The sequence below is a fragment of the Paraburkholderia sp. WS6 genome, assembly GCF_030464835.1.
GTDB classification, from domain to species: domain Bacteria; phylum Pseudomonadota; class Gammaproteobacteria; order Burkholderiales; family Burkholderiaceae; genus Paraburkholderia; species Paraburkholderia madseniana.
In genome coordinates this window covers 1-56672 of record NZ_JALQCK010000040.1, presented here as the reverse complement: position 1 = coordinate 56672, position 56672 = coordinate 1, and the positions used below count along the sequence as shown (strand labels likewise).

The 56672-nt window shown below is 62.8% G+C and carries 52 protein-coding genes, 1 tRNA gene, 1 pseudogene and 1 riboswitch (1 of these 55 running past the window's edge); of the genes and pseudogenes, 32 read left to right on the top strand and 22 right to left on the bottom strand.

Annotated elements, in window-relative coordinates; all coding sequences use genetic code 11:
- Positions 1-1045, bottom strand: partial view of a homogentisate 1,2-dioxygenase gene (gene hmgA, locus M0D64_RS34560; RefSeq protein ID WP_266261103.1) — the 5' portion only. The gene continues 302 nt to the left of window position 1, outside the view; the window shows 1045 of its 1347 coding nt (coding positions 1-1045); it begins with the start codon at positions 1043-1045; its stop codon lies beyond the left edge, outside the window.
- A 401-nt stretch (positions 1046-1446) separates the two neighbouring features.
- Here hmgA and M0D64_RS34555 point away from each other — a divergent pair, with 401 nt between their 5' ends.
- Positions 1447-2280 (top strand): EAL domain-containing protein, encoded by an 834-nt coding sequence (locus tag M0D64_RS34555; RefSeq protein ID WP_266238617.1) that lies wholly within the window; start codon positions 1447-1449, stop codon positions 2278-2280.
- Between the two features lie 39 nt (positions 2281-2319).
- On the opposite strand, the gene M0D64_RS34550 is transcribed toward M0D64_RS34555, so the two are convergent.
- On the bottom strand, positions 2320-3105 hold the full coding sequence (locus M0D64_RS34550) for an IclR family transcriptional regulator (RefSeq protein ID WP_154566585.1): 786 nt from the start codon (positions 3103-3105) through the stop codon (positions 2320-2322).
- Positions 3106-3209: 104 nt separating this feature from the next.
- Here M0D64_RS34550 and M0D64_RS34545 point away from each other — a divergent pair, with 104 nt between their 5' ends.
- On the top strand, positions 3210-4400 hold the full coding sequence (locus M0D64_RS34545) for an acyl-CoA dehydrogenase (RefSeq protein ID WP_171929050.1): 1191 nt from the start codon (positions 3210-3212) through the stop codon (positions 4398-4400).
- Positions 4401-4553: 153 nt separating this feature from the next.
- On the opposite strand, the gene M0D64_RS34540 is transcribed toward M0D64_RS34545, so the two are convergent.
- Positions 4554-5192, bottom strand: a complete 639-nt coding sequence (locus tag M0D64_RS34540) for a peroxiredoxin (protein WP_266261102.1) — start codon at positions 5190-5192, stop codon at positions 4554-4556.
- 341 nt (positions 5193-5533) lie between these two features.
- Between M0D64_RS34540 and M0D64_RS34535 the strand changes: the two genes are divergently transcribed.
- The 3 genes from M0D64_RS34535 to M0D64_RS34525 all read left to right on the top strand — a co-directional run bounded on the left by M0D64_RS34535 (position 5534) and on the right by M0D64_RS34525 (position 6970).
- On the top strand, positions 5534-5836 hold the full coding sequence (locus tag M0D64_RS34535) for a YqjD family protein (protein WP_094780836.1): 303 nt from the start codon (positions 5534-5536) through the stop codon (positions 5834-5836).
- Positions 5837-5976: 140 nt separating this feature from the next.
- Positions 5977-6363, top strand: coding sequence for a phage holin family protein (locus M0D64_RS34530; RefSeq protein ID WP_154566582.1), 387 nt, complete (start codon positions 5977-5979; stop codon positions 6361-6363).
- 127 nt (positions 6364-6490) lie between these two features.
- On the top strand, positions 6491-6970 hold the full coding sequence (locus M0D64_RS34525; protein ID WP_266238359.1) for a DUF3318 domain-containing protein: 480 nt from the start codon (positions 6491-6493) through the stop codon (positions 6968-6970).
- 114 nt (positions 6971-7084) lie between these two features.
- On the opposite strand, the gene M0D64_RS34520 is transcribed toward M0D64_RS34525, so the two are convergent.
- The 7 genes from M0D64_RS34520 to glyA all read right to left on the bottom strand — a co-directional run bounded on the left by M0D64_RS34520 (position 7085) and on the right by glyA (position 11868).
- Positions 7085-7516, bottom strand: coding sequence for a type IV pilin protein (locus tag M0D64_RS34520; protein WP_171929048.1), 432 nt, complete (start codon positions 7514-7516; stop codon positions 7085-7087).
- A gap of 10 nt (positions 7517-7526) precedes the next feature.
- Positions 7527-7973 carry a hypothetical protein gene (locus M0D64_RS34515; RefSeq protein ID WP_308102533.1) on the bottom strand — a complete coding sequence of 149 codons (447 nt, stop codon included), beginning with the start codon at positions 7971-7973 and terminating at the stop codon, positions 7527-7529.
- Positions 7974-8104: 131 nt separating this feature from the next.
- Complete coding sequence (locus M0D64_RS34510) at positions 8105-8914, bottom strand: PilW family protein (protein ID WP_266261100.1); 810 nt, start codon at positions 8912-8914, stop codon at positions 8105-8107.
- Complete coding sequence (locus tag M0D64_RS34505) at positions 8911-9324, bottom strand: prepilin-type N-terminal cleavage/methylation domain-containing protein (protein WP_154566599.1); 414 nt, start codon at positions 9322-9324, stop codon at positions 8911-8913. Before M0D64_RS34505 ends, M0D64_RS34510 begins: the two co-directional genes overlap by 4 nt.
- 41 nt (positions 9325-9365) lie before the next feature.
- The gene (locus tag M0D64_RS34500) at positions 9366-9932 is read right to left on the bottom strand and encodes a GspH/FimT family pseudopilin (protein WP_266261099.1); all 567 of its coding nucleotides are present in this window, start codon (positions 9930-9932) and stop codon (positions 9366-9368) included.
- Positions 9933-10131: 199 nt separating this feature from the next.
- A complete protein-coding gene (nrdR, locus tag M0D64_RS34495) occupies positions 10132-10614 on the bottom strand; it encodes a transcriptional regulator NrdR (RefSeq protein WP_027799387.1) in 483 nt (160 codons plus the stop codon).
- A 6-nt stretch (positions 10615-10620) separates the two neighbouring features.
- Positions 10621-11868, bottom strand: coding sequence for a serine hydroxymethyltransferase (gene glyA, locus M0D64_RS34490; protein ID WP_154566577.1), 1248 nt, complete (start codon positions 11866-11868; stop codon positions 10621-10623).
- Positions 11869-12034: 166 nt separating this feature from the next.
- Positions 12035-12143, bottom strand: a riboswitch (ZMP/ZTP riboswitch).
- 238 nt (positions 12144-12381) lie between these two features.
- On the opposite strand from glyA, the gene ydfG reads away from it, so the two are divergent.
- From ydfG to M0D64_RS34435, 11 genes are all read left to right on the top strand, one after another.
- Positions 12382-13128, top strand: coding sequence for a bifunctional NADP-dependent 3-hydroxy acid dehydrogenase/3-hydroxypropionate dehydrogenase YdfG (ydfG, locus tag M0D64_RS34485; RefSeq protein ID WP_266261098.1), 747 nt, complete (start codon positions 12382-12384; stop codon positions 13126-13128).
- A 70-nt stretch (positions 13129-13198) separates the two neighbouring features.
- On the top strand, positions 13199-13678 hold the full coding sequence (gene ybgC, locus M0D64_RS34480) for a tol-pal system-associated acyl-CoA thioesterase (protein WP_171929044.1): 480 nt from the start codon (positions 13199-13201) through the stop codon (positions 13676-13678).
- A gap of 155 nt (positions 13679-13833) precedes the next feature.
- Entirely contained in the window at positions 13834-14511 is a 678-nt protein-coding gene (tolQ, locus tag M0D64_RS34475) for a protein TolQ (RefSeq protein ID WP_154566575.1), read from the top strand.
- Between the two features lie 10 nt (positions 14512-14521).
- A complete protein-coding gene (gene tolR / locus M0D64_RS34470; RefSeq protein ID WP_154566574.1) occupies positions 14522-14965 on the top strand; it encodes a protein TolR in 444 nt (147 codons plus the stop codon).
- Entirely contained in the window at positions 14962-15954 is a 993-nt protein-coding gene (gene tolA, locus M0D64_RS34465; RefSeq protein ID WP_266261097.1) for a cell envelope integrity protein TolA, read from the top strand. Before tolR ends, tolA begins: the two co-directional genes overlap by 4 nt.
- A gap of 139 nt (positions 15955-16093) precedes the next feature.
- Positions 16094-17386, top strand: a complete 1293-nt coding sequence (gene tolB, locus M0D64_RS34460; protein ID WP_154565856.1) for a Tol-Pal system beta propeller repeat protein TolB — start codon at positions 16094-16096, stop codon at positions 17384-17386.
- Positions 17387-17418: 32 nt separating this feature from the next.
- Entirely contained in the window at positions 17419-17928 is a 510-nt protein-coding gene (pal, locus tag M0D64_RS34455; RefSeq protein WP_035552920.1) for a peptidoglycan-associated lipoprotein Pal, read from the top strand.
- 19 nt (positions 17929-17947) lie between these two features.
- The gene (gene ybgF / locus M0D64_RS34450; protein ID WP_171926338.1) at positions 17948-18697 is read left to right on the top strand and encodes a tol-pal system protein YbgF; all 750 of its coding nucleotides are present in this window, start codon (positions 17948-17950) and stop codon (positions 18695-18697) included.
- Between the two features lie 195 nt (positions 18698-18892).
- A tRNA-Lys gene (locus M0D64_RS34445) sits at positions 18893-18968 on the top strand.
- A 338-nt stretch (positions 18969-19306) separates the two neighbouring features.
- A complete protein-coding gene (locus tag M0D64_RS34440; RefSeq protein ID WP_308102532.1) occupies positions 19307-19771 on the top strand; it encodes a hypothetical protein in 465 nt (154 codons plus the stop codon).
- Positions 19772-19964: 193 nt separating this feature from the next.
- A complete protein-coding gene (locus tag M0D64_RS34435; RefSeq protein ID WP_266261096.1) occupies positions 19965-20777 on the top strand; it encodes a mechanosensitive ion channel family protein in 813 nt (270 codons plus the stop codon).
- 166 nt (positions 20778-20943) lie between these two features.
- Here the strand turns inward: M0D64_RS34435 and M0D64_RS34430 are convergent, their stop codons facing one another.
- Positions 20944-21621, bottom strand: coding sequence for a DedA family protein (locus M0D64_RS34430; protein ID WP_154565853.1), 678 nt, complete (start codon positions 21619-21621; stop codon positions 20944-20946).
- 273 nt (positions 21622-21894) lie between these two features.
- Here M0D64_RS34430 and mutL point away from each other — a divergent pair, with 273 nt between their 5' ends.
- Both mutL and miaA read left to right on the top strand, forming a co-directional pair.
- Positions 21895-23934 carry a DNA mismatch repair endonuclease MutL gene (mutL, locus tag M0D64_RS34425; protein WP_266261095.1) on the top strand — a complete coding sequence of 680 codons (2040 nt, stop codon included), beginning with the start codon at positions 21895-21897 and terminating at the stop codon, positions 23932-23934.
- Between the two features lie 43 nt (positions 23935-23977).
- Positions 23978-24934 (top strand): tRNA (adenosine(37)-N6)-dimethylallyltransferase MiaA, encoded by a 957-nt coding sequence (gene miaA, locus M0D64_RS34420; protein WP_266261094.1) that lies wholly within the window; start codon positions 23978-23980, stop codon positions 24932-24934.
- Positions 24935-25004: 70 nt separating this feature from the next.
- Here miaA and purM read toward each other — a convergent pair whose 3' ends face one another.
- On the bottom strand, positions 25005-26060 hold the full coding sequence (gene purM / locus M0D64_RS34415) for a phosphoribosylformylglycinamidine cyclo-ligase (RefSeq protein ID WP_266261093.1): 1056 nt from the start codon (positions 26058-26060) through the stop codon (positions 25005-25007).
- A gap of 159 nt (positions 26061-26219) precedes the next feature.
- Between purM and M0D64_RS34410 the strand changes: the two genes are divergently transcribed.
- The 7 genes from M0D64_RS34410 (at position 26220) to panB (ending at position 32541) form a co-directional block, all read left to right on the top strand.
- The gene (locus tag M0D64_RS34410) at positions 26220-27296 is read left to right on the top strand and encodes an AI-2E family transporter (RefSeq protein WP_266261092.1); all 1077 of its coding nucleotides are present in this window, start codon (positions 26220-26222) and stop codon (positions 27294-27296) included.
- Positions 27297-27389: 93 nt separating this feature from the next.
- Complete coding sequence (hda, locus tag M0D64_RS34405) at positions 27390-28163, top strand: DnaA regulatory inactivator Hda (RefSeq protein ID WP_266261091.1); 774 nt, start codon at positions 27390-27392, stop codon at positions 28161-28163.
- Positions 28156-28842, top strand: coding sequence for an HAD family phosphatase (locus M0D64_RS34400; RefSeq protein ID WP_154565848.1), 687 nt, complete (start codon positions 28156-28158; stop codon positions 28840-28842). Before hda ends, M0D64_RS34400 begins: the two co-directional genes overlap by 8 nt.
- Positions 28839-30416: a polynucleotide adenylyltransferase PcnB gene (gene pcnB, locus M0D64_RS34395; RefSeq protein WP_266261090.1), complete on the top strand. Its 1578-nt coding sequence runs from the start codon at positions 28839-28841 to the stop codon at positions 30414-30416. Before M0D64_RS34400 ends, pcnB begins: the two co-directional genes overlap by 4 nt.
- A 48-nt stretch (positions 30417-30464) precedes the next feature.
- Entirely contained in the window at positions 30465-31013 is a 549-nt protein-coding gene (folK, locus tag M0D64_RS34390; RefSeq protein WP_154565846.1) for a 2-amino-4-hydroxy-6-hydroxymethyldihydropteridine diphosphokinase, read from the top strand.
- Positions 31010-31690 carry a deoxynucleoside kinase gene (locus M0D64_RS34385; RefSeq protein ID WP_266261089.1) on the top strand — a complete coding sequence of 227 codons (681 nt, stop codon included), beginning with the start codon at positions 31010-31012 and terminating at the stop codon, positions 31688-31690. The genes folK and M0D64_RS34385 overlap by 4 nt, the downstream gene beginning before the upstream one ends.
- 35 nt (positions 31691-31725) lie before the next feature.
- The gene (gene panB, locus M0D64_RS34380) at positions 31726-32541 is read left to right on the top strand and encodes a 3-methyl-2-oxobutanoate hydroxymethyltransferase (protein ID WP_171926330.1); all 816 of its coding nucleotides are present in this window, start codon (positions 31726-31728) and stop codon (positions 32539-32541) included.
- Positions 32542-32913: 372 nt separating this feature from the next.
- On the opposite strand, the gene pabB is transcribed toward panB, so the two are convergent.
- From pabB to grpE, 5 genes and pseudogenes are all read right to left on the bottom strand, one after another.
- Entirely contained in the window at positions 32914-34794 is a 1881-nt protein-coding gene (gene pabB, locus M0D64_RS34375; RefSeq protein WP_266261088.1) for an aminodeoxychorismate synthase component I, read from the bottom strand.
- 24 nt (positions 34795-34818) lie between these two features.
- Complete coding sequence (gene dnaJ / locus M0D64_RS34370) at positions 34819-35961, bottom strand: molecular chaperone DnaJ (RefSeq protein ID WP_054040973.1); 1143 nt, start codon at positions 35959-35961, stop codon at positions 34819-34821.
- A 268-nt stretch (positions 35962-36229) separates the two neighbouring features.
- A complete protein-coding gene (dnaK, locus tag M0D64_RS34365; protein ID WP_154565841.1) occupies positions 36230-38185 on the bottom strand; it encodes a molecular chaperone DnaK in 1956 nt (651 codons plus the stop codon).
- 153 nt (positions 38186-38338) lie between these two features.
- A pseudogene (locus M0D64_RS34360) lies at positions 38339-38524 on the bottom strand (thioredoxin); the annotation flags it as partial.
- 120 nt (positions 38525-38644) lie between these two features.
- On the bottom strand, positions 38645-39229 hold the full coding sequence (gene grpE / locus M0D64_RS34355) for a nucleotide exchange factor GrpE (RefSeq protein WP_154565840.1): 585 nt from the start codon (positions 39227-39229) through the stop codon (positions 38645-38647).
- A 379-nt stretch (positions 39230-39608) separates the two neighbouring features.
- Between grpE and M0D64_RS34350 the strand changes: the two genes are divergently transcribed.
- Positions 39609-39770, top strand: a complete 162-nt coding sequence (locus M0D64_RS34350) for a hypothetical protein (RefSeq protein ID WP_012431795.1) — start codon at positions 39609-39611, stop codon at positions 39768-39770.
- On the opposite strand, the gene M0D64_RS34345 is transcribed toward M0D64_RS34350, so the two are convergent.
- The 3 genes from M0D64_RS34345 to hrcA all read right to left on the bottom strand — a co-directional run bounded on the left by M0D64_RS34345 (position 39742) and on the right by hrcA (position 42423).
- Positions 39742-40149, bottom strand: a complete 408-nt coding sequence (locus tag M0D64_RS34345; RefSeq protein ID WP_054040979.1) for an RNA-binding S4 domain-containing protein — start codon at positions 40147-40149, stop codon at positions 39742-39744. The two genes, M0D64_RS34350 and M0D64_RS34345, sit on opposite strands and share 29 nt — an antisense overlap.
- Before the next feature lie 8 nt (positions 40150-40157).
- Positions 40158-41228: a ferrochelatase gene (gene hemH, locus M0D64_RS34340; protein ID WP_154565839.1), complete on the bottom strand. Its 1071-nt coding sequence runs from the start codon at positions 41226-41228 to the stop codon at positions 40158-40160.
- 175 nt (positions 41229-41403) lie between these two features.
- Positions 41404-42423 carry a heat-inducible transcriptional repressor HrcA gene (gene hrcA / locus M0D64_RS34335; RefSeq protein WP_154565838.1) on the bottom strand — a complete coding sequence of 340 codons (1020 nt, stop codon included), beginning with the start codon at positions 42421-42423 and terminating at the stop codon, positions 41404-41406.
- 213 nt (positions 42424-42636) lie between these two features.
- Between hrcA and M0D64_RS34330 the strand changes: the two genes are divergently transcribed.
- Together M0D64_RS34330 and recN are read left to right on the top strand one after the other, a co-directional pair.
- Positions 42637-43539 (top strand): NAD kinase, encoded by a 903-nt coding sequence (locus tag M0D64_RS34330; protein WP_154565837.1) that lies wholly within the window; start codon positions 42637-42639, stop codon positions 43537-43539.
- A 96-nt stretch (positions 43540-43635) separates the two neighbouring features.
- A complete protein-coding gene (gene recN / locus M0D64_RS34325) occupies positions 43636-45306 on the top strand; it encodes a DNA repair protein RecN (protein WP_266261087.1) in 1671 nt (556 codons plus the stop codon).
- Positions 45307-45335: 29 nt separating this feature from the next.
- On the opposite strand, the gene glnE is transcribed toward recN, so the two are convergent.
- Positions 45336-48128, bottom strand: a complete 2793-nt coding sequence (gene glnE, locus M0D64_RS34320) for a bifunctional [glutamate--ammonia ligase]-adenylyl-L-tyrosine phosphorylase/[glutamate--ammonia-ligase] adenylyltransferase (protein WP_266261086.1) — start codon at positions 48126-48128, stop codon at positions 45336-45338.
- A gap of 186 nt (positions 48129-48314) precedes the next feature.
- Here glnE and M0D64_RS34315 point away from each other — a divergent pair, with 186 nt between their 5' ends.
- From M0D64_RS34315 to tldD, 3 genes are all read left to right on the top strand, one after another.
- Positions 48315-52496, top strand: a complete 4182-nt coding sequence (locus M0D64_RS34315; protein ID WP_266261085.1) for a YhdP family protein — start codon at positions 48315-48317, stop codon at positions 52494-52496.
- 128 nt (positions 52497-52624) lie between these two features.
- Complete coding sequence (locus M0D64_RS34310) at positions 52625-53515, top strand: carbon-nitrogen hydrolase family protein (protein ID WP_266261084.1); 891 nt, start codon at positions 52625-52627, stop codon at positions 53513-53515.
- A gap of 96 nt (positions 53516-53611) precedes the next feature.
- Positions 53612-55078 (top strand): metalloprotease TldD, encoded by a 1467-nt coding sequence (tldD, locus tag M0D64_RS34305; RefSeq protein WP_266261083.1) that lies wholly within the window; start codon positions 53612-53614, stop codon positions 55076-55078.
- Between the two features lie 206 nt (positions 55079-55284).
- On the opposite strand, the gene M0D64_RS34300 is transcribed toward tldD, so the two are convergent.
- Positions 55285-55440, bottom strand: a complete 156-nt coding sequence (locus M0D64_RS34300) for a hypothetical protein (protein WP_200571431.1) — start codon at positions 55438-55440, stop codon at positions 55285-55287.
- Between the two features lie 41 nt (positions 55441-55481).
- Between M0D64_RS34300 and aroG the strand changes: the two genes are divergently transcribed.
- Positions 55482-56555 carry a 3-deoxy-7-phosphoheptulonate synthase AroG gene (gene aroG / locus M0D64_RS34295; RefSeq protein ID WP_154565831.1) on the top strand — a complete coding sequence of 358 codons (1074 nt, stop codon included), beginning with the start codon at positions 55482-55484 and terminating at the stop codon, positions 56553-56555.
- Positions 56556-56672: the final 117 nt, after the last annotated feature.

Below are 56672 nucleotides of genomic sequence, written 5' to 3'. Positions count from 1 at the left end.
CGACGTTGCGATGGAACCAGGGCGGCCGGAACGTATCTTCGGCCGCGAGCCAGCGCGGCGGGAAGATCACGAAGTCGATCGTGTCGACGCCCGGCGTATCGCTTTGAGATTGCAGCACGAGAAAGATCGACGGGTCCGGATGGTCGAAGCTGATCGAACCGATCGTGTTGAAGCGGCGCAGATCGTATTTGTACGGCGCGTAGTTGCCGTGCCACGCGACCACGTCGAGTGGCGAATGGCCGATGTCCGCGCGCCACAGGTTGCCGTTCATCTTGGCGACGAGTTCGAAGTCGCCCTCGCGGTCTTCGTAAGCAGCATGCGGCGCGAGGAAATCGCGCGGATTAGCGAGGCCGTTCGAGCCGATCGGGCCGAGGTCCGGCAGACGCAGCAGCGCGCCGAAGTTCTCGCAGATATAGCCGCGCGCGGCGCCGTCCGGCAAGCTCACCGCGAAGCGCACGCCGCGCGGGATCACCGCGATTTCGAATGGCTCGAGATCGAGTCGGCCCATTTCGGTGGCGATCTGCAAGCGGCCTTCCTGCGGCACGATCAGCAATTCGCCGTCGGCGTTGTAGAAGAAGCGATCCTTCATCGAGCGGTTCGCCGCGTACAGGTGGATCGCGCAGCCGTTCATCGCTTCGGCTGAGCCGTTGCCCGCCATCGTTATCCAGCCGTCGACGAAATCGGTCGGCTCGGTGGGCATCGGCAACGCATCCCAGCGCAACTGGTTAGGCGGCGTTGGTGGCACCTCGGCGAAGTTGGCGACGAGCCGCTCCGAGGGCAGCAGCGTGAACGGCTTGTGAACGGCCGCCGGACGAATCCGGTACAGCCACGAACGGCGGTTATGGCCACGCGGCGCAGTGAACGCGGTGCCCGACAGTTGCTCGGCGTACAAGCCATAGGCCGCGCGTTGCGGCGAGTTGCGGCCTTCGGGCAGCGCGCCCGGCAAAGCCTCCGTAGCGAATTCGTTCGCGAATCCCGACTGATAGCCCGGCTCGATTTCGAGTCGCGAGCTGGCGGTATTCGGTGTGCGTGTTGGGGTATCCATGCAAGGTTCTCCGTTGATACTTGATCTGTCGGCGTGCGCTGTCTGTCTCAGGCTGTCCGCGGCTCGGATGGGCTGCCGCGTTGCCGCGTGGCAGCGCGTTGACCGCCGACTGTCCGCCGACCACGCAGAAGCCGCCCGCAAAGGAGACACAAACGCGCCCGCCGTCGCAACCGCGCTGCAATTTACGTATAGTAAAACGAATTACGTATAGTGAAATTAACGTATACCCTGGAAACTTGCCGCGAAAGCCGCGGCAGCCTGTACTGACAAGCGTTCGGCCGATAACGTTATGAGCATTTTGTTCAAGTGCGCGCGGCGCGGACTGCTACCATCAATGGATGCGGCAACCGAGTCGCGTTGCCGGGCGCCGAGTGCGCACCTATCGCCATCCATTCGCCTACATGATTCCGCCGACCATCCCCAACCTGATTGCACGCGCCGCCGATCACCCATTTCTCGGCGAACATCTGGCGATGGGAACCGGCGTGCATAGCGACATCGCGCTGGCGCAATTCGGCGGCGTCGAACTCGCCAGTGCCTATGAGCCGATCTTCGATATCAGCGTGCATGCGTTGGCGCAGTCGTTGTCGTCGGGCGCCGAAGGCGTGGATCGTTTCGGCGATGAGCTCGGGTTCCAGGCGGTCACGCAGCGTCTCGACGGCGCGCCCTTCGATGCCTTCGATCCCTTCGACCATATCGCCGACGATCAGGAACTGGTCGCCCTCGACCGCATGTCGCGGGCGCTGCACGCCATCAATTTCTTCGGCGCTCAACGGCACGGGCTGCTCTTTCTGCGCGTGCACGAGCGCCTGCTCAAGAGCGTCAAATACGACCACGGACGGCATTTCTCGAGCGTGCTGCTGTCGTTCGGACTGAACCCGTCGAGGGTGGTGATCGAGTTGCCGGCGGCCGCGGTCGCGCATAAGACGTTCCTCGGCTATCTGACCACGAGCTATCAGCGCTACGGCTTCAAGGTGGCGGGGAATCTCTCGAACGCGGGGCAGATTCTGTCGGTGTCGGAAACGGCTCGGCTCGACTTCATCAAGATGGATGCGGCGGTCGCGTTGCGCGACGCGATGGTGAAGCCGCTAGTCGGCTATGCGAGCCGGCTGCGGGTTCCACTGATCTTCAATCGGGTGATGGATGAGCCGCAGTTCCTCGCGCTGCAGCAGTACGACGTGCGCTTCGTACAAGGGCCGTTATTCACGGCGCATTATCACGATCGGGCGGTGTGAGTGTTCTGCTGACGCCGCGCGGCGGCGCTGGCCGGCACGTCAACCGGTATCGCCCAACCGTCGCGCCAACGCCTTCAGCCGCGGCGCAACGCTTTCCCGGAACACGTCCTCTCCCATCGACGACGCCGGCCCGCTGCAACTGAGCACCAGCCAGCGGCCTTCGCGCGGCTCGCGAAACGGCACCGCGACCGCATTCACGTCGTCATGCCATGCCCGGAACGAGTAGCAGCAGCGTTCCTGGGCGAAGGCTTCGATTTCCTTTTCGGCATCGGCCAGCAACGCAGCGCCCTCTTTGCCCGCTAACTTCTTAAGCTCGACCAGCAAGGCGGCGCGCACATCCAATGGCTGCACCGCCAGATACGCGCGCCCCATCGAACTGGTCAGCATCGACAGTTTCGAGCCCGAGGCGAGTCCGAGCGTCAGCGCCGTTTCACTGCGGATCGTCTCCAGATAAATCATGTCGAGGCCGTCACGGCATCCAAGCGACACCGCCGCGCCCACTTCGCGCGCGAAGGTGCGCATGTGCGGACGCGCGAGTTCGAGCGTGTCGGTGCCCGAGAGCAGCGCGAAACCGAGCGACAGCACGCCGGCGTCCAGCGCATATTTACCTAACGTTTCGTCGAGCCGCAGATAGCCGAGCACGGTCAGCGTGTAGGCCAGACGGTTGACGGTCGCCTTCGGCAAGCCCGTGCGTTCGACGAAATCGCGATTGCCGAGCATCGTTTCGCCCGGCTTGAACGCGCGCAGCAAATCCAGCCCGCGCGCGAGGGCGACGACAAATTTGCGCTCGTCGAGCGGTTCGGAGAGAGTGGATATGGGCGTCATGTGGTGATACACTCGGGCGTGGTTTGCAAAACATTGTTTCGCATAGCGGAACTTAAGTCAAGCTCGAACGCGTTTTAGTCAAGCAGGAAATCAGGAGATACGTCATGGCAGAGGCCGCGCAGTTTCACTGGGAAGACCCGCTGCTGCTGGATCAGCAGCTCACCGAAGACGAACGCATGGTGCGCGACGCCGCCGCCGCGTACTCGCAGGACAAGCTGCAGCCGCGCGTGCTCGAAGCGTTCCGTCACGAGAAGACCGACATCGAGATCTTCCGCGAGATGGGCGAACTCGGCCTGCTCGGCCCGACGATTCCCGAGCAATACGGCGGCCCTGGTCTGAACTACGTGGCGTACGGTCTGATCGCACGTGAAGTGGAGCGCGTCGATTCCGGCTACCGGTCGATGATGTCGGTGCAGTCGTCACTCGTCATGGTCCCGATCTACGAATTCGGCTCGGAAGCGCAAAAGCAGAAGTACCTGCCAAAGCTCGCCACCGGCGAATGGATCGGCTGCTTCGGCCTGACCGAACCGAACCACGGCTCCGATCCGGGCAGCATGATCACGCGGGCGAAGAAGGTGGACGGCGGCTATTTGCTGTCGGGCGCGAAGATGTGGATCACCAATTCGCCGATCGCCGACGTGTTCGTCGTGTGGGCAAAGCTCGAAGAGGACGGCAAGGATTCGATCCGCGGCTTCATTCTCGAGAAGGGGTGGAAGGGGCTGTCCACGCCGACCATCCATAGCAAGGTGGGTCTGCGTGCGTCGATCACCGGCGAGATTGTTCTCGACGACGTGTTCGTGCCGGAAGAAAACCGCTTCCCCGAAGTCAGTGGCTTGCGCGGTCCGTTCACGTGCCTGAACTCGGCGCGCTACGGTATTGCCTGGGGCGCGCTCGGCGCGGCGGAATCGTGCTGGCACACGGCACGTCAGTACGTGCTGGATCGCAAACAGTTCGGCCGGCCGCTCGCCGCGAACCAGTTAATCCAGAAAAAGCTCGCCGACATGCAAACCGAAATCACGCTCGGCCTGCAAGGCGTGCTGCGTCTCGGCCGCATGAAAGATGAAGGCACGGCCGCCGTCGAAATTACGTCGATCATGAAACGCAATTCGTGCGGCAAGGCGCTGGACATCGCACGGCTCGCGCGCGACATGCTCGGCGGTAACGGTATCTCGGACGAGTTCGGCATCGCGCGTCATCTGGTCAATCTGGAAGTCGTGAACACGTATGAAGGCACGCACGACATTCACGCGCTGATTCTCGGGCGCGCGCAGACGGGGATTCAGGCGTTTTTCTGATGCACTGAGTGCCCCGATGGCGGCGTTTCGTCCTGGCCGCTGAATGGAAAATCGAACAGCAGGAAAGGAAAGGCCGGTTCTTTTTTGAACCGGCCTTTTTTCGTTGCGCCGCCGCGTTGCAGCTAGCGGTGCGCTTCGTGACGCGTCAGCCGCTTACTTGTTCGGCTGCGGCGTCAGACGCAGGTACGGGCGCAGGGCCTTATAGCCCTTCGGGAATTTCTGCTTGATGACTTCTTCGTCCTTCAACGACGGCACGATCACCACATCGTCTCCCTGCTTCCAGTTGCCGGGCGTAGCGACCGAGTGGTTGTCGGTGAGTTGCAGCGAGTCGATCACACGCAGCACTTCATCGAAGTTGCGCCCGGTGCTGGCCGGGTATGTAATGGTCAAACGCACCTTTTTCTTCGGGTCGATCACGAACAGCGACCTGACCGTAAAGGTTTCATTGGCGTTCGGGTGAATCATGTCGTACAACTCGGAGACTTTGCGATCGCCGTCGGCGAGAATCGGGAAGCCGACATTGGCGGCCTGCGTCTCGTTGATGTCCTTGATCCATTCCTTGTGCGACTCGGCACTGTCGACCGACAACGCGATCGTCTTCACATTGCGCTTCTCGAATTCGCTGGCCAGCTTCGCCGTCAAACCCAATTCGGTCGTGCAGACCGGCGTGAAGTCGGCGGGGTGCGAGAACAGCACGCCCCAACTATCGCCTAGCCAGTCGTGGAAGTTGATGCGGCCGACACTCGACTCCTGTTCGAAATCCGGTGCGATATCGCCAAGACGTAGACTCATATTGCAGCTCCTTGATTGTATTCGGACATTCCGCGCGAGCATTCGCCCGCAACGCGCAGCAAAAGTACAGCATACGGGAGTGACAGTGAACAACTAACCAACATCGCGTCACTACTTTATGCGTTTTTGTAATTTTCACCGATTTAGTGGAAACTTTGCGGGACAGATCAACTCCATCTTAAGCAAACTTTGCAGCCCTGTGCCGCAAGGGTGGAGTTTTTAAGGCTTTGCTTCAACCAGGAACGGTTCGTGCGATTGTTCATGAATCGAGCGCTACGCTCGCCAGCGGCCGTTTCTTTGGTTACGATTCACGCGTGGCGTGAGACGAAGGGGAGCTGTCAATGTCGGAAGTCAACAAGGAGAGATTGATGTCGGATATCAAAACCGTCCTCGCGGACGCTGAAGATTTGCTGAAACAGGCCGCGAGCGCTACTGGCGAGCGCGCTTCGGAACTGCGTGAAACGGCGCTTACGCGCCTGAAGCAGGCTAAGGAAAAGGCGGCTGACGTGCAGGTCGTGGTGGTCGAGAAAGGCAAGAAGGCCGCACGCGCCACCGACGACTACGTGCATGAGCATCCGTGGGCATCCATCGGCATCGCCGCGGGCGTCGGCGTACTGCTGGGGCTGTTGATCAACCGCAAGTAACACTGGTGAGGCTGCCGGGGCGAATCCGCGTCCGGCACATCAGCGAATCGAGTTGACCGGTGCACGTCTGGCCGGTCCGCTTCATTTGGCGCGCTCGTTTTCACGCGCCGGCTAAGCATTCACGCGCAACGCCCAAAGCCATGACGATCGAAACACAATCGCAGCACGGCGAACATAGTCCGTTGCGCCGTATCATTGGATCCGTGTTTGCCATTTTGCAAACACGGCTTGAACTGGTCGGCATCGAACTCGCCGAAGAAAAAGACCGTCTGCTCGGCGTGCTGTTCCTCGGCCTCGCGGCCATGATGCTCGCGACAATGGCCTTGATCGCATTGACGGCACTGGTGGCCATCGCGTTCTGGGACACCTACCGATGGCAGGCGCTCGCCGGCATCACGGTGGTTTATGCCATTGCAGGATTAGCCTGTGCGCTGAAAGCGCGCAGCGGTTTGCGCAATGCCCCAATGGTGTTCGAAGCCACCCTTGCCGAGTTCGAAAAGGACCGCGACGTGTTCCGCAAACCGTGACGCAGCAGGCATAACGGGCTCATGGGCGCACCTCAACATGCCCTGCGCCATCGAAGAGACTTAGCAAACACCTCGAGCGATTTGCAGCACAGTTTTACTGCCCCACCTCCACTGCCGCCGACACGCCATGAGCCAAACCCATTCCGATACCGCATTCCGCAACAAACGCCACCAGGTCAGAGATCTGAGTGCGCCGCACCTGCGGGCACTACGCAAGGAACTGCTGCTGGTGCGCGCGGATGTCGAGCGCATGGAACTCGCTCAGGCGACCATCGAATTGCGGCAGGCAGTCACGCACTTCAGCTGGCTCAAATTCATTCTGCCGGGCTTCGGTGGCATGCGCGTGGGCCGCGGATCAAAGGCGAGCTTCCTCAACGCAGGGAGCATTGGCGCGCTTCTCAAACAGTATCCGATCATCAGTTCGATCGCTTCGCTGCTGTTGGCGAAGCCGCTGCGCGCGACTATCGCGGCAGGTGCAAAACCCGCACTTAAATGGGGCAGCCTTGCGCTTGCCGGCTGGGAAGCGTATCGAATCTGGAAGCAGATAAAGAATGATTCCGCCGCGTCCGCCGACAGCAAGGAAGACACGGTTGATAGCGGGTACTGAAACGCGGGGATCGTCGACCGCTTCCTGCGTGCGCCTTGCAGCAGCAGTTTGTCACCTGGTCCTTGGGCACTAGCACGCCTCGACTCGCCAACTCGCGTTCTGCAGTAAGAGTCCTTAGCTTGTATTCCAGCATTCGCCGCTTGCCGGCGCTGTACCGTTTGCGCCGCTTCTATTGCCTCGCAGCCCTGTCGCGTCCAGAGTGAAAGTGCCGCAAGCGTCGTCCCGCATGGGGCCGGTTTCGACCGGCACGGCCCCTACCGAATAACCACCGTTTGCATCGTCTGCCGGTAGCACTTGCAACCGGTAGATCGGTGTGCCGAACTGCGGAGCCTGATCCAGGCCCGGCGGCAATGTCGCGGGGCCATCGCTTGCCGATCCCTCGACAAATTGCGCTGCGCGATAAAGGGCGGACGCAGCGTCGACCCGATGTGTTCGCGCGACATGGCTCCGATACGATGGCACGGCAAACACAACCAGCGTGGCGGCTATTGCCAGCGTGATCATCAGTTCCAGTAGCGTGAATGCGGATGTACGCGGTCTCGCCATAAACCTCCCGTCAAAATGGGTGTGTGGCAACGCGACGCCAATGGCGCTCGATCTGTTCGCCTGCGATCACGAGTTCCATCTGCAACCACACCTGCGACTCTCTGGTCCGGCCGAAGCCACGCGACGTCAGTAAATAGGCTCGAGCATCGGCGCGAGTGCGCGGACGCCACGCTTCGATCAAACATTGCGGCGCACGCAGCGATCCCGGCCATTGCGCGACGGGCACGACGGCGCCGGCTTCAAAGGCTGCTTCGTGCTTCCATTGCGTCGGCTCGCCGGGTGAGAGCGACGCCACTGGCTGCGACTCGAAAGCTGCCGCGGCGACGACGCTCCGGGCGCATAAGGTCAGCGCCGAATCTGCGGCATGAAATGCCTGCAAATAGTCGCGCACGTTGTTGGAGCCGCGCGCTGCTGCAAGCGATGTCTCGAACCAGGCCGCGGAGGTGGTCAACATCATCGCGGAAATCAGTAAAACGATCGGCAGGACGGTACCGCGATTGCGAACCCGAGATCGACGACCAGTGCCGATAAGACGTGTCAAATGTTTCGACGACGCGCGGCGGTGCGTTGGATTGCAAAGCCCTTCTGTCACAGGGGATCCTCCGCGCGATTGCGTATCGCCACCCGTCGCCAGAAAGCCTGCCGCGCCCGCATGTCGGCGCCAAGCGTGCTCGCGCCGTCGCAATCTATGTAGCGCATACGCCGTCCTTGCGGCGCTCCGCGGACGAGCACGCAGAGATCGACCGCTACGATCTTTGCCCATTGGCCGTCCGTCACCGCCGATGCATCTATTGCGGCCAGCCCACCGGCCAGCCAGTACCTGAATCGCACGCGCTCGACGCCTTCGACCAACGGCTGCGCGGACCCTGCCTTGCCATTGCCTTCGCAGTAAAGCTCCGGCTCACCCGTCGACCCGCTGACTCTCGCGAAGTATCGGTTGACCACCAATACGCCCTGCCCGCCGAGTGCCGCGTTGTTGTTCGTTACGGCCTGGCCGAGACAGTCGGTCGTTTGGCCGGTCGCTGACGGCCACGTCGAAACGTTGTCCCCGACATAACGAACCACGATGCCGTCCGAGAGGCCCGGCAACGCCTCGCAGGCAACGCTCTCGTCCGCGCCGGTCGGGCGACCGCCCGAACAACCGAACAACGGTGGCGGACCATTGAACCTCACGACGTCCGCGGGCACAAAGCCGGCCATTTGAATTTGCTGGCCCATCAGCGTAAGCGCGCCCAGGCCGGCTTCGCGGATCCGCATCGCATCACCCGCGCGCTCGAACACGTTACGCTGCGTTGCATAAAGCGCGACCGCGCCGGCGGTCACCACCAACCCCAACGCAATTGCAATCACGAACTCAACGAGCGTATGCCCACGCGCGATAACCATACGCCGCGTCATTTCGCGAACGCCAGCACAACGCATGAGGAGCCTGGGGGAACATCGGCACCCCCGCACGATTCGGGCTTGTCGATGACATCGTCGGCCCGCGGCGTGTCGCGCAGGGCCGTCCACGTGACACGTGCGGCGGATACACCGCCGCGCTCCCCTACCGACGCCTCACCATGCGGCAACAAGGCCGTTGCACGCGCGCTCCATTGCCTGATCGCAGAATCGCCTGCCGAAGGCTCGCGCATTGCTTCGGCAACGGAATCGGCTATCCATGCCGCGTGCTCGCGCATTGCCATCGCACGGGCTTCGCGCGCAGTCCACAATTGACCGGCGATCAACCCGAGCGCCGTCACCGCCATCAGGACAACGGCCAGCATCACTTCAATCAGCGAACTACCCCTATGCCTCGTTGAGCGCATTGCTGCGCAGTTGCGCGCCCATGAATTCGACGAATATCCGCTCACGATGCCGCTCCACACGCGCCCTCGACAATCCGCGCTCGCCCGCCCGCCGCGATGCGGATGCAGCGTCGCCACTTGTCGCCTTGCGTCGCTTTCGACGGCGCGCGCGGCGCGATCTCAAAGCTGCGAAACGTGCCGATCAACTGCCCCGCCGGCGGCGTAAACGTGAGATTTGTCTGCGTCCCGGTGATGCTGACCGCTGCGAGCAAAGGATGCGCGCGCAGTAGTGAGAGCGTGCCACCCCGTTCGGCCAATACAGCCCAGCCACACGACCAGTCCGTGACGCCATTGCCACAAGCTTGCCCTGCGGCAAGACAACGCCGTGCCGCGTCGATCCGGCACACGGTGACGCGAGCACCGCGGCGCAATGCCTCGCTGCGCGCATAGGCGAGCGTTGAGGCAAGCGCTTTCGCACGTGCGTCAACCTGGTCCCGCAGGTGCCATGCAACGAACGACGGTGTCGCCATCACCGCGATTATCGCCAGCAGCGCAACAACAGCCAGTGTTTCAACAAGCGTAAAGCCGCGGCACGGCCGCAAACAGACTGCATCCCATTTCATCTGCATCCCTGATCGTTTCAAAGCATGCAGCCAATCTAGCGATTCACGAGCGGGTCAACAATCGGCCGAACGGCCAGGTGGCACTCAGACGCTATCCCGCGCAAAAATGCACGCGTGACGAACCATGACGGGAGCGGAGATGCAGATGCGCGAACCTACGCAGCGGAAAACAGAACCTGGCGCGCAACTTCAGGCGCGACAGCAATCAGCGCTTGCGGGACGGCTTGGGAGGAGAAGAGGCGCGGCGAAATTCTTCGATCACGTCTTCGAATTCGGAGACGTCTTCGAAGCGCCGGTAAACAGAAGCGAAACGAACATAGGCAATCGTATCGAGCGCACGCAACTCGTTCATCACGAGTTCACCGAGGCGCTCGCTGCGCACCTCACGCTCGCCGCTGCCGAGCAGTTGATACTCGATGCGGGCGACTGCCGCGTCGATCGCGTCTGCTGCCACCGGGCGCTTGCGCAGCGCCAGTTGCATGCTTGCGACGATCTTGCGGCGATCGAATTCCGTGCGGCTGCCATCCTTCTTGACGACCGACGGCAACGCCAGCTCGACCCGCTCATACGTCGTGAAACGTTTGTCGCAGGCCGGGCAGCGGCGGCGCCGGCGAATCGTCGCGCCGTCTTCGGATACGCGGGAATCCACAACTTGCGTATCGGCGTGACGGCAGAAGGGGCAGTGCATGGCGGCTTAGCGGTAAACCGGGAAGCGCTGGGTCAGCTCGGCGACTTGCGCGCGCACACGTTCGATCGTGGCTGCGTCTTCCGGATTGTCCAGCACGTCGGCGATCAGGTTACCCACCTGCTCCGCTTCCTTCACGCCAAAGCCACGCGTGGTCATGGCCGGCGAGCCGAGACGCACACCGCTCGTGACGAACGGCTTTTCCGGGTCGTTCGGAATCGCGTTCTTGTTGACCGTGATATGCGCCGCGCCGAGCGCCGCTTCCGCTGCCTTGCCGGTGATCTTCTTCGCGCGCAGGTCGACCAGCATCACGTGGCTTTCAGTGCGACCAGACACGATGCGCAGTCCGCGCTTGACCAGCGTTTCAGCCAGCACGCGCGCGTTCTCGACGACCTGCTGCTGATACGCCTTGAACTCCGGCGACAGGGCTTCCTTGAACGCGACGGCCTTGCCGGCGATCACGTGCATCAGCGGACCACCTTGAATGCCCGGGAAAATTGCCGAATTGATCTGCTTTTCGAACTCGGCCTTCATCAGGATCACGCCACCGCGCGGGCCGCGCAGGCTCTTGTGCGTGGTGGTGGTGACGAAATCGGCGTGCGGCACCGGGTTCGGGTAGACGCCCGCGGCGATCAAGCCGGCATAGTGCGCCATGTCGACCATGAAATACGCGCCGACCGACTTGGCGATCTTCGACATCCGTTCGAAGTCGATGCGCAGCGAAAACGCCGACGCGCCGGCCACGATCAGCTTCGGCTTGTGCTCCTGAGCCAGCTTCTCAGCAGCGTCGTAGTCGATGTCTTCGGCTTCGTTCAGGCCGTAGCTCACCACGTTGAACCACTTGCCCGACATGTTGACCGGCGAACCGTGGGTCAGGTGACCACCATGCGCGAGGCTCATGCCCATGATCGTGTCGCCCGGCTTGAGCATGGCGAAGAACACGCCCTGGTTCGCCTGCGAGCCGGAGTTCGGCTGCACGTTGGCGGCTTCGGCGCCGAACAGTTGCTTCACGCGGTCGATCGCCAGTTGCTCGGCGACGTCGACATATTCGCAACCGCCGTAGTAACGCTTGCCCGGATACCCTTCGGCGTACTTGTTCGTGAGTTGCGAGCCTTGCGCAGCCATCACGGCCGGGCTCGTGTAGTTTTCCGACGCGATCAGTTCGATGTGCTCTTCCTGACGGCGGTTTTCCTGCTCGATGACCTTCCAGAGTTCAGGATCGACGTTGGCGATGGTGCTTTGGGCTCTATCAAACATACGGATTCCGTTGAGTGTGTGCAGGTTGACCGGATCGTGCGCCGAATCTTGCGTAGAGGGTACGCAGCGCTGCTGGCGGCTGGGCCAGCCCTGACGTGGCGGATGGAGAGACGCCGCACACGCGAGGCAGGACAGCCACCGTCAGCGCAGATCAATGCGCGCGGATCACGGCTGCCCAGGCGAACGGCAAAACGGCTCCCTGCGCTTCACGGTGGGTTGCTCCACCTTGAACCCGATTGCTCGAATCGGTTCTATCGCCAGTCACGCAGGGATGAGCGCGTTAGTTTATTGGAAGAGGATCGAATAGGCAACCGGCTTCCTGCCGGGCCGGCGCTCGCTCGCGAAGCCGATCCTGGCGCCGCTGCGAGTGGCGCGCAAACGTCTGATGAAAGCGCGCCCGGCACCCGCTTCGCGTCACTGCCGCAGCCAGTCGTGCGAGTGGTTCATCCTTGCCGCAGCGCCGCATTGGAAGTAGGCTTGGGGCCTTTCTCTCCTACCAACCAGGGAACTGCAATGATCGTGTTCGTCACCGGAGCGTCCGCAGGATTTGGCGCCGCTATCGCTCGTGCTTTCGTCAAGGGCGGCCATCGTGTCGTCGCCACCGCGCGCCGCAAGGACCGCCTGCAGGCACTCGCCGACGAACTCGGCGACGCCCTTCTGCCGTATGAACTCGACGTGCGCGACCGCGCCGGCGTCGAGGCCGTGCCGGCTTCGTTGCCCGCCGATTTCGCCGCACTCGACGTGCTCGTCAATAACGCCGGCCTCGCGCTCGGCATCGAGCCGGCGCAAAGAGCGAGTCTGGACGAGTGGAACACCATGATCGAGACCAACTGCACCGGCCTCGTGCAGGTCACGCATGCGCTCCTGCCCGGCATGGTGGAGCGCAACCGCGGGCACATTTTCAATCTGGGCTCGGCGGCCGGCAGCTGGCCTTACGCGGGCGGCAACGTGTACGGCGCAACCAAGGCGTTCGTGCGCCAGTTCAGTCTGAATCTGCGGGCCGATCTGGCCGGCACGGCACTGCGCGTGACCGACATCGAGCCGGGCCTGTGTGGCGGCACCGAGTTCTCGAACGTGCGTTTCCGTGGCAACGACGAAAAAGCGGCCAAGATGTACGAGAACGTACAACCGCTGACACCCGAAGATATCGCCGACTCGATCTACTGGATCGCCACGCGCCCCGCTCACGTCAACATCAACACGATCGAGCTGATGCCGGTGGCCCAATCCTTCTCCGCTTTGTCCGTTCATCGCGGCTGAAATCCCGGCTGAGGCCCGCCAGACGGGGCGCACATCTTGAAACAGACCTCGGGGTGTGCGTTCCGGTAAAATGCGCCGCATGAATATGTCGACCAGCCAGCCCGGCACGGAAATCGGCTTCACGTGGCCAATCCGCGTGTACTACGAAGATACCGACGCCGGCGGCATCGTGTTTTACGCGAATTATCTGAAGTTTTTCGAACGTGCGCGCACTGAATGGCTACGCGCGTGCGGCGTCGACCAGAACCGTCTCGCCGGCGAATCGGGCGCAATCTTCATCGTGCGCAGCACCGCAGTCGACTATCGGGCACCGGCCCGGCTCGACGATGTCGTCAAAGTGGTGAGCCGAATCGAACGTCTTGGCCGCGCGTCGGTCGATTTTGCGCAGGAAGCGTGGCGCGACGGCACGCTGCTTGCTACCGGCTCCATCCGGGTCGGCTGCGTCGAGCGCGTTGCGCTGCGGCCGGTCGCGATTCCTCCGCCGGTTCTCGCGGCTTTGCGGCGCGGGCCGGGCGTGAACGACGGTGGCATGTCAACGGACAACGACTGAACCCCGTTGTTACGGGGCCAGTGAACTCGTATCGATCAAGCAACACAAAGCATGGTTCGGCTTGCAATATCGCCGATGCTTCCGTTTTGCTCACGGCAAGCTTCGAGCGGCCTTGCAGCCGGACGCCCCCTTCCGGGACGTTAAAACGAACCTTTATGAACACTACACAAGATCTGTCGATCGTTTCTCTCGTACTCAATGCGAGCCTGCTGGCGCAGGCCGTCATGGCGCTGCTGCTTCTGCTGTCGCTGTTGTCGTGGACTTTCATCTTCCGCAAGTGGTTTGCGATCCGCCGGGCGCGCGCGCAAACTGAGCGCTTCGAACGCGATTTCTGGTCGGGCGGCGACCTGCAGGCGCTCTATCAGAGCGCCGCGAACAACCGCCACACGATCGGCGCACTGGAACGGATTTTCGAGTCCGGCATGCGCGAATTCCTCAAGGGCAAGGAAAAGCGCCTGAACGATTCAGGCGCGATTCTGGACGGCGCACGCCGTGCCATGCGCGCCGCGTTCCAGCGTGAAATGGACGTGCTCGAGGCAAATCTGGCGTTTCTCGCGTCGGTCGGCTCGGTCAGCCCGTATATCGGTCTGTTCGGCACGGTGTGGGGGATCATGAATGCGTTCCGCGGCCTCGCCAACGTGCAACAGGCTACGCTTGCGAACGTAGCTCCAGGCATTGCCGAAGCGCTGACCGCCACCGCAATCGGCCTGTTCGCTGCGATTCCGGCCGTGGTCGCCTACAACCGCTACGCGCACGACATCGACCGTCTGGCGATCCGCTTCGAGACCTTCATCGAAGAGTTCTCGAACATTTTGCAGCGTCAGGCACATTAAGGAGTCCACGATGGCAGGCTCTTCCTCCAGCATGCGCGGTTCCCGTCAGCGCCGCGCGATGGCCGACATCAATGTCGTGCCGTACATCGACGTGATGCTCGTCCTACTCGTGATCTTCATGGTGACCGCGCCGCTCGTCGCCCCGTCGATCGTCAATCTGCCGACCGTCGGCGGCGCCGCGCCTCAGCAGCAAACCCCGCCTGTGATCGTCAATATTCGCGCGGACGGCAATATGAGCGTCAAATACAAGGACGACGCGGGCGCGCAGCAGCAGGAAGACATGACCAAGGCTGGTCTGCACGGCTTTATCGCCGACCGCGCACAGTCGCACCCTGACCAGCCTGTCGTGATCGCCGCCGACAAGACCGTGAAGTATGAAGTCGTGATGAACGTGATGTCCGAGTTGAAGGCTCAGGGTGTCAAGCGCGTTGGATTGCTCGTCAAATCACAATGATCCGCAAGAATTCCGAATACCCGCTTCAGCCGCCGCGTGAACGCGGCACCTGGCGAGCCTTTGTGTTCGCCCTGGTGATGCACGCGCTGCTCGGGTTCTTCCTGTATCACGGCATTCAATGGCAGAACAGCACGCCGGCAGGCGCGGAGGCCGAACTGTGGACCGAGGTGCCGGACTCGGCGATTCCGCGCCCGCCCCCACCGCCGCCCGTTCCCGTCGCCCCTGCCCCGCCGCTGCCGGATGAACAGGCCGACATCGCGTTGCAGGAAAAGAAACGCCAGCAACAGGAAGTGGCCCGTCAGGCGCAACTGGCCGAGCAACTGCGACAGCAGAAGCTGCAAGCCCAGCAGGAAGCCGAGGCGAAGCGCCAGCAGCAACTGGCGGCCGATCAGGCTGCGCAAAAAGCGGCCGCGGCCAAGCAGAAACAGTTTCAACAACAGCAACAGCAGCAGGCCGACAAGCTGAAACAACAGCAATTGGCCGACCAGCAAAAGCAGCAGCAGGAGCAGCAGAAACAAGCCGACGCTGAGGCGCAGAAGAAGGCCGATGCGCAGAAAGCGGCGAAGGCCAAGGCGCAGGCCGATGCAGCGGCGCAAGCCAAGAAGCTGGATGCGGAACGTCGTGAGCGGCTTGCCCAGATGCAAGGTTCGGCAGGCGCCCCAGGTTCGACCGGCAATGGACTCGCGAAGAGCGGCACGGGTAGCGGCTCGGGTGGCACGGCGACATCGCCGGGTTACGCGGACAAGGTGCGTCGTGTGGTGCGCCCGAATATCTCGTGGGGTGGCGAAACGGAAGGTCTGGAGACCGTCATCTCCGTGCGCTGCTCGCCGACAGGCACGCTGCTGGACGCGCAGATCGCCCGCAGCAGCGGCAACTCGGCGTGGGACGATGCGGCACTGCGGGCCGTCCAGCGTTCCAATCCGATGCCTCAGGACATCGACGGGAAGACGCCGACCAGCTTCAAGATTACGTTGCGCCCGGCAGGTTGATTGCAACAGTTTGACAGTCAGTTGACAGCAGACGCCGCGCCCCGCCCAGCGCGGCGCGCCCGGGAACGAATTAGATGTTTTCGGGTCTCTCTGCTGTCGTGAAGTGTTAGTAAAACCGTTTTTGGGGAAACCATTCAGCATGAGTTTGATGACCAAGTTAGGCCTGCGGACACTTGTAGCATCGTGCCTGATCGCCGTCGGCGGCGCCGCCCACGCACAACTCAACGTCCTCGTGACAGGCGTCGGGTCCACCCAGTTTCCGATCGCAACGGCGAATTTCGCCAATGAAGCGAACTCGCCGCAGCAGGTCAGTACGATCGTGCGTCAGGATCTGCAACGCAGCGGCAAATTCACGAACATCGACGCGGGCAGCACGCCCGTCGCGGAAACCGATTCCGTCGACCTCGGCAGCTGGAAGGCCAAGGGCGCCAACGCGTTCGTGTCGGGCAGCGTGAACCGCTTGCCGAACGGCCAGTACGAAGTGCGCTTCAAGCTGTACGACACAGTCAAGGGCGAAAGCCTGGGCGGCCTCGTGCTGGTGAGCCCGGAAAGCGGCTTGCGCATGAGCGCACACAAGGTTGCGGACTATATCTACGCGAAGCTGATGGGCGGCCGCGGCGTGTTCGCCACGCGCCTCTCGTACGTCATCAAGACCGGTGGCCGTTATCAGTTGCAGATCTCCGATTCGGACGGCCAGGACGCGCACATCGCGCTGTCGAGCCCCGAGCCGATCATCTCGCCCGCCTGGTCGCCTGACGGCACCAAGGTCGCTTACGTTTCGTTCGAAAAGAAGAAGCCGATCGTCTACATCCACGACCTGCCTACGGGCCGTCGCGTGGTCGTATCGGACCAGAAGGGTAACAACAGTGCGCCGGCATGGTCGCCGGACGGCCGCACGCTGGCCGTCGCGCTTTCGCGCACCGGCAACACGCAGATTTTCGCCGTCAATGCGGACGGCAGCGGCCTGCGGCGCCTGACGCAAGGCAGCTCGATCGACACTGAACCGTGCTTCTCTCCTGACGGCCAGTCAATCTATTTCACCAGCGACCGTGGCGGCCAACCGCAGATCTACAAGATGTCGGCCCAGGGCGAGAACGCCGGCGCCGCGCAACGCGTGACCTTCACGGGCAACTACAACACCAGCCCGCGCGTGAGCCCGGACGGCAAGCAGCTCGCCTATATTTCGCGCGTCGGCGGCGGCTTCAGGCTGTATATCCAGGACCTGCAAGGCAACACGGCAACGGGCCTGACGGACACCACACATGACGAATCGCCGAGCTTCGCGGCGAACGGTCAGTACATTCTTTACGCCACAGAGGTGAACGGCCGTGGCGTGTTGGCCGCAGTATCGACCGACGGTCGCACTCGGCAGGTCCTTTCCGTTCAGGGTGGCAGCGTACGCGAGCCATCCTGGGGCCCGTTTATGCAGTAACGTTCATGCAACAACACAAGGAGAGTAACAAAATGATGTCAAAACTTCGTTTCGCATTTGCCGTATTGATGGTCGGTGCGTTGGCCGCATGTCACTCGGGCGTCAAGCTCGACGAAAACGCTAACAAGGGTGGTGCAGTTTCGACGCAACCGAATCCGACCGATGTCGCTCAGGTCAACGTCGATCCGCTGAACGATCCGAACAGCCCGCTTGCCAAGCGCAGCATCTACTTCGACTTCGACAGCTACTCGGTCAAGGACGACTATCAATCGCTGCTGCAACAACACGCGCAATACCTGAAGAGCCACCCGCAACGTCACGTCCTGATCCAGGGCAACACCGACGAACGCGGTACCAGCGAGTACAACCTGGCACTCGGTCAGAAGCGTGCTGAAGCGGTGCGCCGTTCGCTGTCGCTGATGGGCGTGACGGACTCGCAAATGGAAGCCGTGAGCCTCGGCAAGGAAAAGCCGCAAGCTACCGGTCATGACGAATCGTCGTGGGCACAAAACCGCCGCGCCGACCTCGTGTACCAACAGTAAGTAACAGGTGATGAGCCGAATGACGCATCGTTTCTCCTGGCTGCGGTTTGCCGCAGCGGCCTGCGTCGCGGGCACGGCCTTCGCGGCTATGCCTGCGCATGCGGGCATCTTTGACGACGATCAGGCCCGTCAGGCCATTCTCGATCTGCGTTCGAAGACCGATAGCCTGTCGAGCCAATTGTCGGCCGCACAGCGCACGATCCTCGATCAGTCCAACCGCCTCGACCAGTTGAATCAGCAGGTCGCAACGTTGCGTGGGCAGAACGAGGATATGGGCAACCAACTCACCACGCTGCAAAAACAGCAGAAGGACTACTACACCGATCTGGACACGCGCCTGAAGAAATTCGAGCCGCAGCAACAGACGGTGGATGGCGTCCAGGGTGAGGTGCAGCCGGGCGAAACCGATTCGTTCAATGCGGCGTCACAGTTGTTCCGCAACGGCGACTTCAAGAATGCGGCGGCCTCGTTCCGCAGCTTCATCTCCAAGTTTCCGAACAGTCCTTACCAGCCGACCGCGCAGTACTGGCTCGGCAACGCGCTGTATGCGCTGCGCGACTACAAGGGCTCAACGGCGACCTGGCAAGGTGTGGTGGCTAAGTATCCGCAGCATCCGCGTGCGCCGGAAGCGCTGCTCGCGATTGCGAACAATCAGCTTGAGCAAGGTCAGAAGGCTGCGGCCAAGAAGACGCTGGAGCAGATCGTCGCGCAGTACGGCGGCTCGGACGTCGCGCAGTCGGCTCAGAGCAAGCTGTCGCAGATCAAGTAGTCGTACAGGGTTTGGCAGTTGATGTAACGCGCAGTGGCTGCGCAGTCTCCAAATTAACGGCCACGCGCGCCTCTCGCCGGAAAGCCCGGGGTAGCGATACCTCGGGCTTTTCACTATCTGAAGTGCGGAAAGCTCGACTCACCACCATGGGTTGACAGGCCATAGGTCCTATCGCTATAATCTCGCTTCTCTTTTGGGTCGTTAGCTCAGCTGGTAGAGCAGCGGACTTTTAATCCGTTGGTCACAGGTTCGAATCCCGTACGGCCTACCAAAAGATTCAAGGGCTTGCACGCGTCAGCGTGCAAGCCCTTTTCTTTTTGCGGCTCGAATCCGCGCGAGGTCTCGGCGAATCACGCCGTCACCGTTCGCCCGTATCGCCCAACCGAATGGCGTCGCGAGAAACGCCGTTTAAGTGACGAGCGAAATCGACGAAAGCGACGAAATCGGAACGATATCGCCGCACTCTTTACACGCGCGCGAAGCATTCTCACAGCGCCAATCACAATACCCCACGCACCCACGGGCACCCTCTTACATCACGCCTCTTCGATACGAAACAGATACAACGGACTCCGAACATTGATATTTATTGAGACGTGAAGACGTGCAATGATCGTCGCCGATTCTGCGAATCACGCTGCAACGCTGCGTGAGCAGACGCTTTGGCAACGCCGCAGATCCCTGCGCTTTCATTCTGTCAACGTGACCAATTTTCTGTTCGACCTCATCTCGAACCTTGTTTTGCTGGCTATCGTGCTGAGCGCATGTCATCTGTGCAACCGGTTCGTACCCGGCGCCGCGCTCAATGGTGCGCACATTTTCGTCGCAATGATTTCGGCCGCCTTGCTGCTCGATGCCGCGCTAACCTTTCTCGTGTTCGCCGATGCGCAGAGCCGCTATGGCAAATTCAGCACGCCGGCCGCGTTCTTCGAACGCGCCAGCGCGTATGTGCTTGCTGCCATTGCCGCATTGGCGTCGCGCTATGTGGCACGTCGCGCGCGCGCCACCAAAACTAACAACAACACGCTGGTCATTCGCACGTCCCCGTACTCCGAATCTCAACTGCCGATGTAGCCCTACGCGGCCCGTTTTCTTCCCTTACGCAATCCGCATCATCAATAGGAACGGACCTTGCGGTTGCGCGCGCCGTCGCGTATAACTTTCGAAGATCGAGATTTGCCGCTTGCGCCCGTCGCCGGGCATTTGCCGCTGTATTGCACTACCGCCGTTCAATCAGTCGAAGGCAACTCAACCAGCGAGGAACATCTTGGATCTCGAAACCGTACGCGTGTTCATCACGACCCGAGGCATCGACCTCGGCACCAAGGTACTCGGCGCAATTGTCTTGTGGATCGTCGGCCGGTGGGTCATCGGGCTCATCACCGGCTTGCTTCGCAAACTGCTGTCGAAAAACGGCCACGTCGATCCAACACTCGCTCATTACCTCGGTTCGATTCTCGGCGCACTGCTGAACCTGCTGCTGATCCTTGCGATCCTGCAGGTGTTCGGCGTCCAGACTACCTCGTTCGCCGCATTGCTCGCTGGCCTCGGTCTTGCAATCGGCACGGCGTGGGGCGGCTTGCTCGCGCACTTCGCGGCAGGCATCTTCATGCAGGTATTGCGGCCGTTCAAGGTGGGGGATTTCGTCATGGCGGGCGGCGTCACGGGCACGGTCTCGGAACTAGGCCTGTTCGGCACAACCATCGTGACGCCCGACAATGTGGTAACCATCGTGGGCAACAACAAGATCTTTTCGGACACGATCTCGAACTACAGCGCATTGCCGGTACGGCGCGTCGAGCTGACCGCGAAGATTGCGAACGGCGTCGATCCTACGGATGCGATGGTCCGGTTGAAGGCGGCCGTTACGCAGATCCCCAACGTGGCCGAGAGTCCCGCACCGGATATCGAAGTACTGAGCTTCACGCCGGAAGGACCGTTGCTGTGCGTGCGGCCCTACACGCATACCGATCATTACTGGCAGGTCTACTTCGACACCAACCGCGCGATCATCCAGACCTTCAAGGACGCAGGCTATCCGACACCGGAAACACCGCTTGCGCCGCGTATCGTCAGTTGAGCACGATCGGGGCTCAGGTCTCTGGATCGAGGCTGACGTCCGCTAAGGTGAAGCGTTGTTCGCTGCCTCAGCGCTTCAACTGACCAGAAGCCCGACCGCAAAACGAAAACGGCGTCGCGAGATTCGTGACGCCGTTTGTTCGTTCAGCTTCGTACTACGTGAAGCGTTAGCGGCTACCCGACTTGGCCGCGTCGCTCTTCTTGCGCGTCACTTTCCACAGCGCGCCGAGCACAACCGGCACCACGGCCGCGCCGATACCCACCAGCACGATCAGGTTCAAATACTGCCGGATGAACGGAATGTTGCCGAAGAAGTAACCGAGGAACACCAGCAGCAACACCCAGAGCAGCGCACCCAGGACATTGAAAAGCTGGAACCGGCTAACCGTCATCTCCGACGCGCCCGCCACGAATGGGGCGAAAGTCCGCACCACCGGAATGAAACGCGCCAGCACGATGGTCTTGCCGCCATGCTTCTCGTAGAAGTTATGAGTCTTCTGCAGCGCGCTGCGGTCGAGGAAGCGCTCAAGGAAAGGGATGCGCGAATTGAACACCCGCGGCCCGATGGACCGCCCGACCATGTAGTTAACCGTGTTGCCGGTGATCGCAGCGACGAGCAGCAGCACGATCAGCAAACCGAGATTCATTTCGCCGGTCGCACAAAAAGCACCGCCGATGAACAGCAGTGAATCGCCCGGCAGAAACGGCAGGACGACCAGCCCGGTTTCGCAGAACACGATCAGAAACAGCACCGCGTAGACCCAGGCGCCGTACTCGTGAATAAAGACTCCCAGAAACTTGTCGATGTGCAAGACAAGGTTGGCGAACTGTAGCAGCGTGTCCAAAAAGCGTCCTTTATTAAGCGAATGTGAGCGTGGCGGAAGCGGCCGCGTCAGCAGCCTTGCGGGCGATGAGCAGCGAGCGCATGCTCGCCGCTGGAAATTGACCGCGTCATGATACCGAAAGTGCCCGGCTGCGATTAAAAATCTGCCTTGCGCAGACAATTTCGACGCCGTGCGGCAATTCTGCAGTTCTGCGATCAGCGGCCGCACGACCGCGCCGATTCCTACCGTCGGCCCGCATCCAGCCTGTTCGCGCCGAATCGCTATAATTTCGCCATGTCAGAATTCTCCGAAACGCCTGCCGGCACCGCCGACGCGGCCGCAGTTTCCGCCGCCGCGCCCGTCCCACGCCCGTTGCGGGCGATCCAGCCCCTGCCCGATCAGTTGATCAGCCAGATTGCCGCCGGCGAAGTGGTCGAGCGGCCGGCCTCGGTGGTCAAGGAATTGCTCGAAAATGCGCTCGACGCCGGCGCGCAGACGCTGCGCATCCTGCTCGACGAAGGCGGCGTCAAACGCATCTCGATCACCGACGACGGCTGCGGCATCCCCGAAAACGAACTCGCGCTCGCGCTGATGCGTCACGCGACCAGCAAGATCCGCTCGCTCGCCGAACTGGAAGCGGTTGCCACGCTGGGGTTTCGCGGTGAGGCGCTGGCGTCGATTGCATCCGTCGCGCAGATGGCCATTACGAGCCGCACGGCGGACGCGCCGCACGCCGTGCGCGTCGACGCGCAGACAGGAGTGCTGAGCCCCGCCGCGGGCACCCAGGGCACCACGATCGAAGTCCGCGAGCTGTACTTCAACACGCCCGCGCGCCGCAAATTCCTGAAAAGCGAGCAGACCGAACTTGGCCATTGCCTCGAACAGATTCGTCGCGCTGCGCTCGCGCGGCCGGATGTGGCGATTTCGGTCCTGCATAACGGTAAGGCGGTCGAACACTGGAACGCCAGCGAACCGCCCGTGCGGGTAGCCAAGATCCTCGGCGAAACCTTTGCGACGGCTCATTTGCCGCTCGACGAATCCGCTGGACCGCTCGCCGTCTACGGCTGCGCCGGCCTGCCGACCGCGAGCCGCGGACGCGCCGATCAGCAGTATTTCTTCGTCAATGGCCGGTTCGTGCGCGACAAGCTGCTCACGCACGCCGTGCGCGCCGCCTACGAGGACGTGCTGCACGGCGACCGCTATCCGTCCTATGTGCTGTTTCTCGATCTGCCGCCAGAAGCGGTCGATGTGAACGTGCACCCGTCGAAAATCGAAGTGCGGTTTCGCGATTCCCGTTCGATTCACCAGTTTGTGTTCCACGCCGTGCAGCGTGCGTTGGCGCGACACGCGGGCGCGTCGCCGGAAACGACCGCTGGTGGGCATGCAGCGCATCTGGAAGCATCGCCGGGTGGGCCGGCTTCGTTCGGCGCGACACCGCTGGGCGGCGCGGGCGCTGGAGGCGGCGGTGGCTTCGGCACCACTGCAGGCGGCCTCGGCGGCGGCTTTGGTAGCGGATCCGGATCCTCGCAGCCGGGCAATACCTGGATGCGTCAGGCGCGCATGACACAAGGCACGCTGCCGGTTGCCCAACCCCTGGCCTTCTACGACGCCCTCTTCGGCCGCAGAGACACGAACACCGGCACAGCGGAAGGCGCGACGCTCTTCGAAGCACGCGACTCGGCTACGGAAGCGCCGTCCCCGTACAACGCCTCAGGGCCGTACACATCGCCTGCGTTCAATGCCTCGGACGAGCAGCCGCTCGGCTTCGCCCTCGGCCAGATTCACGGCATCTATGTGCTCGCACAGAACGCGCATGGACTGGTGATTGTCGATATGCACGCCGCGCACGAGCGCATCCTGTACGAGCAGTTTAAAAACGCGCTGGCCGATCGCACGATTGCCGTGCAGCCGCTGCTGATCCCGCAGACCATGCAGGCCGATCCGATCGAAATCGGCACGGTCGAGGAAGAGCGCGACACGCTGGACGCACTCGGCTTCGACCTCGCCGTGCTGTCGCCGACCACGCTCGCAATCCGCGCCGTGCCCGCGTTGCTGAAAGACGCCGATCTGCAGGCGTTGGCCCGTGCGGTCCTCTCGGACCTGCATGCGTTCGGTGGTTCACGCGTATTGACCGAGCGTCAGCACGAACTGCTCGGCACGCTCGCCTGCCATCACGCGGTGCGCGCGAACCGGCGTCTGACGCTCGACGAAATGAACGCCCTGCTGCGCCAGATGGAGGCGACCGAGCGCGCCGACCAATGCAACCACGGGCGCCCGACGTGGTATCAACTGACACTGTCCGATCTCGATCGGCTGTTCATGCGTGGGCAATGACGGTGCGCCTGATTACGCTGATTCGGCGCGCGCCGTCTTGCCTATGACCTCAAGCACTTCACGCACACCCACGCCGATCCCTTGCCTGCTCGGCCCGACCGCATCCGGCAAAACCGCTGCCGCGCTGGCGCTGGCCACACGGCGGCCAGTGGAAATCATCAGTGTCGATTCGGCGCTGGTCTATCGCGAGATGGATATCGGCACCGCCAAGCCGACGGCGGAAGAGCGCGCGGTGGCGCCGCATCATCTGATCGACATCGTCGATCCGACGGACGCATATTCGGCGGCGGAATTTCGCAGCGACGCGTTGCGCCTGATCGGCGAGATCAGCGCGCGCGGGCGGCTGCCGTTGCTGGTCGGCGGGACGATGCTGTACTACAAGGCGCTCACTCAAGGGCTAAACGACCTGCCCGCCGCCGATGCCGACGTTCGCGCGACACTCGACGCCGATGCCGCACGCGAAGGCTGGCCCGCAATGCATGCGCGGCTTGCCGCTGTCGATCCCGTTACGGCCGCGCGTCTGGCGCCGAACGATTCGCAGCGAATTCAGCGGGCGCTCGAAGTTTTCATGCTGACGGGGCAAGCGATGTCCGCTCTGCTAGCCGCGCCCGCTCGAACGGACGACGCCGCTTTGGCGTGGCGCTTTGTGCCCATTGCGCTCGAGCCATCCGAACGGAGCTGGCTGCATGCGCGCATCGAAAAGCGCTTCGACGCCATGCTGGCCGCCGGCTTTATCGACGAAGTGGTGAAATTGCGCGAGCGCGGAGATCTATTGCCCGAGATGCCGTCCATGCGCTGCGTGGGATATCGGCAGGCCTGGGAATATCTCGACGGGGCGGTCGATTACTCGACCATGCGGGATAAGGGGGTGTTTGCTACCCGGCAATTGTGCAAACGGCAGCTCACATGGCTGCGCAGCATGACAGAGCGGGTTGTTGTTGATTGCTGCGACCCCAATGCTACCGGGCAGGTCGTGAGCTTGATTGAAGAGCTAATTTGAGGTTTTACCCGCGCGACGTGCTTTCTGTACGCCGCGCAGGCAAACCAGCCTTTGGTCAAGCAGGGGCTGTTTAGATGACTACGGTCTGAGCTTCACCGGCTGCGCTTTCGCGAATCACGCCGATTTTCCAGACCTGCTCGCCAGCAGCCGACAAAGATGCGATCGCAGCGTCGGCATCAGCAGCGGCAACCACCACCGCCATGCCGATTCCGCAGTTGAACACGCGGTGCATTTCCGCATCCGCCACGCCGCCGTGCTTTTGCAGCCACGAGAACAGCGGCGGCATCGGCCAGCTACGGTGATCCAGCTCAGCCGTCAGACCTTCACGCAAAACGCGCGGAATGTTCTCGACCAAACCACCGCCAGTGATGTGCGCCATACCCTTCACAGCGATCTGCTGCATCAAGGCCAGCAAAGGCTTCACATAAATATGCGTAGGCGCCATCAGCGCATCGGCCAGCGAGCGGCCATCAAAATCCGCATTCAGATCCGGCTGCGCGCGCTCGATGATCTTGCGCACCAGCGAAAAACCATTCGAATGGATGCCGCTGGAAGCCAAGCCCAGCACCACATCGCCCGGGGCGATCGTGCTGCCGTCGATAATCTTGCTCTTTTCCACCGCGCCGACCGCAAAACCGGCCAGATCGTATTCACCGTCCGGATACATGCCCGGCATTTCAGCCGTCTCGCCGCCGATCAGCGCGCAGCCGGACAGTTCGCAGCCATGCGCGATACCCTTCACGACCGTTGCCGCCGTACCGACGTCCAGCTTGCCGCAAGCGAAATAATCGAGGAAGAACAGCGGTTCGGCGCCCTGCACCAGGATGTCGTTCACGCTCATCGCCACCAGATCCTGGCCGACGGTGTCATGTTTGTTCAGTTGGAACGCGAGGCGCAGCTTGGTGCCGACACCGTCGGTGCCCGAAACCAGCACCGGTTCCTTGTACTTCTTCGGCACTTCGAACAGCGCACCAAACCCGCCGATGCCGCCCAGCACGCCGTCGCGCATTGTCTTTTTGGCAAAGGGCTTGATCGCGTCGACAAGGGCGTCGCCCGCGTCGATGTCCACGCCGGCGTCGCGATACGACAAACCTTGGGCGTCAGAGGCGGATTTCGGTTGATTCATGGGGAAGAGCAAGAAGGTCGGTAAAATGCGATTTTACCCGATGCCGACCAGAGTTGGCGCTTCAGCGCTTACTCTGGTCCCATACAGAGTTGCCGGCCGGCTGGCTGGAATTTGAATCATCCTGAATCCTCCGGTCACGACGACACCAGGGAAATAACTTTGCAACAGAACTCCTCGATCCTGACGCCTGTGCAGCGCCGCGCCTTTATCTGGCTGGCGATCGCGCTAGTCGTCGGCATTCTGCTCTGGCTACTGAGCCCGGTCCTCACGCCGTTCCTGCTGGGCGCCATTCTCGCGTACATTCTGCAACCCGGCGTCGCGTGGATGGTGCGCCGGCGCGTGCCGCGCGGACTCGCCGCCTTGCTGATGATGCTGCTGTTCTCGTTGCTGATGACGCTGCTCGTGCTGCTGGTGCTGGCCGTCATCCAGAAAGAAGGGCCGCAGTTGAAACAACAGGTGCCCGTGCTGTTCGCCCACGTGAGCGCCTGGCTGCAACCCAAGCTTGCGCTGCTGGGCCTCGCCGACTCGCTCGATTTCGCCAGCATCCGCGATCTCGTGATGGGGCAGCTTGAAGGCAGCGCGCAGCAGGTCGCGCTGTACGTATGGACCTCCGTTCGCACCAGCGGCAACGTGATGATGACGGTGGTCGGCAACCTCGTGATGGTACCGCTCGTGCTGTTTTATCTGCTGTACGACTGGAATCGCATGCTCGCTCGCATGCAGATCACGGTGCCGCGCCGCTGGCTCGACAAGACGCTGCAACTCGCGCGCGACATGGACCAGATGCTGTCGCAATACCTGCGCGGCCAATTGCTCGTGATGGGCGTGCTCGCGGTCTATTATGCGATTGCGTTGACCATCGCTCGCTTCGAGATCGCGCTGCCGGTGGGTATTTTCACGGGCCTCGCTGTGTTCATCCCTTACATCGGTTTTGCAACCGGTCTCGCGCTGGCGCTGCTCGCGGCACTGCTACAGTTCGGCGACTGGTACGGCTTCGGCGCGGTCGCGCTGATTTACGGCGTCGGCCAGATCGTAGAGAGCTTTTATCTCACGCCGCGCCTCGTCGGCGAACGGATTGGCCTGCACCCGCTCGCGGTAATCTTCGCGTTGCTCGCGTTCGGCCAACTGTTCGGCTTTTTCGGCGTGTTGCTGGCATTGCCGGTCAGCGCCATTCTGTCGGTAGCCATGCGGGAGTTGCGCCAAAGCTATCTGACGAGCACGCTTTACAACAACTGAGTCACTGACTGCTCATTGACTGTTCACGGACGTTTTAGGGCCCGCGATCCGGGCCATTTGCGGCCTAAGCCTCATTTTCGGCATTAACCTACTGTGCTTCGTCAACTGACGCTCGATCTCGGCACCCCGCCGCCATCGACATTCGACAATTTCTTCGCCGGCGCCAACGCCGAGCTGGTCACGCGGCTGCGCGAGCTCGACAACGCGCTCGCGGCCGGGCCAGTGGCCGATCGCACCTTCTATGTCTGGGGTGAAGCCGGCAGCGGCCGCACGCACCTGCTGCAGGCGCTGGTCCACGAAGCGCCGCCGGGTCATGCACGTTTTGCCGGTCCGCAGAGCAGCCTCGCCGCTTTCACGTTCGACCCGCGCGTCGCGCTGTATGCGATCGACGATTGCGACGGCCTGTCCGCGGCGCAGCAGATTGCCGTGTTCAACCTGTTCAACGAAGTGCGCGCGCATCCCACCAGCGCGCTCGTCGCCGCGGGCAATGCGCCACCAATCGGCATGACGGTGCGAGAGGATCTGCGCACCCGTCTCGGCTGGGGCCTCGTGTTTCACCTCGCGCCGCTGCCGGACGAAGGCAAGGCCGCAGTGCTGAAACACGCGGCGCGCGAGCGCGGCATCATGCTCGCCGACGACGTCCCCGCCTACCTGCTCACGCATTTTCGCCGCGATATGCCGAGCCTGATGGCCCTGCTCGACGCGCTCGACCGCTTCTCGCTCGAACAGAAACGCGCGGTTACGCTGCCGCTCCTGCGCACCATGCTGGCCTCGCCCGACGCCGACGATAGGCGAGCCGCGCCCCCTTCATCCGCCTCATCCGCGTCCCCCGCCGCCGCTTCAAGTAAAATAGGCCCCCATGGCTAACCTCGCACTCTTCGACCTCGACCACACCCTCATTCCCACTGACAGCGACCACGAATGGGGCCGCTTCATGGTGAAACAAGGCATGGTTGACGCCGAAAACTTCGCTCGTGAAAACGACCGCTTTTTCGCCGACTACAAGGCCGGCAAGCTCGACATTCACGCTTATCTGATCGCCATGCTCACGCCGCTCGCGAAATACACGCGCGCGCAGCTTGCCGAGCTTCACGCGCAGTACATGCATGAAGTGATCAAGCCGGCGATCTTTCCGGTCGCGCTGGAACTGGTCAGGGAGCATCGTGAAGCCGGCGATCTCTGCTGCGTGGTCACCGCGACCAACGAATTCATCACCCGTCCGATCGCGCAGGCGTTCGGTGTCGACGCGCTGATTGCCTGCGAAGCGGAAACCGTCGACGGCCAGCCGCATTCGCCGTACACCGGCCGCCCCACCGGGACGCCGAGCTACAAGGAAGGCAAGATCGTCCGTACCGAGGCGTGGCTCGCATCCCTCGGCAAAACCTGGAGCGACTTCGAGCACAGCTATTTCTATAGCGACTCGCACAACGACATCCCGCTGCTCGAAAAGGTCACCGATCCGATCGCGACCAATCCCGACGACACATTGCGCGCCCATGCGCAGGCCAAAGGCTGGCGCATCCTCGAACTCTTTCAACCCTCGTGATCAAAAAACTTATCCGCAAGCTATTCGGCCAGGACCCGGCGCCCGCTGACGACACCCCGCCCACCGAAGCAGACGAAGCCGGCGAGGCGCCGGCACGCAACGCGTCCAGCGCCACCAAAGCGCGCCGCAAACCGGCGCGCCCTGCCGCCAAAACCGTGCGGGACCCCGACGTGCCGGTCATCATTCCGCACGACGTGCATGGCATCGATCAGTCGCTGATCTCGAGAAACGCGATTCGCGTCACCGAGGGTCTGCAGGAAGCGGGGCATCGCGCGTTTATCGTCGGCGGCGCGGTGCGCGATCTGTTGCTCGGCATCAAGCCGAAAGACTTCGACGTCGCGACCGACGCCACGCCCGAACAGGTGCAGAAGCTGTTCCGCCGCGCGCGCATCATCGGCCGCCGGTTCCAGATCGTGCACGTGCAGTTCGGCCAGGAAATCATCGAAACCTCCACGTTCCGCGCACTGGTCGATCCGCCCGCAGCCGACGCGGCGCCGCCGCGCCGCCTGAAGCGCGACGAGCTCGACCGCCGTACACACGCGGTGGACGCCAGCGGCCGCGTGCTGCGCGACAACGTCTGGGGCGAGCAGCACGAAGACGCCACGCGCCGCGACTTCACGATCAACGCGATGTACTACGATCCGGCCACGCAAACCGTGCTGGATTACCACAACGGTATGGCCGACATGCGCGCGCGTCTGCTTCGCATGATCGGCGACCCGGCCACGCGTTATCGCGAGGATCCGGTGCGCATGCTGCGCGTGGTGCGTTTTGCCGCCAAGCTCGAGTTCGAGATCGAAGACACGACCCGCGCGCCGATCGCCAAAATGGCCGATCTGATCAACAACGTGCCGGCCGCGCGTCTGTTCGACGAGATGCTCAAGCTGATGCTGTCGGGCCACGCGCTTGCCTGTTTGAAACGTCTGCGCCAGGAAGGCCTGCATCACGGATTGCTGCCGCTGCTCGACGTGGTGCTGGAACAGCCGATCGGCGAGAAATTCATCACGCTTGCGCTCACCAATACGGACGCCCGCGTGCGCGCCGGCAAGCCGGTTTCGCCTGGCTTCCTGTTCGCCACGCTGCTGTGGCACGACGTGCAGACGCGCTGGCAGCAATTTGAAGCGAACGGCGAATATGCGGTGCCGGCGCTGCATCGCGCGATGGACGAAGTCCTCGACATGCAAACCGAGAAGCTCGCGATCCACAAGCGCTTCTCGTCGGATATGCGCGAGATCTGGGGGCTGCAACTGCGCCTCGAGAAACGCTCGGGAAGAAGCGCGCTGAAGCTGCTGGAACACCAAAGATTTAGAGCGGGGTATGATTTCCTCCTGTTGCGCTGCGAATCGGGCGAACTCGAAGAGTCGGTCGGTGCGTGGTGGACGGAGTTCATCGAAGGAGACGTCGCTGCGCGGGAGACTTTGCTCACGCAAGGCGGGAAGGACCGAAGCCCCAGAAAACGACGGCGGCGCAGCAGTGGCGCGAGGAGCCGCAAACCGGGCGACGGAATGGAGGGCGGCACGCAAGCCGAACGCACAGCCAGCGATGCGGGCCATGACGGCCCGCACGAAGACTGACACAGCGTTCGCTATTGCCGTCGAACGATAGTTGCAGGAAGTTATGCCATGACGGTTGCCTATCTCGGCCTCGGCGCGAATCTCGGGGACGCGCGCCAGACCCTGAAAGACGCGGTGGTGTGCCTGGCACAACAGCACACCATCTCCGTGCTCGCCAAGTCGAGCCTGTATCGCACTGCCCCGATCGACGCGGGCGGTGACGACTATTTCAACTGTGTCGTGAAGGTTGAAACGACGCTCCCCGTACGGCATCTGCTAGCGCTATGCCACAAAATCGAGCATCAGTTCGGCCGTGAACGGCCGTTTCGCAACGCCCCGCGCACGCTCGATCTCGACATCCTGCTATACGGCGATCAATCGATCGACGAAGCCGATCTGATCGTGCCGCATCCACGTTTGATCGAACGCGCCTTTGCACTCGTGCCGCTCGTCGAGATCGACCCAACGCTGATCATCCCGCAACACGGCCGTGCGGAGGCGCTGCTTGGTGGCGTGCACGATCAACGCATCGAAAAGGTGAAGGGGCCGTGCCAGTGTCCGATGCTCAATGCATTGACCGCCGACGCCCCTGCCAGGGACAAGGGCCGTTGCGAATGAATTCGCCGCCACTCACCGTCACCGCGCCGCAACTGCGGCCGCCCTTCGGCTATCTCGCGATCGAAGGGCCGATCGGCGTCGGCAAGACTTCACTCGCGCGGCGGCTCGCCCAGCGCTGGTCGATGCAGGAACTGTTCGAGCGACCGCAGGACAATCCCTTTCTCGAACGCTTTTATCGCGACACCACGCGTTATGCGCTGCCCACGCAATTGCACTTCGCCTTGCAGCGCGCGCAGCAGGCCCAGAACGTGGCGGCCGCGCACGTGGCGGGCACACCGCTGATCGCCGATTTCATGACGCAGAAGAACGACATCTTCGCGCGTCTGACACTGCAAGAAGACGAGTGGCAGCTTTATCGCGCCCTCGCCGCGCGAATCGACGTGAGCGCACCGGCGCCGGACTTCGTGGTCTACCTGCAAGCCAGTCCTGAAGTGCTGTTCGCGCGCATCCAGAAGCGCGCCGTGCCAATGGAACTGCAGATTTCCGATGCGTATCTGCACGCCCTCGGCGACGCCTACAACGAGTTTTTCTATCACTACGACGGCGCGCCAGTGCTGACGGTCAACGCTGAACACCTGAATCCGCTCGACTCGGACGCGGACCTCGCGCTACTCGCCGAACGCATCGAAACCATGCGCGGCCGCAAGGAATTCTTTGTCAAAGGCACGTCGCTTTAAGCGACGCGCCGCTCTCCTTTCCAACGGATTTCCCCATGACCTATTTGCAGGAAGCGAGCCGGAACGCCATCACCGTGCCGAAACTGCAGGCGATGCGCGACGCTGGCGAAAAGATCGCCATGCTGACCTGTTACGACGCAAGCTTCGCCGCGCTGCTGGATCGCTCCGGCGTCGACGTGCTGTTGATCGGGGACTCGCTCGGCAATGTGCTGCAAGGCCAGGCAACCACGCTGCCGGTCACGCTCACCGACATCGCGTATCACACGGCGAGCGTCGCGCGGGCGCGGCCCTCGGCGCTGGTGGTCGCCGACCTGCCGTTCGGTACGTACGGCACGCCGGAAGACGCCTTCAGGAGTTCCGTGGAACTCATGCGTGCCGGCGCGCAAATGGTGAAACTCGAAGGCGGTGAGTGGCTCGCGGACACGGTGCGCTTTCTGGTCGAACGGTCGATTCCGGTGTGCGCGCACGTCGGCCTGACGCCGCAATCGGTGCATGCGTTCGGTGGTTTCAAGGTGCAGGGCAAGACCGATGCCGGCGCGAGCCAGGTGCTGCGCGACGCGCTCGCCGTGCAGAATGCGGGCGCCCAACTGATCGTGATCGAAGCGATTCCCACGCTGCTCGGCGGTGAAGTCACCAAGCAATTGCGGATTCCGACGATCGGCATCGGCGCGGGTCTGGATTGCTCGGGTCAGGTGCTGGTGCTGCACGACATGCTGGGAATTTTCCCAGGCAAGCGGCCGCGCTTTGTGAAAGACTTCATGCAGGGGCAGCCGAACATTCAAGCTGCCGTGGAAGCGTATGTGCGTGCCGTGAAGGACGGCTCGTTCCCGGGGCCGGAGCACACGTTCTAACTACGCGGTCTGTTAGCGGATTACATCCATCGGGCGTAATTGCGCCCGTTTGGTGTGTTGTCCTGTTTTGTCCTATTTGGGACCCGTCCGATATCGACTGGAAACCTGATCGTCTATCTTCGTCTACCTTGTTAACGCGGCGCTGCCGCAAGCCGAAGAGAGATGACCATGAGCCCCTTTTGCCTGATCGACGTAGCGGAAATCCGCAATCACGCCACCGCACCGCATGACGTGCGGGAATCCACTTGGCACGCCCGCCTGTCCGGATGGATGGCCCGCTTGCTGCACGCTCGCCACAGTTGAGCCGCTGTGGCGGCATGCGTCACCCAAACCCGGTAGCACGGCTACCTCAAAAGCCTCGCCCCTCCCACCTTAGCCCAGCACGCGCGCCTTTACCGCGCCTCGCAGTGCGTTGCACACCAGAAGTGCTTCGGCATTCTGCACATCGACTCGAGTCAGCACGCGCTCAGCAGCGCGAAGGCCGGCATCCTCCAGCAACACACCTCGCATGATCCCGGGCAGCACGCCCGACTCTAATGGCGGCGTCCACCACCGTCCCGCCAGCTTCACAAACACGTTCGACCGGCCGCCTTCGGTCAACTCGCCGCGCTCGTTGAAGAACAGCGTGTCGAAAGCGTCTTTCGCTTCGGCTTCGCGCCAACCGCGATCGTATTCCGCGCGGTGCGTGGTTTTGTGGCGCAGCAGCGGATCATTGGCGTCCGTCGTGGGGAAATCGTGATCCGGCCCAAGCAGCACGCCGACCGTCGCATCAGCCAGCGGCGTCAGCACTGCCGCCGTTATTTGTGCCGCGCCGTTTTTGCTCAACGCGAGGCGCACACGGTGCGGGGTTTGCGTTGGCAACGCCGCGCATTTCTCCGCGATTTGCGCGCGAATTTCGTTTTCGTCGTCGAGTTTGAAACCCAGCGTCTCGGCGCTCGCGGAGAGTCGTGCGAGATGACGCGACAGATTCCGCACGCCCTCTTCCCGCGTCGCATACATCGTTTCGAAGAGCTCGAAACCCGGCTCGGCGCCGGTCAGAAAGCTGGCCTTCAATTGGCACTCCGCATATTCGTCGGCGGCGAGGCTGTCGAGCACGATGCCTGCGCCGACCCCCATCTTGCCTTGCAGTTCGCCTGGTTGTGCGGTCGGGGTTAAGGTCAACGTGCGGATCGCGACAGATAGGCAGAAGTTGCCGCAGGCGTCTTCGCTTGTGGTGGCATCGAGCCAACCGATCGCGCCTGTGTAAAGACCCCGCGGCGTGCTTTCCAATTCCTCGATCAACTGCATCGTGCGATGCTTCGGCGCACCGGTGATCGAGCCGCATGGAAACAGCGCACGCATGATCGTGGCGAAAGACGTGCCGGTGCGCAACGTCGCATGCACCGTCGACGTCATCTGCCAGACCGACGCATACGGCTCGACCGAAAACAGCGCCGGCACACTGACCGAGCCTGTCTGCGCCACACGCGACAGATCGTTGCGCAACAGGTCGACGATCATCACGTTTTCGGCGCGATTCTTCGCGTCGTTGGCGAGGAAATCGGCGGCGCCGCGATCCGCGTCAGGATCTTCCGAGCGCGGCGCCGTGCCTTTCATCGGACGGGCGCGCAGCAGCGCCCCTTCCTTCTCGATGAACAGCTCCGGCGAGCACGACAGCACCCACTCGTCGCCCGGCAACGCGATCAACGCGCCGTATGGAACCGGCTGACGCACTCGCAGCCGCCGATAAAGCGCGGTCGGCGAGCCGAATACATCGAAACCAAGCCGATACGTGTAGTTGACCTGATAAGAATCGCCCGCGCGCAGGGCGGCATGGATCGCATCGATCGCTTCGTTGAATTGCTTTGGATCGACGCTCGCGCGCACGTTTGCGGTACCCGCTACCGACGCCTCTGCCGTCCCGCCGTCGCGCGCCATGAGCCACGCGTCGACCTCGTCGCGCGACAGCTTCTCGCAACGTTCGAACAATAAAAAACGCAGCGTAGCATCGCCACGCTGCGTTTCTTTCAATGCCTGGTGAGAAAGGCCGCCGTCCAGAAGATGCCGGCCAAACTCATAGTCGGCGAGCACGACGGCATGCAAACCACGCCGCGTATCCGCGGCCACGGTCTCGCACACGACTTCGAGTTGCGCGGCGTCCGCGCAAACCCGCTCATGCACAAAACCCATGTACAGACGACTCGAACGGCGCGCCGCCGTCGCGTCGCAATCGTCGAGCAACGCGAACACTGCATCGCGCTCATCTGCCGTCATGCTTACCGCCACATCAAACCGCTATTAATCGAAGAAGCTCTTTACCCGATCGAACCAGCTCTTGCTCTGCGGGCTATGCCGTGCGCCGCCTTCCACGAGTGCCTTCTCGAATTGCTGAAGCAACTCGCGCTGCGGCTCCGTGAGCTTGACCGGCGTTTCGACTTGCACGTGCACGTAAAGATCGCCGGCAATGCTCGAGCGCAGACCCTTGATCCCCTTGCCACGCAAACGGAACGTCTTGCCCGACTGCGTGCCTTCCGGCACCGTGAAGCTCGCGCGGCCCGCGAGGGTCGGCACTTCGATTTCGCCGCCGAGCGCCGCCGTGGTAAACGGAATCGGCATCTGGCAATGCAGGTCGTCGCCGTCGCGCTCGAATACCGAGTGCTGCTTGATGTGAATCTCGACGTACAGATCGCCCGATGGACCGCCGTTGATACCCGGCTCACCGTTGCCGGCCGAGCGGATGCGCATGCCGTCGTCGATACCTGCCGGGATCTTCACTTCCAGCGTCTTGGTTTCCTTCACCTTGCCCGCGCCGTGGCAATGGCCGCACGGCTCAGGGATATAAGTGCCGGTGCCGTGGCACTTCGGGCAGGTCTGCTGGATGCTGAAAAAGCCCTGCGACATCCGCACCGAACCCGAACCGCTGCAGGTCGGGCAGGTTTCCGGCTTGGTGCCGGGCTTCGCGCCCGAGCCGTGACAGATTTCGCACGACACCCAGCTCGGCACGCGAATCTGCGTGTCGTAGCCGTGCGCGGCCTGTTCCAGCGTGATTTCCATGCTGTAGCGCAGATCGGCGCCGCGATACACCTGCGGGCCTGCGCGGCCGCCACCGCCGCGTGCGGCGCCGCCGGCCGCCTGGCCGAAGATGTCGCCGAAAATATCGCCGAACGCATCGGCAAAACCGCCGAAGCCCTGCGCACCGGCTCCGCCCATGTTCGGATCGACGCCCGCGTGGCCGTACTGATCGTACGCGGCACGCTTTTGCGAGTCCGACAGCATTTCATAGGCTTCCTTCACCTCTTTGAAATGCTCTTCCGCATCCTTGTTGCCGGGATTGCGGTCGGGGTGGTGCTTCATCGCAAGCTTGCGATAAGCCTTCTTGATTTCGTCGTCGCTCGCGTTCTTTGCGACGCCCAGAACCTCGTAGTAATCCCGTTTCGCCATATCGGTTCAACGCCACTCGCGCAATGCGACGCGGTGGCTCCTCTTGAATGCTGGAGTCTTGCGACTCGTCCGGCCGCTGTTTCCCGCCGCTTTCACGCGACTCAAAACAACGCCCTCCATAAAACAAATGTGCCCGGAGAGCCCAAAAAGGCTCACCAGGCGCGATAACCGCTTTGCAGGTTCATGCACCCGGACGGGAGCAAACCGTTTTGCAGCCAGGCCGCACACATCGCTGTGTGCGGCTTTACGGTCAGATTGCGACCCGGCTTTAGTCTTTCTTCACTTCCTTGAACTCGGCGTCGACCACATCGTCCTGCTGCTGGTGGCTCGCGCCACCCGCCGATGCGCCCGCACCTGCCGCGCCCGCTGCCGCAGCTTCGGCACCTTGCGCAGCTTGCATGTCGGCGTACATCTTCTCGCCCATCTTCTGCGAGGCGGTGGCCACCACTTCGATCTTGGCTTCGATCGCGGCCTTGTCGCTCGAACCGCTCTTCAGCGTTTCTTCGAGGTCCTTCAGCGCGGTTTCGATCGCTTCCTTCTCCGCGGCGTCCAGCTTGTCGCCGTATTCGGTGAGCGCCTTCTTCGTGCTATGGACCAGCGCGTCGCCCTGGTTGCGGGCATCAGCCAACTCACGCAGCTTGTGATCTTCTTCCGCGTTCGCTTCGGCGTCCTTCACCATCTTCTCGATTTCGGCTTCGGACAGACCCGAGTTCGCCTTGATCGTGATGCGGTTTTCCTTGCCGGTCGCCTTGTCTTTCGCGCCGACGTGCAGAATGCCGTTCGCGTCGATGTCGAAGCTCACTTCGATCTGCGGCGTGCCGCGCGGTGCCGGCGGAATGCCTTCGAGGTTGAACTCGCCCAGCAGCTTGTTGCCCGCTGCCATTTCGCGTTCGCCCTGGAACACCTTGATCGTCACGGCGCCCTGATTGTCATCGGCCGTCGAGTAGACCTGTGCGTGCTTGGTCGGGATCGTGGTGTTCTTGTTGATCATCTTCGTCATCACGCCGCCGAGCGTTTCGATGCCGAGCGACAGCGGGGTCACGTCGAGCAGCAGAACGTCCGTGCGGTCGCCCGACAGAACCTGGCCTTGAATCGCGGCGCCAACGGCCACGGCTTCGTCCGGGTTCACGTCACGGCGCGGTTCCTTGCCGAAGAACTCCTTGACCTTGTCCTGCACCTTGGGCATACGCGTCATGCCGCCGACCAGAATCACGTCGTCGATCTCGCCAACCTTCACGCCTGCGTCCTTGATCGCCGTGCGGCACGGTTCGATGGTGCGTTCGATCAGTTCTTCAACCAGTGCTTCGAGCTTGGCGCGCGTAATTTTCAGGTTCAAGTGCTTCGGACCCGACGCGTCGGCCGTGATGTACGGCAGGTTGATTTCGGTCTGCTGGCTCGACGACAATTCGATCTTCGCCTTTTCAGCCGATTCCTTCAGGCGTTGCAGCGCGAGCACGTCTTTCGACAGGTCTACGCCCTGTTCCTTCTTGAACTCGCCGATGATGTAATCGATGATGCGTTGGTCGAAGTCTTCACCGCCGAGGAACGTGTCGCCGTTCGTGGACAGCACTTCGAACTGCATTTCGCCGTCAACGTCAGCGATTTCGATGATCGATACGTCGAACGTACCGCCGCCAAGGTCATACACCGCGATCTTGCGGTCGCCCTTTTCGGCCTTGTCCAGACCGAATGCCAGAGCGGCTGCGGTCGGTTCGTTGATGATCCGCTTCACCTCCAGACCGGCGATGCGGCCTGCGTCTTTGGTAGCCTGACGCTGGCTGTCGTTGAAGTACGCGGGAACCGTAATCACGGCTTCTGTGACCGGCTCGCCGAGGTAATCTTCAGCGGTCTTCTTCATCTTGCGCAGCGTTTCCGCGGAGATTTGCGGCGGTGCGAGCTTCTGGTCGCGCACTTCGATCCATGCGTCGCCGTTATCGGCTTTCATGATCTTGTACGGCATCAGAGCGATGTCTTTCTGCACTTCCTTTTCTTCGAAGCGGCGGCCAATCAGGCGCTTGACCGCGTACAGCGTGTTCTTCGGGTTCGTGACCGACTGACGCTTCGCAGGCGCGCCGACGAGAATCTCGCCGTCTTCCATGTAAGCGATGATCGACGGCGTGGTGCGCGCGCCTTCCGAGTTCTCGATCACCTTGACCGAATTGCCTTCCATGATCGCCACGCACGAGTTGGTCGTGCCGAGGTCGATACCGATGATTTTGCCCATTTTTACTAATCTCCTGACTTTGATCGCTGCGGGAATCGCCGTTTTTGCCCATCTGGCGGTACGGCGATCCGCTCTGAATTCCTACCTGCACTCAACATAAGTGCGTCCGCATCGTTTTCAAGACCTCTTTTACGATGCGGTCTTTAATTTTTTTCAATCGGTCGAACTTTTGCCGCTTTTTTCACCATTTGCCGTACTGCCGACCACATTGCCCGCACGGATCTTGTCCCGCGCGACCGCGACCGCCGCCTCGAACTGCCCAAGGCCGTGCCAGCCGGTAGCCTGGCCAAGCCGCTTGCCTCGGTAAAAGAAGAACCATGTGGACACGCCGTGAAGCATGACCGCAGTGGCGTCGACGGGAATGTTGGCCATCACGGCGCCTGTCAGACGGACCGGCTGATAACCGCGTCCCTGATGCGGCGTCTGAGGCAGCTCGCGCTGCGCGCCTCAGATGCTTGCTTACTTCGGCGCCGCGACAGTCACGAGGGCCGGACGCAGCACGCGGTCGGCGATCACGAAGCCTTTTTGCAGCACAGCAACGACGGTGTTCGGTTCCTGGTCGGCCGGCACCATCGAAATAGCCTGGTGGCGGTGCGGGTCGAACTTCTCGCCAACCGGGTTCAGGGCAACGACGCGGCCCTTCTCCAGCGCGCCGGAGAGCTGGCGCAGCGTGAGTTCGACACCTTCACGGACCTTTTGCAGGTCGTCGGACGAGTGGGCAACCGCCGCTTCAAGGCTGTCGACCACCGGCAGCAAATGCTCAGCGAAGCTTTCGATCGCGAACTTGTGGGCCTTGGCGACGTCTTCCTGGGCGCGGCGGCGCACATTCTCAGTCTCCGCCTTCGCCCGCAGGAAGCTTTCCTGCATCTCGGCAAGCTTCGCCTCTGCTTCGGCCAATGCGGCTTCCACGCCAGTTGCCGGCGCTTCAGGCGCAGCGTTTGCAGCGGTGTCCTGCTGGGATGCTGCAGCCTCGGCGGCCTGGCGCGCGGTTTCGTCGGCGGGCGTGGGATTCTGGCTCGTCGGGTTCTCTTGCGTGTTTTCCATGTCGCTGACAGTCGTTAAAAGGTTAAAGCTAGTGGTGGCGGCAACGCGTCAAAAGCTGTCGCAATTTGTGCGTTGCAAAATTGCGACAGACAACTTGGTGCGTGAGCGCGTATCGAAACGGCAGATGGGGCCGGAAAGACCCAATTCAAGCGCATCTCCCGGAACTTTTCACACCGCGGACGTGCGGCAGAAATGCCCGGTTACAACCATTATTGCGTCGCAATCAGATTGAGATTGAGTGCGCCCAACAAGTGGCCTATGCTCCATTAAAGCGTCGGAAAAGACACGTTAACCCTAATCTAACGTAAGCCTTACCGATAATTTTCAATTACCACCTGATTCGCCTGTTTCCGTCTCGAATCTTCCCAAGGGGAGTACCGTGAAGCTGACCTTTGCAATATCGGTGGTCGCATTGGTACTGATCGCGGGCACCACGACCATCTGCATGTCCGGGGCCGTCAACGATCACACCACCGAGTACGGCGGTGTGCACGCGACGATGGAACAATTGTTCAATCCCCACCTGAAAGTTTGTCGATAGTGCGCCGGTCGCGCTTGGTCGGCCTGCCGTGCAAAGCGGCGGCCGGTTCTCGGTATGTCTTGCGCCGCTCCTGCTCGACCTGCCGCTTCACCTTGCTCTCTTCCGTTTCCGCATAAAGCGTCTGCGCGACGCTGGCCGGGCCGCGCACGTCGCATACGCCCAGCACTTCCACCTGCCAGACAATCCGCTCGATTTCTATCTCGACCAGGTCGCCTACGCGCACCTCCTTGGCCGGTTTGACACTCGCGCCGCCGATGCGCACGTGCGCTTTTTCGACGGCATCCGCCGCGAGCGAGCGGGTCTTGAAGAAGCGCGCCGCCCAAAGCCATTTGTCGATGCGCAGCTTCGCGCCCGGTTCGGTTGAAATCCTGTAATTCATGAGCCTGCTTAAGCCCCAGTCGTGTGCGGCACCGGCACCGCTTGCACGGGCCAGCCCTGCAGATTCTGCGCGACGATCTCGCCGAGCGCGGCGATCCACGGCTGCGAGGCGTTCAGGCAGGGAATTCGATGGAATTCCTTGCCGCCCGCCTGCAGGAACTCGTCGCGCACCTCCATGCCGATTTCTTCAATCGTTTCAAGGCAGTCGGCGGTAAAACCCGGACAGAACACGTCGGCACGCCGCACGCCCGCCGAGCCCAATTCCTTCAGCGTGGGGGCGGTGTACGGCTGCAGCCACTCAGCCTTGCCGAAGCGCGACTGAAACGTGACGCGGCATTCCACCTGCGTCAATCCCAGCGCCTGCGTCAACAACGCGCCGGTCTGCTGGCATTGCTCGTGATACGGATCGCCGAGATCCATCGTGCGCTTGGGCACGCCGTGAAAACTCAGCACCAGCTTGTCGCCTGCCGCGAAATCCGGTCGGCCGTGCTGATGCCAGTAGTGGTGCACCTGAGCGGCGAGCGCGGCGATATACGCCGGATGATCGGCGTACTGGCGCACCGTGCGGATTTCCGGCTGATTCCGCATGCGCTTGAGGGCAGAAAAAGCGTCGTCGAACGCCGTGGCCGTGGTCGACGACGAGTATTGCGGATACATGGGCATCAGCAGCACGCGCTCGGCGCCCGCCAGCTTGAGCTGGTTCAGCATGGCCGGAATGCCGGGCGTGCCATAGCGCATCGCGTAGTCGACCAGCACCGTGTAATCGTTCAATTGCAGCAGATGGCGCAAACCCTCCACCTGCTTCTCCGTGAAGACACGCAGCGGCGAGCCTTCCGGCATCCACACGGCCGCGTACTTCTTTGCTGACGCGGGGCTCCGGAACGGCAAAATCAACACGCGCAGGATCACCTGCCAGAGCAGCGCCGGAATTTCGACCACACGCGGATCGGACAGGAACTGCGCAAGATAGCGCCGGACCGCACGCGGTGTCGGCGCGTCGGGCGTGCCGAGATTGATCAGCAACACGGCCACACGATGTGACGTGGCGTTCTGCGATGGCCGCTCGAGGTCGAAGCGCATAGGCAGCAGGGATAACCGCTTTGGGCGGAGAGTCGGTTCAGGTGGAATTCATTATAGCGGCGCGGTCCATTGCGAGGTCCGCCAGGGACCCCTGGCCATTCGGCCAATTGGCAAGCCGCGCGCTGTCGCGCATCATTTGCAGCATGAGGTGTGCGGCAGCCACGGTGACCGCAGGTTACTGTTGACTAAGCGTCAGCGAAAGCAACCGCGCGGTGATGTCCACGATTGGGATCACGCGGTTGTAGGCCATGCGGGTCGGCCCGATCACGCCAAGCGTGCCGACAATCTTGCCGTTCACCTCATAAGGCGCGGTGACGACGCTCATTTCCTCGATCGGCACGAGATTCGACTCGCCGCCAATGAAAATCTGCACGCCCGCGGCGTGACTCGACACGTCGAGCAACTGAAGGAGACTGGTCTTTTGGTCGAACACATCGAACAGCTTGCGCAGGCGCGCCATGTCCGACGAAAGGTCGGCGACTTCGAGCAGGTTGCGCTCGCCGGAAATCAACACGTGTTCGCCGGTGTCGGTTTCATCCGTGCTGGCCGTGACCGCGGCGTGCATCAGCGTGGTCATGTCGCCGCGCAATTCGTCGATTTCTTCGCGCAGGCGGCGGCGCACGTCGTCGAACGAGAGGCCCGCGAAGTGCGCATTGATGTAATTGGAGGCTTCCACCAGTTGCGACGGCGAAAAGTCGCGCTGGGTGGCCATAATGCGGTTCTGCACGTCGCCCTCGGGCGTCACGATGATCAGCAGGATGCGCTTGTCCGACAGGCGCATGAATTCGATCTGCTTGAACACGTGGCTGCGGCGCGGCGTGAGCACCACACCGGCGAACTGCGACAGATTGGACAGCACGCTGGCCGCCGCGGCGACGACTTTCTGCGGCTCGCCCGCCTGCAGCGTAGTCTTGACGATACGCATCACCGCTTCTTCGTCCGCGGCGGATTCCACCGTCAGCATGGTATCGACGAACAGCCGGTAACCGCGCGGCGTCGGAATCCGGCCCGCCGACGTATGTGGACTGATTACGAGCCCCAGGTCCTCGAGATCGGACATCACGTTGCGGATCGTGGCCGGGCTCAGTTCGAGGCCGGAATAGCGTGACAACGTGCGCGAGCCGACCGGCTGACCTTCGGCGATGTAGCGCTCGATCAGCGTTTTGAGGAGGGTTTGTGCGCGGGGATCTAGCATGACGGAAAATTTTAGCTCAATGACGCGGCTACAGCGAGCGCTAACGGCGCCAACCCCTGACTATCGCGCCGCCGGTTGGCGGGGCGGGGCATGTCATCAAGGTTTCACCATTCTAACGATAATCGCCCAATGCGCCGGCAGCGCGCTTGCGCAGGCTCGCTACCGGGTCTGTCTGCGGTTCTTTTCAGGCCCTACCTATGGTGTAATGCCGGCATGCAAGTGACCAGCCAGTTCAAGACCGTCGCGCTCGTCGGGCGCAACAATACGCCGGGCATCGGCGAGCCGCTGACCGAGCTCGCCTCGTGCATCGCGAGGCGCGGCTTCGAGGTCGTATTCGAAGCCGACACCGCCGCCGAAATTGGCGTAACCGACTATCCGGCGCTGCGTCCCGCCGAGATCGGCGCGCGCGCCGACGTTGCCGTGGTGCTAGGCGGCGACGGCACGATGCTAGGCATTGGGCGCCAGCTCGCGCCCTACCGCACGCCGCTGATCGGCATCAACCACGGCCGGCTCGGCTTCATTACCGACATTCCGATCTCCGACATGCGCGAGATCGTGCCGCAAATGCTCTCAGGCAACTTCGAGCGCGAAGAGCGCATGCTGCTCGAAGCGCGCATCATGCGCGACGGCGCCCCGATCTATCACGCACTTGCCTTCAACGACGTGGTGGTCAACCGCAGCGGTTTCTCGGGGATGGCGGAACTGCATGTCTCGGTGGACGGGCGCTTCATGTACAACCAGCGCTCGGACGGCCTGATCGTCGCCACGCCAACGGGTTCGACCGCCTACGCGCTGTCCTCGCAGGGGCCGATCCTGCATCCGCAATTACAAGGCATCGTGCTGGTGCCGATTGCGCCGCATGCGTTGTCGAACCGGCCAATCGTGCTGCCGGACGACTCGAAGGTGAGCATCCAGATCGTCTCGGGCCGCGAAGTGAACGTCAATTTCGACATGCAGTCGTTCACTTCACTGGAATTGGGCGACACGATCGAAGTGCGCCGCTCGCGCCATACGGTGCCGATGCTGCATCCGGTCGGCTACAGCCATTTCGCGACGCTGCGCAAGAAGCTGCACTGGAACGAATACCCGTCGCACGAAGAAGATACCAAGCCCTGAACGGCCCGAAACGCCGGAAAGCCGGAATGCCGGGCCGCCGGAACACGAACGCCGCCGCTGCCGAACCCTGAATCTCAAGCTCACCAGACGACCTCCATGCTTCGCCACCTCTCGATACGCGACTTCGTCATCGTCGCCGCGCTCGACCTCGAATTCGACAGCGGCTTTACCGTTTTCTCAGGCGAAACAGGCGCCGGCAAGTCGATCCTGATCGACGCACTGGCCCTTGCGCTCGGTGCCCGCGCCGATGCGAACGTGGTGCGCACCGGCGAGAGCCGTGCCGACATCACCGCGGAATTCGAGACGCATGCGCAAGTCGAGCAATGGCTCGACGAGCAGGCGCTCGGCACGACCGCCGACGACGGCCATCACGGCGGCACCGTCATGCTGCGTCGCGTGGTGGACGCGAACGGCCGCTCGCGCGCGTTCATCAACGGCACGGCGGCGACGCTCGCGCAGTTGCGCGAAGTCGGCGAGATGCTGGTGGATATTCACGGGCAGCATGCGCATCAGTTGCTGATGCGTCCGGACGCGCAGCGCGAGCTGTTCGACACCCATGCCGGCCTCACGGAAACCGCTGCAACCGTCACGCGTACATGGCGGTCGTGGCGCGAAAAGATTCAGGCTGTCGAGCACGCGAAAACGCGCGATCGCGAGCTGCAACTGGAGCGCGAGCGGCTCGCCTGGCAGCTCACCGAGCTGGACAAACTTTCGCCGCAACCAGGCGAGTGGGAAGAGGTCAACGCCGAACACCGGCGCCTGTCGCACTCGGCCAATCTGATCGACGGCGTGCAAGGGGCGCTCGGCGCGCTGTCCGAATCTGATGAGGCGATGATCACGCATCTCGCCTCGATCGTGTCGAAAGTGCGCGACCTCGCCGAGATCGACCCGGCGCTGAACGATGTGCTGGCGGCGCTGGAACCGGCGGAAATCCAGTTGCAGGAAGCCGCCTATTCGCTCAGCCACTACGCGCAGAAGCTCGAACTGGATCCAGACCGGCTCGCCCAGGTCGAAAAGCGTCTCGACGCGCTGCACTCGGCCGCACGCAAATTCCGCCTGCAACCCGAGACGCTGCCGGAAGAACACGAAGCGCGTCGCGCGCAACTTGCCGCGCTCGACGCCGCCGCCGATCTCGACAGCCTCCACGCGGCCGAAGCCAAAGCCAAAGAAGCCTTCCTCGCAGAAGCGAAAAAACTGTCGAAGGCGCGCGCCAAGGCCGGCAAGGCCTTGGGCGCAGCAGTGACCACTGGCATGCAGGAACTGTCGATGAAAGGCGGCAGCTTCGAGGTGGCGCTGGTCCCGTTGCCGGAAGGTGGCGCGCACGGGCTCGAACAGGTCGAATTCCGCGTCGCCGGTCACGCCGGCGTGCCGCTGCGGCCGCTCGCGAAAGTCGCCTCAGGCGGGGAACTGGCGCGGATCAGTCTCGCTCTGGCGGTCATTGCGAGCGCCGCGAGCCCGACACCAACCCTGATCTTCGACGAAGTGGATACGGGAATCGGCGGCGGCGTCGCCGAAGTGGTTGGGCGGTTGCTGCATCAACTGGGGCAAGCGCGTCAGGTGCTGTGCGTCACGCACTTGCCGCAAGTCGCCGCGCGCGGCGACCATCATTTCCAGGTGGCGAAGTCGGGCAACGGCAAGGGCGGCACGGTCAGCAGCGTGACCTCGCTCGACCGCGCGAGCCGCGTCGAAGAAGTCGCTCGGATGCTCGGCGGACTGGAGATCACCGCCACCACCCGCAAGCACGCGAAGGAAATGCTGGCGGCTTAGGAACGCGGGCCGGAAATCATTGCGAAGCTTCAGCCAAACACCCGCTCCCACAGCCTCAGCACCGCTTCGCGCTCAGTCACTACCAGCGCCGGATCGACCCGCGCCTTCTCCATCCCGTCCAGCCGCAGTTGGTGCTGCAACTTCCGGTAGGTCCGATAGGCCGCCCCGACCGTCTCCGCTTCCGCCTCGCTCATCAGGCCGAAGCGCGACACCTCACGCAGCAGCGCGATATTGCCGGTATTGCGGATCAGTTCGGGATCGCTCGCCGCATGCAGCAGCACCCAGTACTGCACGGTAAATTCGATATCGACCATGCCGCCGCGATCGTGCTTCAGGTCGAACAGCGCCGTATGGTTCGGATGCCCCGCCTCCACGCGCTCGCGCATCTCGACGATTTCCTTCGCGAGCGGTTCGGCCTCGCGCGGCGTGGTCAGCACCTGTTCGCGAATCTGCTCGAATTTCGCGCCGATTTCGGCGTCGCCCGCGCAGTAGCGCGCGCGGCTCAATGCCTGATGCTCCCACACCCACGCCGTGTTGGCGGCATCGCCTTCACGCAGTTGATAACGGCGGAACGCGTCCAGATCGGTGACGAGCAGGCCCGACTCGCCGTTTGGCCGTAGCCGCAAGTCGACATCGAACAAGGTGCCAGCGCCGGTCGCCGTCGTTAGCCAGGTGATGAGGCGGCGGGTGTAGGTGGCATAGACGTCGGCGGCAGCATCGTCCGGATCGTCGTAGAGGAAGATGACGTCGAGGTCGGATGCGTAGCCGAGCTCCTTGCCGCCCAGCTTGCCGTACGCGATCACCGCAAACTTCGGCACCTCGCGATGGCGTTTGGCCAATTGGTTCCAGACAGCTTCGAGCGTGACGTCGAGCACGACGTCGGCAAGCTCTGACAGGCGGTCGCTCACATGCTCGACGCTCAGCCTGCCGGCCAGATCGATCAGCAGGATGCGGAACACCTCGGCCTGGTGCGCGTGGCGCAGCAGGTCCATCTGTTGCTCGATGCCATCCGCCGCGGCCAGACGCAAGCGCAGCGTGCGCTTGAATTCAGGCCAGTCGAACGGACTGTCCATCGCCTCGTCGTCGAGGAGTTCGTCGAGCAATTGCGGGTGGCGGATCAGATAGCCGGCGGCCCAGCGCGAACCACCCAGCACCGACAGCACCCGATGCAGCGCCTGTGGATATTCCGTCAACAGCGCGAGGTACGCGCCGCGCCGGCTCACGGCTTCGAGCAGGTCGAAGAAACGCGCCACCGTATCGCCGCGCCGTTCGAGCGGCTCCAGGGTACGCGCGGCTTCCAGCGCACGCTGCGCGACGATATCGAAGCGCTGGCGGCTACGCTCGGCGAGCCCCGCGTAACGCGATGACTGCCATATCGCCCGCAAGCGCGCCAGCAGCTCGTCCGGCTCGGACACACCCAGTTCAATCAGGCGCGCGCGAAGCGCGTCCTCAGCGCTGTCGTCGGCGAGCGCGCTGCTCCAGACCCACGCCGCCGCGCCGTCTTCCGGTGCGCCGCAGCCATCGCGACCGCTCACCTTGTCGGCGAAAATCTGGTCGAACTGCTGCTCGACGAACTCGCGATGCGCGTCGAGCTTGAGCATCAACGCGGCATAGTTGTCGCAACCCATTGCTTGCGCGAGCGCCACGCGCTCCTCAGGATCGACCGGCATCGCGTGAGTTTGCGCGTCGTTGCGGTATTGCAGGCGGTGTTCGAGTTCGCGCAGGAAGCGGTAGGCCTGTGAAAGCTTCACGCAGACCGAGGTATCGAGCAGCCCGTGCGTGGCCGCGTGCCGCAAGACAGCGAGCGTCGGACGCACCCGGAAGCCGGCATCCTGCCCGCCGCGGATCAGCTGGAACACCTGAGCGCTGAATTCGATTTCGCGGATGCCGCCGCGGCCCAGCTTGATGTCGTCAGCCTTGTCGGGCCGCATCGAGGCACGCCGCTGTGCTTCCTGGCGAATCTGCAAATGCAGCGCACGGATTGCGCTGATCACACCGAAGTCGAGATAACGCCGATAGACGAACGGCGTGACGATCGCGTCGAGCTGCTTCTGCAACCGCCGCGCAGCGTCGCTCGCGCCTTCGGACACGAGCCGGCCCTTGATCCACGCATAGCGCTCCCACTCGCGGCCCTGCACGTAGAAATACTCTTCGAGCATACCGAGGCTGCACACGAGCGGCCCCGAATCGCCGTTCGGCCGCAAGCGCATATCGACGCGGAACACGTAACCGTCGGCGGTCACCTCGGCCAATGCGCCGATCAGGCGCTTACCCAGACGCGTAAAAAAGTCCTGCGTCGCGATCGGCGAACGCTGACCGCCCGCGGTCTCACCGTCCTCTTCATAAATGAAGATCAGATCGATATCCGACGAAACATTCAGCTCACGCCCGCCCAGCTTGCCCATCCCGACCACGCCGAGTGCGAGCCGCTCGCCCTGCGGTCCGCGCGGTTCGCCGTAGAGCGTTTCGAGCTCGGCGGACACGACCGCGAGCGCGCGTTGGATTGTCGTCTCCGCCAGATCGGTCATCGCGCCGGTGACTTCGGCGACATCCGCCTCGCCCGCCAGGTCACGCTCCATCACGGCGCAAAATACCTCAGTGCGCAATTGGCGCAAGGCCCGTTTGAGTGCATCCTCACTCAACGGGCCGTCGCCCGCGCCGGCTGCCTCGGCACACAGCGCGTCAAAGCGCGCGTCGATCCGTTCTCGCGTGAGGGGTGCGGAGGCGAGCGCCACCACCTGCGCCACGATTTGCGGACGGGCCGCCGCGGCACGCGCCGCGTAATGTGAATAGCTGGAACTCAGGAGTGTTGCGTCAGTCATCAAGGGTCTGGCTCGCTCGTTGCTTTATCAGCGTTGTTCAGTTCGCCGCAGCACACGGGTCCCGCGGCCTCGCGCAGGTCGCGAGACGGCATGGAGAAAGGGTTTGCCGGAGGTCCGCCGACGCTTTCCCGTGTGTTACATTTCGTCGTTAATTCGCAAAACTACCATACGCCCACCCGCCGCAGCATGTCCGAGCGAAACGAATCCGCCGACCCGCACGAAACCAGGCAGGTCCGGCCCGCGAGCGGAAGCGCCCACATGGTGCTGCATCGGACGTCCCATGTAGTGCTGGCGCTCGCACTCGCCTTCTACTTTATCGCGGCGGGTCTGTTTCTCGGTTTGCGTTATGTACTGCTGCCGCGCGTCGACTCGTTCCGTCCGCGCATCGAAGCCATCGTTTCCGAGAAACTGCACACACAGTTCACCATCGGCAAGCTGGCGCCGCATTGGAGCGGCTTTCAGCCGGGCCTCGACGTCACCGATATCGTCATCCGCGACCCGGAAGGCAAAGCGGCGCTGACCATTCCGCATGCCACCGCCGCGCTCTCGTGGAAGTCGCTCTGGCAGTTCCATCCCGCGCTTTCTAGCCTGATCGTCGATCAACCGGACGTGCTGGTGTCGCGCAGCAGCGACGGCGTGATCTCGGTGGCGGGCGTGCCGGTGCCCACCCGGCACAGCGGCAACGACACCCTGTCCACTTGGCTGTTGCGCCAACAGGCAATCGTGGTGCGCGGCGGCGTGCTGCGCTGGCGCGATGCCCAGCATGACGCGCCGGAGCTTGCCCTGAGCGACATCCGGATCGCGATTCTCAACGACGGCTACGATCACCGGCTCGCGTTGCAGGCGCCCGCCGACGGCCATGTCCTGCACGGGCCGATCGACTTCCGTACGCATTTCAAACACGCCCGCCTCTCCGCGATCGGCAAGCCGGTCAACTGGGCCGGCCAGGTCTATATGTCGACCGGTCCCGTCGATCTGCCGACTCTCGCGCGCTACATCAATTTCCCGATCGAGATGTTCGCCGGCCGCATCGACAACGCGATCTGGGCTGACTTCGCCGACGGCCGCATGAAGTCGGCGAGCGGGCAGTTGGCCGGCACGGACGTCTCGATGCGGGTCCGCCCGACCCAGCCCAAGCTGGTGGTGCCGATCGCCAATTTCTCGTGGGGTCTCGAAGTCGACCAGGGCGACTACACGCTGCAACTGAACCACTTGCGCGCCGAGCTCGGCCAACCGCCGCTCGACGACGGCACGCCGCTCACCCGCACCCTCGCGCTAACCACGCTGCACGGCCGCTACCGGACCGCCTCGCTGCAGCATGGGCAACTCGTCAGCGTCAGCGGCGACCGCGTCGACCTGGGCATCCTCGCCGAATTCAGCCGCGCGCTGCCGCTGCCGCGGCCCCTGCTGAACAACCTGCTGCGCTTCAATCCCCGCGGCATGGTGTCGAACTATGTGATCGAGGTCGAACGCGGCAAACCGGAGTCCGGCGAAGCGGGCAGCGACCACCGGCCAAGCGGCGCCGAACCGATCGAGCGTTATCGTTTCAAGGGCGACCTGCAAGGCATCAGCGTTGCCGCGCAGGAACCGCCGCCGGGGCTCACCCCGCTGAATCACCCGCGCGCGGGCATTCCCGGCATCGAAAACCTGTGGGGCAGCGTCGACGCCGACGAAAACCACGGCACCGCGACGCTCAACACCTCCAACGTCGCGATTACGCTGCCGGGTGTGTTCGACGACCCGCGCCTGACACTCGACCGCCTGCATGGCCGGGCGGACTGGACCATCACGCCGAAGGCGCCGGGCGAGAATCACCCGGCCTTCACCGTCAAGCTGGCCGACTTCGGCATCTCGAACGCGGACGCCGACGCCACCGCCACCGTCGATTACAGCAACCCGGGCCATGGGCGCGGTTCGCTCGACCTGAAGGCCGACTTCCAGCGCGCGCAGGTCACACGCATCGTCCGCTATCTGCCGACCAGCATCAGCGAAAAACTGCGCATCTACCTGGGCCATGGGCTGCAAGCCGGCATCTCGCGCGGCGCGACGATCGAAATACACGGCGATCTGACCAAATTCCCCTACTCGCGTGCCCCGGAGGCCGGGGTCTTCCATATCGTCGCGCCTTTCAAGGGCGGCAAGTTCGACCCTTCGCCGTACCCGCCGCGCAAGATGAAGAACGGCACGCCGAACGTGTGGCCGCCGCTGGATGGCATCGACGGCGTGTTCGAACTCAAAGAGAACGTGCTGCGCTTCGATATCGACCGCGCCCATTACAAGCGGGTCGCTTTAAACAAGGTGAACGGCAGGATCGACGATCTCGGCACCAAGGCGTCGAACCTCGTCATCGATGGCAACGGCCGTGGGCCGCTTGCCGACATGCTCGACTACGTCAACGAAAGCTCGCTCGGCATCATGTCCAAACATGCGACCGAGAAAGTGCGCGCCGAAGGGCCCGCCGCGCTGGCGCTCAAGCTGACCGTGCCGCGCACGCCGAAGCCGCATATCGCCGTGGAAGGCGCAGTGGGCTTCCAGAATAACCGTTTGACGGTCGATAACGTGCCGCCGTTGTCGCAACTGAACGGCAAGGTGCGTTTTACCGAGCATACGGCGCAAGTCGACCGGCTCTCGGGCCAGTTCCTCGGCGGCGACGTGCACGCGAATGGCGGCCTGAAGCAGGACGGCACGTATGCACTCGACCTCGGCGGCCATATCGCCGTCGACGCCGCGCGCGGCCTGAATCTGCATGGTCCGACCGCGCAGGTCCTGACGCGCATGAGCGGCAGCGCGCCTTATGCGCTCAACGTGCGCGGCGCCAAGGGGCGGTTGCCGGAAGTCACGGCGAACTCCGATCTGACCGGCCTCGCGCTCGACTTCCCCGCGCCGTTCAACAAGCCTGTCGGCACGCCGATGCCGCTGCACTTCGCGGTCAGCCCCTACGCCAGCGCAAGCGAAGCCGGCCTGGAACGGGCCGACCTCACCTTCGGCCCGATCGCCGCCACCTACCTGCTGCGTTACCAACCGAAAACGCCGCCGACGGTCGTGAGCGGCGCGATCGGCGTCAACAAGCCCGCCGACCTGCCGTCCGAGGGCGTGATCGCCGCCGTCGACGTCGAAGCGTTCGATGCCGATGCCTGGCGCGCGCTCGTCACGCAGATGCGCAACAAGGACGCGCCCGCAGCCGCGCCGGCCACGCCTAATCCGACCCTCGCGCAATTCCTGCCGAGCCGCTTCGCGGTGCACGTCGGCACGCTGACACTGCTCAAGCGGCACTGGGACAGCGTGATCGTCGGCGCTTCGCATGCGGACGGCAAATGGCAGGCCAACATCGCGTCGAACCAGGTGTCGGGCCACGTGTCCTGGCTGCCGGGCGCCAACAAGGAATCGCCGGGCACGCTGCAGGCGCGCTTTGCCCGTGTGGTGATCCCCTCCGCCACGGATAAAGACCTGCTCGGCCAGGCCATTTCGGCGCCGGCGCAGAACATGCCGTCGATCGATCTGGTGGTCAATGAGTTGATCGTGCGCGATCGCGACATAGGCCGGCTCGAAGTGGACGCACACAACTTCGAAGAAGACGGTGTGCCGGTCTGGCAACTCGACAAGCTGGACATCACCAATCCCGCCGCCACGCTGACCGCCACCGCGAACTGGCGCACGTCGACGGGTCTCGGCAACACCGCCGACGAAGCGACGCCGCGCCGTACGGTGTTCGATTTCAAACTCGACATCAAGGACGCCGGCGCGCTGCTGGAGCGCTTCGGCCAGCCGCGCACGCTCAAGGCCGGCAGCGGCTCCCTCTCGGGCAAGGTGGTGTGGCGCGGCGGCCCGACTACCATCGACTACCCGACGCTCAACGGCAATCTGGCCGTCGATCTGCGCCATGGGCAGATTCTCAAGGTCGACCCGGGCGTCGCGAAACTGTTGGGCGTGCTCAGCCTGCAAAGCCTCGCGCGCTTCGCCACGCTCAATTTCCGCGACGTGATTGGCGAAGGGCTGCCTTTCGAGCACGTCACCGGCACGGGCGAAATCCACAATGGCATTGGCCGCACCGAGAACTTCGAGATGGTGACGGCGCCGGCCCGCGCTGAGATGAAGGGCTCGGTGGATCTGGCGCAGGAAACCCAGGATCTGCACGTGCAGATCGTGCCGACCGTCAGCGCCGGCGCCGCCGTGATCGCCGCGACCGTGATCAATCCGCTGCTCGGGCTGGGCGCGCTGGTGGCCGATCTGGCGTTCAGCAAATCGGTCTCCACGGCGTTTGCACGCGAGTACGCGATCACCGGTCCGTGGTCGAAACCGCACATCGAGCGGGTGAAGAGCGATCGCGGTAAGATGGACGCTCCGGCTTCGACCGTGGAAGCGCACTGAGCCCGATCCGATCCTGTGTTTGATCAGAAGAGCGCCGTGCCGCGCCTCAGTCCCCAGCCAGCCTTGAACGACGTATGCGGCGCCAACGGTTCGCGCCGCCGCCTTGCCGGGAGTTTTTCGAAACGCTCATGAGCGAAACACACGTCTCTTCATCCTCGTCCACCGCTTCGTCCACTGCCGCGCCCAGCGCGGCGTCCAGCGGATCTTTCGAAAGCGTGTTCCGCGTGGCCGCGCTGCAAATGGTGAGCACGCCGGATCGCGAACGCAATCTGGCCGAAGCGGAACGGCTGATTGCCGAAGCCGCCGCCGACGGCGCGCAACTCGTCCTGCTGCCCGAGTACTTCTGCTTCATGGGCTTCAAGGACACGGACAAGCTCGCCGTGCGCGAGCCCTACCAGGACGGCCCGATCCAGCGCTTTCTCGCCGACGCTGCGCGCCGCCACAAGGTATGGGTGATCGGCGGCACCTTGCCGTTGATGTCGCAGGAACCGTCGCGCGTGCTGAACACCACGCTGGTGTTCGACCGGCAAGGCAACGAGGCCGCGCGCTACGACAAGATCCATCTGTTCAACTTCGAAAAGGGCGAAGAATCGTTCGACGAGGCGCGCACCATCTGCCCCGGCGGCGAAGTCCGCACCTTCGAGGCGCCGTTCGGGCGGATCGGCCTGTCGGTCTGCTACGATTTGCGCTTTCCGGAGCTGTACCGGCGCATGGGCGACTGCGCGCTGATCGTGGTACCGTCGGCGTTCACTTACACCACCGGCCGCGCGCATTGGGAGATGCTGCTGCGCGCCCGGGCGGTCGAAAACCAGTGTTACGTGCTAGCCGCCGCGCAAGGCGGCAAACATGAAAACGGCCGCCGGACATGGGGCCACAGCATGCTGATCGACCCGTGGGGCGAAGTCGTCGCGGTGCGCGACGAAGGCGCCGGCGTGGTGACCGGCAATCTCGAGCGTGCGCGCATCGACGAAGTGCGGCAGAGCCTGCCCGCCTGGCGTCACCGCGTGCTGAGCTGCTGATGTGTTACCTGACATTGAAAGTGCGGCGCTCGTCACTCATATAGTGGTGATGCAAGCGCTAACCGAATCCTTCGTATCGAGCAGAACATACTTCGCATGAACATCATCGAACCCGGTATCCGTAATCTCGCCACCGCCAAGGACATCCTCCTGACGCCCTACGGTCTCGACGAAGCCCTGCTCACCCGCACGCTCGCCGAAATCTTCACGCACAAGATCGACTACGCCGACCTGTACTTCCAGTACACGCGCAGCGAAGCGTGGAGTCTCGAAGAAGGCATCGTGAAGTCGGGCAGCTTCAGCATCGACCAAGGTGTCGGCGTGCGCGCCGTGTCGGGCGATCGCACTGCCTTTGCGTATTCGGACGATCTGTCGCCCGAAGCGATCCGTCAGGCGGCGCTCGCCACCCGTTCGATTGCCAAGGCGGGCGGCGGCAAGCAGAAGATCAAGGTGGCCTCGTCGTTGACCGGCATTGCCGGGCGCGATCTGTACCTGCCGTCCGATCCGCTGCACTCGCTCGACGCGACCGCCAAGGTCAAGCTGCTCGAGCGCATCGAACAGATGGCGCGCGGCCGCGATCCGCGCATCCAGCAAGTGATGGCAGGCCTCGCCGGCGAATACGACGTAGTGCTGGTCGCGCGCAGCGACGGCGGCTTCGCGGCCGATATCCGTCCGCTCGTGCGCGTATCGGTCACGGTGATCGCCGAACAGAACGGCCGCCGCGAAATCGGCAGCGGCGGCGGCGGCGGCCGCTTCGACTACGGCTATTTCACTGACGAAGTGCTGTCGAGCTATGTCGACGACGCTGTGCATGCAGCGCTCGTGAACCTCGACGCCCGCCCGGCTCCGGCCGGCGCGATGACTGTTGTGCTCGGACCGGGCTGGCCCGGCGTGCTGCTGCACGAAGCGATCGGCCACGGCCTCGAAGGTGACTTCAACCGCAAGGGGTCCTCGGCGTTCGCGGGTCGGATCGGCGAGCAGGTTGCGGCCAAGGGCGTGACTGTGGTCGACGACGGCACACTGCCGAACCGCCGCGGCTCGCTGAACATCGACGACGAAGGCAATCCGACCCAGTGCACGACGCTGATCGAAGACGGCATCCTGAAGGGTTACATCCAGGACACGTTGAACGCCCGGCTGATGAAGATGCCGGTCACCGGCAATGCGCGCCGCGAATCGTATGCCGCGCTGCCGATGCCGCGCATGACCAACACGTACATGCTCAACGGCGACAAAGACCCGCAGGAAATCATCGCGTCCGTGAAGAACGGTTTGTATGCGGTGAACTTCGGCGGCGGCCAGGTCGACATCACGAACGGCAAGTTCGTGTTCTCGGCCTCCGAGGCGTACATGATCGAAAACGGCAAGGTCACCTACCCGGTCAAGGGCGCGACGCTGATCGGCAGCGGGCCGGAATCGCTCAAATTCGTCAGCATGATCGGCAACGACATGAAGCTCGATTCGGGCGTCGGCGTGTGCGGCAAGGAAGGCCAGAGCGTGCCGGTGGGCGTCGGTCAGCCGACGCTACGTATCGACAAGATGACGGTCGGCGGTACAGCCTGATTTTGATGTAGACGCATACTTCGTGCATACAATGCGCGAAGTATGCGGATTTACCGCATTTTTGCATCCCGCAGCTTGTCAGCCGAGCTTGCACGGGTTATAAAGTCACTCACCCTTTTTGACCAGCGACCCAATTTCGCCATGTCCGCCAAGTTTTACTTTTACTTTTTTTGGCATCTCAGACCGCTGGCGGATCGAGAGGGGTGTTAGTGCACGCAAGACACCCAGAATTCACGAAAACCGCCAGCTAGCCTGGCGGTTTTTTTTCGCCTCACGCCTTTGAAACTTTTGCCGTTGAAATCTTTTTGATTGTTGTTCGCCGTGGCATCGCTGCCCGATTGCCGTCTGATCGCAGCCTTCATTGCCCGCGCGAACACGCTACGACCGATTCAGGAGAATAAACATGCCCCCGCACAACACCGACGATGTCCGCATCCGCGAATTGAAAGAACTCACGCCGCCCGCTCACCTGATTCGCGAATTCGCCTGCGACGAGACGGTGTCCGACGTGATCTACAACTCGCGCAACGCGATGCATCGCATCCTGCACGGCATGGAAGACCGTCTGATCGTCATCATCGGACCGTGCTCGATTCACGATACGAAGGCGGCGATGGAATACGCCGGGCGTCTCGTCGAACAGCGCAAGCGCTTCGCCGGCGAACTCGAAATCGTGATGCGGGTGTACTTCGAAAAGCCGCGTACGACGGTGGGCTGGAAGGGTCTCATCAACGACCCGCACATGGACAACAGCTTCAAGATCAACGACGGCCTGCGCACCGCGCGCGAGTTGCTGCTGCGTATCAACGAACTCGGCCTGCCGGCCGGCACCGAATACCTCGACATGATCAGCCCGCAGTACATCGCCGATCTGATCTCGTGGGGGGCGATTGGCGCGCGGACGACCGAATCGCAAGTGCACCGCGAACTGGCATCGGGACTGTCGTGCCCGGTCGGCTTCAAGAACGGCACTGACGGCAACGTCAAGATCGCCGTCGACGCGATCAAGGCCGCGTCGCAGCCGCACCATTTCCTGTCGGTCACCAAGGGCGGCCACTCGGCGATCGTCTCGACCGCCGGCAATGAGGACTGCCACATCATCCTGCGCGGCGGCAAGACACCGAACTACGACGCGGACAGCGTCAATGCGGCATGCGCCGATATCGGCAAGGCAGGCCTCGCGGCGCGTCTGATGATCGATGCGAGCCATGCGAACAGCTCGAAGAAGCACGAGAACCAGATTCCGGTGTGCGCGGACATCGGCCGCCAGATTGCTTCGGGTGACGAACGGATTATCGGCGTGATGGTGGAATCGCATCTGATCGCGGGCCGCCAGGATCTGCAGGAAGGCTGCGCGCTGACCTACGGCCAGAGCATCACCGATGCGTGCATCGGTTGGGACGAAAGCGTCGCCGTGCTGGAAGGTCTCGCCGAAGCAGTCAAGCAACGGCGTGTGGCGCGCGGCAGCGGCAACTAAAAAGTCTCTGCGCGCCTCTGCGCGATCGCTGTAGTTGACTCAACGAAAACCCGGCTCATGCATTATTCCCCCCAGCAAGGAATACATAGTTCTGTAACGCTGAGCGGAATTCACTTC

Excerpts from the sequence above, each read along its gene's own strand:
- mutL (WP_266261095.1), top strand. The coding sequence starts at position 21,895 with ATGTCAGAATTCTCCGAAACGCCTGCCGGCACCGCCGACGCGGCCGCA.
- M0D64_RS34345 (WP_054040979.1), bottom strand. The coding sequence starts at position 40,149 with ATGAATTACAGGATTTCAACCGAACCGGGCGCGAAGCTGCGCATCGAC.
- M0D64_RS34300 (WP_200571431.1), bottom strand. The coding sequence starts at position 55,440 with ATGAAGGCTGCGATCAGACGGCAATCGGGCAGCGATGCCACGGCGAAC.
- M0D64_RS34555 (WP_266238617.1), top strand. The coding sequence starts at position 1,447 with ATGATTCCGCCGACCATCCCCAACCTGATTGCACGCGCCGCCGATCAC.
- folK (WP_154565846.1), top strand. The coding sequence starts at position 30,465 with ATGACGGTTGCCTATCTCGGCCTCGGCGCGAATCTCGGGGACGCGCGC.
- M0D64_RS34315 (WP_266261085.1), top strand. The coding sequence starts at position 48,315 with ATGTCCGAGCGAAACGAATCCGCCGACCCGCACGAAACCAGGCAGGTC.
- nrdR (WP_027799387.1), bottom strand. The coding sequence starts at position 10,614 with ATGCACTGCCCCTTCTGCCGTCACGCCGATACGCAAGTTGTGGATTCC.
- M0D64_RS34330 (WP_154565837.1), top strand. The coding sequence starts at position 42,637 with ATGCAAGTGACCAGCCAGTTCAAGACCGTCGCGCTCGTCGGGCGCAAC.
- tolB (WP_154565856.1), top strand. The coding sequence starts at position 16,094 with ATGAGTTTGATGACCAAGTTAGGCCTGCGGACACTTGTAGCATCGTGC.
- aroG (WP_154565831.1), top strand. The coding sequence starts at position 55,482 with ATGCCCCCGCACAACACCGACGATGTCCGCATCCGCGAATTGAAAGAA.
- M0D64_RS34400 (WP_154565848.1), top strand. The coding sequence starts at position 28,156 with ATGGCTAACCTCGCACTCTTCGACCTCGACCACACCCTCATTCCCACT.
- M0D64_RS34520 (WP_171929048.1), bottom strand. The coding sequence starts at position 7,516 with ATGGCGAGACCGCGTACATCCGCATTCACGCTACTGGAACTGATGATC.
- hemH (WP_154565839.1), bottom strand. The coding sequence starts at position 41,228 with ATGCGCTTCGACCTCGAGCGGCCATCGCAGAACGCCACGTCACATCGT.
- ybgF (WP_171926338.1), top strand. The coding sequence starts at position 17,948 with ATGACGCATCGTTTCTCCTGGCTGCGGTTTGCCGCAGCGGCCTGCGTC.
- purM (WP_266261093.1), bottom strand. The coding sequence starts at position 26,060 with ATGAATCAACCGAAATCCGCCTCTGACGCCCAAGGTTTGTCGTATCGC.
- M0D64_RS34310 (WP_266261084.1), top strand. The coding sequence starts at position 52,625 with ATGAGCGAAACACACGTCTCTTCATCCTCGTCCACCGCTTCGTCCACT.
- M0D64_RS34385 (WP_266261089.1), top strand. The coding sequence starts at position 31,010 with ATGAATTCGCCGCCACTCACCGTCACCGCGCCGCAACTGCGGCCGCCC.
- panB (WP_171926330.1), top strand. The coding sequence starts at position 31,726 with ATGACCTATTTGCAGGAAGCGAGCCGGAACGCCATCACCGTGCCGAAA.
- tolQ (WP_154566575.1), top strand. The coding sequence starts at position 13,834 with ATGAACACTACACAAGATCTGTCGATCGTTTCTCTCGTACTCAATGCG.
- M0D64_RS34545 (WP_171929050.1), top strand. The coding sequence starts at position 3,210 with ATGGCAGAGGCCGCGCAGTTTCACTGGGAAGACCCGCTGCTGCTGGAT.
- M0D64_RS34540 (WP_266261102.1), bottom strand. The coding sequence starts at position 5,192 with ATGAGTCTACGTCTTGGCGATATCGCACCGGATTTCGAACAGGAGTCG.
- pabB (WP_266261088.1), bottom strand. The coding sequence starts at position 34,794 with ATGACGGCAGATGAGCGCGATGCAGTGTTCGCGTTGCTCGACGATTGC.
- M0D64_RS34500 (WP_266261099.1), bottom strand. The coding sequence starts at position 9,932 with ATGCAGATGAAATGGGATGCAGTCTGTTTGCGGCCGTGCCGCGGCTTT.
- glnE (WP_266261086.1), bottom strand. The coding sequence starts at position 48,128 with ATGACTGACGCAACACTCCTGAGTTCCAGCTATTCACATTACGCGGCG.
- M0D64_RS34550 (WP_154566585.1), bottom strand. The coding sequence starts at position 3,105 with ATGACGCCCATATCCACTCTCTCCGAACCGCTCGACGAGCGCAAATTT.
- glyA (WP_154566577.1), bottom strand. The coding sequence starts at position 11,868 with ATGTTTGATAGAGCCCAAAGCACCATCGCCAACGTCGATCCTGAACTC.
- hrcA (WP_154565838.1), bottom strand. The coding sequence starts at position 42,423 with ATGCTAGATCCCCGCGCACAAACCCTCCTCAAAACGCTGATCGAGCGC.
- M0D64_RS34535 (WP_094780836.1), top strand. The coding sequence starts at position 5,534 with ATGTCGGAAGTCAACAAGGAGAGATTGATGTCGGATATCAAAACCGTC.
- dnaK (WP_154565841.1), bottom strand. The coding sequence starts at position 38,185 with ATGGGCAAAATCATCGGTATCGACCTCGGCACGACCAACTCGTGCGTG.
- recN (WP_266261087.1), top strand. The coding sequence starts at position 43,636 with ATGCTTCGCCACCTCTCGATACGCGACTTCGTCATCGTCGCCGCGCTC.
- M0D64_RS34440 (WP_308102532.1), top strand. The coding sequence starts at position 19,307 with ATGATCGTCGCCGATTCTGCGAATCACGCTGCAACGCTGCGTGAGCAG.
- pal (WP_035552920.1), top strand. The coding sequence starts at position 17,419 with ATGATGTCAAAACTTCGTTTCGCATTTGCCGTATTGATGGTCGGTGCG.
- tldD (WP_266261083.1), top strand. The coding sequence starts at position 53,612 with ATGAACATCATCGAACCCGGTATCCGTAATCTCGCCACCGCCAAGGAC.
- M0D64_RS34515 (WP_308102533.1), bottom strand. The coding sequence starts at position 7,973 with ATGATGTTGACCACCTCCGCGGCCTGGTTCGAGACATCGCTTGCAGCA.
- dnaJ (WP_054040973.1), bottom strand. The coding sequence starts at position 35,961 with ATGGCGAAACGGGATTACTACGAGGTTCTGGGCGTCGCAAAGAACGCG.
- M0D64_RS34530 (WP_154566582.1), top strand. The coding sequence starts at position 5,977 with ATGACGATCGAAACACAATCGCAGCACGGCGAACATAGTCCGTTGCGC.
- grpE (WP_154565840.1), bottom strand. The coding sequence starts at position 39,229 with ATGGAAAACACGCAAGAGAACCCGACGAGCCAGAATCCCACGCCCGCC.
- M0D64_RS34510 (WP_266261100.1), bottom strand. The coding sequence starts at position 8,914 with ATGACGCGGCGTATGGTTATCGCGCGTGGGCATACGCTCGTTGAGTTC.
- miaA (WP_266261094.1), top strand. The coding sequence starts at position 23,978 with ATGACCTCAAGCACTTCACGCACACCCACGCCGATCCCTTGCCTGCTC.
- M0D64_RS34525 (WP_266238359.1), top strand. The coding sequence starts at position 6,491 with ATGAGCCAAACCCATTCCGATACCGCATTCCGCAACAAACGCCACCAG.
- tolA (WP_266261097.1), top strand. The coding sequence starts at position 14,962 with ATGATCCGCAAGAATTCCGAATACCCGCTTCAGCCGCCGCGTGAACGC.
- M0D64_RS34505 (WP_154566599.1), bottom strand. The coding sequence starts at position 9,324 with ATGCGCTCAACGAGGCATAGGGGTAGTTCGCTGATTGAAGTGATGCTG.
- ybgC (WP_171929044.1), top strand. The coding sequence starts at position 13,199 with ATGCGCCGCATGAATATGTCGACCAGCCAGCCCGGCACGGAAATCGGC.
- ydfG (WP_266261098.1), top strand. The coding sequence starts at position 12,382 with ATGATCGTGTTCGTCACCGGAGCGTCCGCAGGATTTGGCGCCGCTATC.
- tolR (WP_154566574.1), top strand. The coding sequence starts at position 14,522 with ATGGCAGGCTCTTCCTCCAGCATGCGCGGTTCCCGTCAGCGCCGCGCG.